At 70.7% G+C, this 56367-nt stretch carries 49 protein-coding genes and 2 tRNA genes (2 of these 51 cut by a window edge); 25 read left to right on the forward strand and 26 right to left on the reverse strand.

The window, feature by feature from the left end:
* Window positions 1-17: the 5' end (the start) of a YifB family Mg chelatase-like AAA ATPase gene (locus tag WFI16_RS06410; protein ID WP_419896953.1), read on the reverse strand. Its footprint begins 1489 nt before the window's first position; only the first 17 of its 1506 coding nucleotides appear in the window; it begins with the start codon at window positions 15-17; its stop codon lies off the left edge, out of view.
* Between the two features lie 95 nt (window positions 18-112).
* Window positions 113-1108, reverse strand: coding sequence for a histone deacetylase family protein (locus WFI16_RS06415; protein ID WP_419896954.1), 996 nt, complete (start codon window positions 1106-1108; stop codon window positions 113-115).
* A 126-nt stretch (window positions 1109-1234) separates the two neighbouring features.
* Between WFI16_RS06415 and WFI16_RS06420 the strand changes: the two genes are divergently transcribed.
* Genes WFI16_RS06420 through WFI16_RS06450 form a run of 7 tightly spaced genes read left to right on the forward strand, consistent with a single transcriptional unit; the run spans window position 1235 to window position 10358 of the window.
* Entirely contained in the window at window positions 1235-2821 is a 1587-nt protein-coding gene (locus WFI16_RS06420; RefSeq protein WP_419896955.1) for an ABC transporter substrate-binding protein, read from the forward strand.
* Window positions 2821-3807, forward strand: coding sequence for an ABC transporter permease (locus WFI16_RS06425; protein ID WP_419896956.1), 987 nt, complete (start codon window positions 2821-2823; stop codon window positions 3805-3807). The genes WFI16_RS06420 and WFI16_RS06425 overlap by 1 nt, the downstream gene beginning before the upstream one ends.
* Window positions 3804-4649, forward strand: coding sequence for an ABC transporter permease (locus WFI16_RS06430; RefSeq protein ID WP_419896957.1), 846 nt, complete (start codon window positions 3804-3806; stop codon window positions 4647-4649). The genes WFI16_RS06425 and WFI16_RS06430 overlap by 4 nt, the downstream gene beginning before the upstream one ends.
* Window positions 4646-6259 carry an ABC transporter ATP-binding protein gene (locus WFI16_RS06435; RefSeq protein WP_419896958.1) on the forward strand — a complete coding sequence of 538 codons (1614 nt, stop codon included), beginning with the start codon at window positions 4646-4648 and terminating at the stop codon, window positions 6257-6259. Before WFI16_RS06430 ends, WFI16_RS06435 begins: the two co-directional genes overlap by 4 nt.
* A gap of 51 nt (window positions 6260-6310) precedes the next feature.
* The gene (locus WFI16_RS06440) at window positions 6311-7603 is read left to right on the forward strand and encodes an ArgE/DapE family deacylase (protein ID WP_419896959.1); all 1293 of its coding nucleotides are present in this window, start codon (window positions 6311-6313) and stop codon (window positions 7601-7603) included.
* A complete protein-coding gene (locus tag WFI16_RS06445) occupies window positions 7600-8847 on the forward strand; it encodes a Zn-dependent hydrolase (protein WP_419896960.1) in 1248 nt (415 codons plus the stop codon). Before WFI16_RS06440 ends, WFI16_RS06445 begins: the two co-directional genes overlap by 4 nt.
* A gap of 5 nt (window positions 8848-8852) precedes the next feature.
* A complete protein-coding gene (locus WFI16_RS06450; RefSeq protein ID WP_419896961.1) occupies window positions 8853-10358 on the forward strand; it encodes a M81 family metallopeptidase in 1506 nt (501 codons plus the stop codon).
* A 265-nt stretch (window positions 10359-10623) separates the two neighbouring features.
* On the opposite strand, the gene WFI16_RS06455 is transcribed toward WFI16_RS06450, so the two are convergent.
* The 3 genes from WFI16_RS06455 to WFI16_RS06465 form a co-directional block, all read right to left on the reverse strand.
* Entirely contained in the window at window positions 10624-11550 is a 927-nt protein-coding gene (locus WFI16_RS06455) for a sugar kinase (protein ID WP_419896962.1), read from the reverse strand.
* A complete protein-coding gene (locus WFI16_RS06460; protein ID WP_419896963.1) occupies window positions 11547-12179 on the reverse strand; it encodes a bifunctional 4-hydroxy-2-oxoglutarate aldolase/2-dehydro-3-deoxy-phosphogluconate aldolase in 633 nt (210 codons plus the stop codon). The genes WFI16_RS06455 and WFI16_RS06460 overlap by 4 nt, the downstream gene beginning before the upstream one ends.
* 157 nt (window positions 12180-12336) lie before the next feature.
* Window positions 12337-12615 carry a hypothetical protein gene (locus tag WFI16_RS06465; RefSeq protein ID WP_419896964.1) on the reverse strand — a complete coding sequence of 93 codons (279 nt, stop codon included), beginning with the start codon at window positions 12613-12615 and terminating at the stop codon, window positions 12337-12339.
* 256 nt (window positions 12616-12871) lie between these two features.
* On the opposite strand from WFI16_RS06465, the gene WFI16_RS06470 reads away from it, so the two are divergent.
* Window positions 12872-14155 (forward strand): Hsp70 family protein, encoded by a 1284-nt coding sequence (locus tag WFI16_RS06470; RefSeq protein ID WP_419896965.1) that lies wholly within the window; start codon window positions 12872-12874, stop codon window positions 14153-14155.
* On the opposite strand, the gene WFI16_RS06475 is transcribed toward WFI16_RS06470, so the two are convergent.
* Window positions 14152-15834, reverse strand: coding sequence for a glycosyltransferase (locus WFI16_RS06475; protein ID WP_419896966.1), 1683 nt, complete (start codon window positions 15832-15834; stop codon window positions 14152-14154). The genes WFI16_RS06470 and WFI16_RS06475 overlap by 4 nt on opposite strands.
* Before the next feature lie 174 nt (window positions 15835-16008).
* Here WFI16_RS06475 and WFI16_RS06480 point away from each other — a divergent pair, with 174 nt between their 5' ends.
* Complete coding sequence (locus tag WFI16_RS06480) at window positions 16009-17322, forward strand: hemolysin family protein (RefSeq protein WP_419897156.1); 1314 nt, start codon at window positions 16009-16011, stop codon at window positions 17320-17322.
* Between the two features lie 85 nt (window positions 17323-17407).
* On the opposite strand, the gene WFI16_RS06485 is transcribed toward WFI16_RS06480, so the two are convergent.
* From WFI16_RS06485 to tkt, 4 genes are all read right to left on the reverse strand, one after another.
* Complete coding sequence (locus WFI16_RS06485; protein WP_419896967.1) at window positions 17408-18841, reverse strand: NAD-dependent succinate-semialdehyde dehydrogenase; 1434 nt, start codon at window positions 18839-18841, stop codon at window positions 17408-17410.
* 144 nt (window positions 18842-18985) lie between these two features.
* A complete protein-coding gene (locus tag WFI16_RS06490) occupies window positions 18986-20179 on the reverse strand; it encodes a phosphoglycerate kinase (protein ID WP_419896968.1) in 1194 nt (397 codons plus the stop codon).
* Window positions 20180-20197: 18 nt separating this feature from the next.
* Window positions 20198-21214 carry a type I glyceraldehyde-3-phosphate dehydrogenase gene (gene gap / locus WFI16_RS06495; protein ID WP_419896969.1) on the reverse strand — a complete coding sequence of 339 codons (1017 nt, stop codon included), beginning with the start codon at window positions 21212-21214 and terminating at the stop codon, window positions 20198-20200.
* 104 nt (window positions 21215-21318) lie between these two features.
* A complete protein-coding gene (gene tkt, locus WFI16_RS06500; protein WP_419897157.1) occupies window positions 21319-23361 on the reverse strand; it encodes a transketolase in 2043 nt (680 codons plus the stop codon).
* A gap of 313 nt (window positions 23362-23674) precedes the next feature.
* Here tkt and WFI16_RS06505 point away from each other — a divergent pair, with 313 nt between their 5' ends.
* A complete protein-coding gene (locus tag WFI16_RS06505) occupies window positions 23675-26362 on the forward strand; it encodes a bifunctional acetate--CoA ligase family protein/GNAT family N-acetyltransferase (protein WP_419896970.1) in 2688 nt (895 codons plus the stop codon).
* A 99-nt stretch (window positions 26363-26461) separates the two neighbouring features.
* Here WFI16_RS06505 and WFI16_RS06510 read toward each other — a convergent pair whose 3' ends face one another.
* From WFI16_RS06510 to otnI, 3 genes are all read right to left on the reverse strand, one after another.
* Window positions 26462-27337, reverse strand: coding sequence for a helix-turn-helix domain-containing protein (locus tag WFI16_RS06510; RefSeq protein ID WP_419896971.1), 876 nt, complete (start codon window positions 27335-27337; stop codon window positions 26462-26464).
* A 225-nt stretch (window positions 27338-27562) separates the two neighbouring features.
* Window positions 27563-28447, reverse strand: coding sequence for a 2-hydroxy-3-oxopropionate reductase (locus WFI16_RS06515; protein ID WP_419896972.1), 885 nt, complete (start codon window positions 28445-28447; stop codon window positions 27563-27565).
* A gap of 32 nt (window positions 28448-28479) precedes the next feature.
* Window positions 28480-29262: a 2-oxo-tetronate isomerase gene (gene otnI / locus WFI16_RS06520; RefSeq protein WP_419896973.1), complete on the reverse strand. Its 783-nt coding sequence runs from the start codon at window positions 29260-29262 to the stop codon at window positions 28480-28482.
* A gap of 164 nt (window positions 29263-29426) precedes the next feature.
* Here otnI and WFI16_RS06525 point away from each other — a divergent pair, with 164 nt between their 5' ends.
* Window positions 29427-30497, forward strand: coding sequence for an AI-2E family transporter (locus tag WFI16_RS06525; RefSeq protein WP_419896974.1), 1071 nt, complete (start codon window positions 29427-29429; stop codon window positions 30495-30497).
* Window positions 30498-30756: 259 nt separating this feature from the next.
* Here WFI16_RS06525 and WFI16_RS06530 read toward each other — a convergent pair whose 3' ends face one another.
* Window positions 30757-32541 (reverse strand): gamma-glutamyltransferase family protein, encoded by a 1785-nt coding sequence (locus tag WFI16_RS06530; RefSeq protein WP_419896975.1) that lies wholly within the window; start codon window positions 32539-32541, stop codon window positions 30757-30759.
* Between the two features lie 82 nt (window positions 32542-32623).
* On the opposite strand from WFI16_RS06530, the gene phnN reads away from it, so the two are divergent.
* Entirely contained in the window at window positions 32624-33181 is a 558-nt protein-coding gene (gene phnN, locus WFI16_RS06535; protein ID WP_419896976.1) for a phosphonate metabolism protein/1,5-bisphosphokinase (PRPP-forming) PhnN, read from the forward strand.
* Between the two features lie 52 nt (window positions 33182-33233).
* On the opposite strand, the gene WFI16_RS06540 is transcribed toward phnN, so the two are convergent.
* The 8 genes from WFI16_RS06540 to phnG are packed head-to-tail and all read right to left on the reverse strand — an operon-like array spanning window position 33234 to window position 39509.
* Window positions 33234-33908 carry a DUF1045 domain-containing protein gene (locus WFI16_RS06540; protein ID WP_419896977.1) on the reverse strand — a complete coding sequence of 225 codons (675 nt, stop codon included), beginning with the start codon at window positions 33906-33908 and terminating at the stop codon, window positions 33234-33236.
* Window positions 33905-35044, reverse strand: coding sequence for an alpha-D-ribose 1-methylphosphonate 5-triphosphate diphosphatase (locus WFI16_RS06545; protein WP_419896978.1), 1140 nt, complete (start codon window positions 35042-35044; stop codon window positions 33905-33907). Before WFI16_RS06545 ends, WFI16_RS06540 begins: the two co-directional genes overlap by 4 nt.
* Window positions 35041-35751 carry a phosphonate C-P lyase system protein PhnL gene (gene phnL / locus WFI16_RS06550; protein WP_419896979.1) on the reverse strand — a complete coding sequence of 237 codons (711 nt, stop codon included), beginning with the start codon at window positions 35749-35751 and terminating at the stop codon, window positions 35041-35043. The genes WFI16_RS06545 and phnL overlap by 4 nt, the downstream gene beginning before the upstream one ends.
* Window positions 35748-36521, reverse strand: coding sequence for a phosphonate C-P lyase system protein PhnK (phnK, locus tag WFI16_RS06555; protein WP_419896980.1), 774 nt, complete (start codon window positions 36519-36521; stop codon window positions 35748-35750). The genes phnL and phnK overlap by 4 nt, the downstream gene beginning before the upstream one ends.
* Window positions 36518-37381 carry an alpha-D-ribose 1-methylphosphonate 5-phosphate C-P-lyase PhnJ gene (locus tag WFI16_RS06560; protein WP_419896981.1) on the reverse strand — a complete coding sequence of 288 codons (864 nt, stop codon included), beginning with the start codon at window positions 37379-37381 and terminating at the stop codon, window positions 36518-36520. Before WFI16_RS06560 ends, phnK begins: the two co-directional genes overlap by 4 nt.
* On the reverse strand, window positions 37378-38481 hold the full coding sequence (locus WFI16_RS06565; RefSeq protein ID WP_419896982.1) for a carbon-phosphorus lyase complex subunit PhnI: 1104 nt from the start codon (window positions 38479-38481) through the stop codon (window positions 37378-37380). The genes WFI16_RS06560 and WFI16_RS06565 overlap by 4 nt, the downstream gene beginning before the upstream one ends.
* Before the next feature lie 3 nt (window positions 38482-38484).
* The gene (gene phnH / locus WFI16_RS06570; protein WP_419896983.1) at window positions 38485-39051 is read right to left on the reverse strand and encodes a phosphonate C-P lyase system protein PhnH; all 567 of its coding nucleotides are present in this window, start codon (window positions 39049-39051) and stop codon (window positions 38485-38487) included.
* Window positions 39048-39509, reverse strand: coding sequence for a phosphonate C-P lyase system protein PhnG (phnG, locus tag WFI16_RS06575; protein ID WP_419896984.1), 462 nt, complete (start codon window positions 39507-39509; stop codon window positions 39048-39050). The genes phnH and phnG overlap by 4 nt, the downstream gene beginning before the upstream one ends.
* Window positions 39510-39613: 104 nt before the next feature.
* Between phnG and phnF the strand changes: the two genes are divergently transcribed.
* A complete protein-coding gene (gene phnF, locus WFI16_RS06580) occupies window positions 39614-40390 on the forward strand; it encodes a phosphonate metabolism transcriptional regulator PhnF (RefSeq protein ID WP_419896985.1) in 777 nt (258 codons plus the stop codon).
* Window positions 40387-41526 carry an alpha-D-ribose 1-methylphosphonate 5-triphosphate diphosphatase gene (locus tag WFI16_RS06585; protein ID WP_419896986.1) on the forward strand — a complete coding sequence of 380 codons (1140 nt, stop codon included), beginning with the start codon at window positions 40387-40389 and terminating at the stop codon, window positions 41524-41526. The genes phnF and WFI16_RS06585 overlap by 4 nt, the downstream gene beginning before the upstream one ends.
* Before the next feature lie 106 nt (window positions 41527-41632).
* Here WFI16_RS06585 and WFI16_RS06590 read toward each other — a convergent pair.
* A tRNA-Asn gene (locus WFI16_RS06590) sits at window positions 41633-41708 on the reverse strand.
* A gap of 170 nt (window positions 41709-41878) precedes the next feature.
* Window positions 41879-41952, reverse strand: a tRNA-Cys gene (locus WFI16_RS06595).
* Window positions 41953-42115: 163 nt separating this feature from the next.
* On the opposite strand from WFI16_RS06595, the gene WFI16_RS06600 reads away from it, so the two are divergent.
* The 8 genes from WFI16_RS06600 (at window position 42116) to WFI16_RS06635 (ending at window position 52081) form a co-directional block, all read left to right on the forward strand.
* A complete protein-coding gene (locus WFI16_RS06600; protein ID WP_419896987.1) occupies window positions 42116-42787 on the forward strand; it encodes a protein-L-isoaspartate O-methyltransferase family protein in 672 nt (223 codons plus the stop codon).
* A gap of 207 nt (window positions 42788-42994) precedes the next feature.
* On the forward strand, window positions 42995-44434 hold the full coding sequence (locus WFI16_RS06605) for a TolC family outer membrane protein (RefSeq protein ID WP_419896988.1): 1440 nt from the start codon (window positions 42995-42997) through the stop codon (window positions 44432-44434).
* 47 nt (window positions 44435-44481) lie between these two features.
* Window positions 44482-44991, forward strand: a complete 510-nt coding sequence (locus WFI16_RS06610) for a DUF2497 domain-containing protein (protein ID WP_419896989.1) — start codon at window positions 44482-44484, stop codon at window positions 44989-44991.
* Between the two features lie 134 nt (window positions 44992-45125).
* The gene (locus tag WFI16_RS06615; RefSeq protein WP_419896990.1) at window positions 45126-47822 is read left to right on the forward strand and encodes a valine--tRNA ligase; all 2697 of its coding nucleotides are present in this window, start codon (window positions 45126-45128) and stop codon (window positions 47820-47822) included.
* 227 nt (window positions 47823-48049) lie between these two features.
* Window positions 48050-49366 (forward strand): MFS family transporter, encoded by a 1317-nt coding sequence (locus WFI16_RS06620; protein ID WP_419896991.1) that lies wholly within the window; start codon window positions 48050-48052, stop codon window positions 49364-49366.
* Between the two features lie 149 nt (window positions 49367-49515).
* Window positions 49516-51240 carry a dihydroxy-acid dehydratase gene (ilvD, locus tag WFI16_RS06625; RefSeq protein ID WP_419896992.1) on the forward strand — a complete coding sequence of 575 codons (1725 nt, stop codon included), beginning with the start codon at window positions 49516-49518 and terminating at the stop codon, window positions 51238-51240.
* Window positions 51241-51498: 258 nt separating this feature from the next.
* Window positions 51499-51909, forward strand: a complete 411-nt coding sequence (locus WFI16_RS06630) for a hypothetical protein (RefSeq protein WP_419896993.1) — start codon at window positions 51499-51501, stop codon at window positions 51907-51909.
* Window positions 51910-51913: 4 nt separating this feature from the next.
* Window positions 51914-52081, forward strand: coding sequence for a hypothetical protein (locus WFI16_RS06635; protein ID WP_165694199.1), 168 nt, complete (start codon window positions 51914-51916; stop codon window positions 52079-52081).
* A 43-nt stretch (window positions 52082-52124) separates the two neighbouring features.
* Here the strand turns inward: WFI16_RS06635 and xth are convergent, their stop codons facing one another.
* Together xth and WFI16_RS06645 are read right to left on the reverse strand one after the other, a co-directional pair.
* Window positions 52125-52892: an exodeoxyribonuclease III gene (gene xth, locus WFI16_RS06640; RefSeq protein WP_419896994.1), complete on the reverse strand. Its 768-nt coding sequence runs from the start codon at window positions 52890-52892 to the stop codon at window positions 52125-52127.
* Window positions 52893-52901: 9 nt separating this feature from the next.
* A complete protein-coding gene (locus WFI16_RS06645) occupies window positions 52902-53255 on the reverse strand; it encodes a HesB/IscA family protein (protein ID WP_419896995.1) in 354 nt (117 codons plus the stop codon).
* Window positions 53256-53397: 142 nt separating this feature from the next.
* On the opposite strand from WFI16_RS06645, the gene WFI16_RS06650 reads away from it, so the two are divergent.
* The 3 genes in view from WFI16_RS06650 to WFI16_RS06660 are tightly spaced (at most 9 nt apart) and all read left to right on the forward strand, a layout consistent with a single transcriptional unit that may run on beyond the window.
* Window positions 53398-54549, forward strand: coding sequence for a deoxyguanosinetriphosphate triphosphohydrolase (locus WFI16_RS06650; RefSeq protein ID WP_419896996.1), 1152 nt, complete (start codon window positions 53398-53400; stop codon window positions 54547-54549).
* Between the two features lie 9 nt (window positions 54550-54558).
* Complete coding sequence (argS, locus tag WFI16_RS06655; RefSeq protein WP_419896997.1) at window positions 54559-56349, forward strand: arginine--tRNA ligase; 1791 nt, start codon at window positions 54559-54561, stop codon at window positions 56347-56349.
* A protein-coding gene (locus WFI16_RS06660; protein ID WP_419896998.1) for an SPOR domain-containing protein crosses the window boundary here: on the forward strand, window positions 56346-56367 show its beginning. It continues 794 nt past the right edge of the window; only the first 22 of its 816 coding nucleotides appear in the window; the start codon lies at window positions 56346-56348; its stop codon lies off the right edge, out of view. Before argS ends, WFI16_RS06660 begins: the two co-directional genes overlap by 4 nt.

The following is a 56367-nucleotide window of genomic DNA, read 5'->3' on the forward strand; positions in this document are numbered from 1 at the left end:
AGTCGGATGACGGCCATGGATCGATGTCGTATCGATCATGGCCGTCCTGTTCAACCGGGAAGAGAAGGGCGGACCGGGCTTTTCACCCGAGGACGCCCCCTCCGGGTCGGGCTCAGCGGCCGAACGCGGTCAGGAAGCGCTCCAGCAGGCCGCCGATCACGCCGACATTGTAGCCGCCCTCCTGCACGATCACCGTCGGCAGGTTCAGGCCGGACAGGATCTCCGCCGACCGGGCAAAGCCGGCCTCCGTCACCTTCAGGAAGCTCAGCGGCTCGTGCTCGGAGGCATCGAAGCCGAGCGGGATCACCAGCGCCTCGGCGCCGAAGTCGCGGGCGCGCTGCGCCGCCAGGGAGACAGCGTCCAGCCAGGACGCATCCGCGGTATCGCGCGGCAGTGGCAGGTTGAGGTTGCAGCCCTCGCCCGCGCCGGCACCGCGCTCGCCGGCATGGCCGACATACCAGGGGTAATAGCCGGCCGGGTCGCCATGCACCGAGGCGGTCAGCACGTCGCCGCGGCGCCAGAAGATGCCCTGCGTGCCATTGCCATGATGCGCGTCGATGTCGATCACCGCGACCCGGGCGGCACCGGCGTCGCGCAGCGCCTGCGCGGCCAGCGCGCTGTTGTTGATGTAGCAATGCCCGCCGGCCCGCGCCGCATAGGCATGGTGCCCCGGCGGCCGCGCCAGCGCGTAGGCCGTGCCGCCGCCGGCGGCGACCTTGGCCGCCGCCAGCGCGCAGGAGGCGGCGCCGAGGATCGATTCCCAGCTGCCGGGCCCGATCGGGCAGGCGGTATCGGCGGTGTACCAGCCGGCGCGGCCGATGATGGAATCGGGCATCACCGCGCCCTGCTCCAGCATCTCGGGCGAGGGGTGCATGTTCGCCACCACCTCGGGGCCTTTCTCGGGCAGCGCCGCCCAGGCTTCGGCCGCCTCGGCGAGGAAGCCGACATAGCCGGCATCGTGCACGGCGAGCAGCGCGGCGCGGTCGACGGTGCCGGGATTCTCCACCGTGACCTGCAGCCGGTGCAGCGCGGCGAGCAGGGCCTCGGCCCGCTCCGGCACCTCGAAGTTGCGGCGGACCTGGCCGCGCTGGAGGAAGAATTGCGGCATGTGCCGCGACTGATCGGGATGGGCAAAGACGCGCATGCGCTGACGCTATGCCTGATACGCGCTCTTGTCGATCCGGCCATGGCAGGGCTAGCGTCGCGCCAGGGAAGTTTCTCGTTGGAGAATAAAATGGCGTTTTCTCGTCGCGGCCTGCTGGCCGCAGCGGCGGCTGCCCCCTTGCTCATGCGCGTGGAAGACGCGATCGCCCAGGGCATCCAGCCCAAGCGGGGCGGCACGCTGAACAGCATCGTCAATCCCGAGCCGCCGGTGCTGCATGTCGGCGTGAACAACCAGGCGCCGACGCTGATCGTCGGTGGCAAGATCTTCCAGGGCCTGCTGCGCTACGACGCCAAGCTCAATCCGATGCCGGAGCTGGCGAAAAGCTGGGAGGTCTCGGCCGACGGGCTGGAATACACCTTCCACCTGCAGGAGAACGTCAAGTTCCACGACGGCCAGCCGATGACGGCGGACGACGTGGTCTTCTCCATCATGAAGTTCCACATGGAGGTCTCGCCCCGCGCCCGCGGCGTCTTCGCCCGCATCAAGGAGGGTGTCGCGGTCAACCCGACCACCGCGAAGTTCACCCTCTCGGCGCCCTTCGAGCCCTTCCTGCTGATGTTCGACGTGACCGTTTCGGCGATCGTGCCGAAGCACCTGTTCGACGGGCAGGACTACCGCCAGGCGCCGGCGGTCTCGAAGCCGGTCGGCACCGGGCCGTTCAAATTCGTCGAGTGGCAGCGCGGCAATTTCATCCGCCTGGAGCGCTTCGCCGACTACTGGAAGCCGGGCCAGCCCTATCTGGACGCCATCATCTACCGCGTCGTGCCCGACAGCCAGAGCCGCCGCCTGGCGCTCGAATCCGGCCAGGTGCAGCTGACCCAGTCGAACGACATCGAGCCTTTCGACGTGCCGCAGATGCGCGCCCGCCCCAATCTCGAGGTGCGCACCGAGGGCTGGGAATATTTCGGCCCGCTGATGTGGGTGGAGTTCAACCATCGCGTGAAGCCGCTGGATGATGTCCGCGTCCGCCGCGCCCTGACCATGGCGGTGAACCGCGACTTCATCGCGCAGCGCCTGTGGTTCGGCATCGGCAAGCCGGCGACCGGCCCGTTCCACAGCGCGACCCGCTTCTATGACGGCAGCGCCAAGTCGGCCGCCTTTAATGTCGAGGAGGCGAAGAAGCTGCTCGACGCCGCCGGGCTGAAGCCGAACGGGCAGGGGGTGCGCTTCACCATCAAGCATATGAGCCTGCCCTACGGCGAGGTCTTCACCCGCCTCGGCGAGTTCCTGCGCCAGTCCTTCCGCCAGGTCGGCGTCGAGCTGCAGCTCGAATCCGTCGATGTCGGCACCTGGGCGCAGCGCACCGCGGCCTGGGAGTTCGACACCACCATCAACTATCTCTACCAGTACGGCGACCCAACGCTGGGCGTGGAGCGCTCCTACGTCTCCACCAACATCAAGAAGATTCTGTTCTCCAACGTCTCGGGATACAGCAATCCCAAGGTGGATGAGCTGTTCACCCAGGGGCGTGACTCGGCCGATCCCAAGGTGCGCCAGACCGCCTTCAGCGAGGTGCAGAAGGTGCTCGTCGAGGACGCGCCGCTGCTCTGGCTGCTGGAGATGTCCTTCCCCAGCATCTACGACAAGAAGCTGCAGAACGTCATCACTTCGGGCTCGGGCGTGCACGCCTGCTTCGACGACGTCTTCCTGGCCTGATGGAGCTGTCCAAGCTGCCCAGCTACCTGCTGGGCCGACTGGTGAAGGCGGCGATCGTCATCCTGGCGATCGTCGTCTGCAATTTCTTCCTGATCCATGCGGCGCCCGGTGACCCGGCCAGCATCATCGCCGGCCAGTCCGGCGCCGCCGATGCGCGCTTCCTGGAGCAGCTGCGGGCGCAGTTCGGCCTCGACCAGCCGCTCTATGTGCAGCTCTGGATCTATCTGAAAGGGGTGCTGACCCTCGATCTCGGCTTCAGCCATCGCCAGCAGGTCTCGGTCGCCTCGCTGCTCTGGGACCGGCTGCCGGCGACCCTGCTGCTGACCGGCGCGGCCTTCGTCTTCGCCGTCGTCGTCGGCGTCGCCATGGGCGCGCTGGCGGCGTTGCGCGTCGGCACCTGGGGCGATTCCATCATCACCGTGCTCGCGCTGACCTTCTATGCCACGCCGCTGTTCTGGGTCGGTCTGATGCTGGTGCTGCTGTTCAGCGTCACGCTGGAATGGCTGCCCTCCTTCGGCATGGCCTCGGTCGGCGTCGAGCTGCACGGCATCGCGGTGGTGCTCGACGTCGCCAAGCACCTGCTGCTGCCGGCACTGACCCTCGGCCTGTTCTATGTCGCGGTCTATGCCCGCCTCTCGCGCGCCACCATGCTGGAGGTGGCCGACCAGGACTTCGTCAAGACTGCCCGCGCCAAGGGCGTCCCCGAGGGCCGCATCCTGCGCCGCCACATCCTGCGCAACGCGCTGCTGCCGATCATCACCTTCGCCGGCATCCAGGCCGGGCAGCTGATCGGCGGCTCGATCCTGGTCGAGACGGTCTTCGCCTGGCCCGGCATCGGGCGGCTGGCCTTCGAGGCACTGCTGGCGCGCGACTACCAGGTGCTGATGGGCGTGTTCTTCTGCACCAGCGTCATGGTGGTGCTGTTCAACCTGATCACCGACCTGCTCTACGCGGTCGTCGATCCGCGCGTGGAGGTCTCCGCATGAAGGACTTCTGGCGCAATTTTTCTCGGAATCGTGGCGCCGTCGTCGGGCTGGTGATCCTGTTCCTGGTGCTGGTCCTCGCGGTCCTGGCGCCGGTGCTCTACCCGGGCAGCCCTTGGGACATGGCGGGGATGCCCTTCGCGCCGCCGGGCGAGGATGGCATGCTGCTCGGCACCGACAGCCTGGGCCGCGACGTCGCCGCCGGCATCGCCCATGGCGCGCGGGTTTCTCTCCTCGTCGGGGCTGTTTCAACGGTGGCTGCGCTCGCCATCGGCGTCAGCCTGGGCGCCATTGCCGGCTATCTGGGCGGCCTCGCCGATGATCTGGTGATGCGCTTCACCGAATTCTTCCAGACCATCCCGAGCTTCGTCCTCGCCATCCTGCTGGTCGCCATCTTCACGCCCAGCATCGCCTCCATCGTCTTCGCCATCGCCGTGGTCTCCTGGCCGCCGGTCGCCCGCGTCGTCCGCGCCGAGTTCCTGTCGCTCAGGTCGCGGGAGTTCGTGCAGGCTTCGGAAGTGCTCGGCAAGTCGCGGCTGTCGATCGTCATCGGCGATATCCTGCCCAATGCGCTGTCGCCGATCGTCGTGCTCTCCTCGCTCATGGTGGCCTCGGCCATCCTGCTGGAAAGCGCGCTCTCCTTCCTCGGCCTCGGCGACCCCAACATGATGTCCTGGGGTTTTCTCATTGGCTCCGGCCGCAGCGTCATCCGCATGGCCTGGTGGATGAGCGTCTTCCCCGGCATCGCCATCTTCCTCACGGTTCTCTCGCTGAACCTCGTCGGCGAAGGGCTGTCCGACGCGCTCAACCCGCGCCTGGCGCGCAACCGCGGGGGCAAGCCATGACCCGTCTGCTGACCGTCGATTCCCTGACCGTTGCCCTGCCGCAAGGCGCCGACCGGCCGCATGCGGTGGAAGATCTTTCTCTCCACCTCGATGCCGGCGAGATCCTCTGCGTCGTTGGCGAAAGCGGCTCCGGCAAGTCGATCACCGCCAACACCGTCATGGGCCTGCTGCCGAAGACGCTGAAGGTGAAGTCCGGCAGCGTCACCTTCGAGGGCGAGGCCATCCTGGGCCTTTCGGCCGAGGCGCTGCGCTCCCGCCGCGGCCGCCGCATGGCCATGGTCTTCCAGGAGCCGATGACGGCGCTGAACCCGCTGATGCGGGTCGGCGACCAGATCGCCGAGGCGCTGCAGGTGCATGGCAAGGGCGCTGACGCCAGGGCCCGCGTCCCGGAGCTGCTGGCCGCCGTCAACCTGCCCGACCCGGCGGCGCTGGCGAAGATGCATCCCTTCCGCCTCTCCGGCGGGCAGCGGCAGCGCGTGATGATCGCCATGGCGCTGGCGCTGGAGCCGGCGCTGCTGATCGCCGACGAGCCGACCACCGCGCTCGACGTGACGACGCAGATGCAGATCCTGCGGCTGATCCGCGAGATCCAGGCGCGCAAGGGCATGGGGGTGATGTTCATCACCCATGATTTCGGCGTGGTGGCCGAGATCGCCGACCGCGTTGCGGTGATGCAGCATGGCCGCATCGTCGAGCAGGGGCCGGCCGCCGAGATCCTGAACGCGCCGCAGCACCCCTATACCCGCAAGCTGATCGCCGCCGTGCCGCATGGCGACGCCGCGGCGAGGCCGGCGATACGTCCGGCCCCGGTGCTGGTGATGAAGGGGGTGGAGAAGACCTATCAGCGCGGCGGCTGGTTCGGTGTCCGCGCGGTGGTGCGCGCCGTGCACGATGCCGACTTCACCCTGAACAAGGGCGAGACGCTGGGGCTGGTCGGCGAAAGCGGCTCCGGCAAGTCGACGCTGGCCCGCTGCGTCGTCCGCCTGGTCGAGCCGGAAAAAGGCGAAATCCTGTTCCACGGCAAGGATCTGCGGCCGTTGTCGCGGCAGGGCTGGCTGCCGTTCCGCCAGCGGATCCAGATGGTGTTCCAGGACCCCTATGCCTCGCTGAACCCGCGGCGCAAGGTCGGCGACGCCATCACCGAGGGGCCGATCACCCATGGCGTCCCTCCGGCCGAGGCGCGGGAGAGGGCGCTCGACCTGCTGCGGCTGGTCAAGCTCGACCCTTCGGCGATGGAGCGCTACCCACACGAGTTCAGCGGCGGGCAGCGGCAGCGCATCGGCCTGGCCCGGGCGCTGGCGATGCAGCCCGAGCTGCTGATCGCCGACGAGCCGGTCTCGGCGCTGGACGTCTCGGTGCAGGCCCAGGTGCTGGATCTTCTCGCGGAGATCCGCCAGCGGCTGGGGCTGACCATGCTGTTCATCACCCATGACCTGCGCGTCGCGGCGCAGATCTGCGACCGCATCGCGGTGATGCAGCGGGGCGCCATCGTCGAGCTCGGTCCGACCGCGCAGGTCTTTGGCGCGCCGCAGCATGCCTATACCCGCGCGCTGCTCGACAGCATCCCCGGCCGCGACTGGACGCCGCCGGTGCTTGCCGAAACCGCCTGACGGGGCTGAACTGCGCGCCCCGTCTGTTGTTGCCCGCCTGAAGGACTGATCATGTCGACACTCGATCCCGGCGCCCGCCGCGCCATCCTCGACGCCGTGCAGGCGCTCGAGGGCGAGGCCGTGGCGGCGCTGGAGCGCCTAGTCCGCTGCCCCTCCACCCTCGGCAACGAGGCTTCGGCGCTGGAGGAGATGGCGCAGAACTATGCGGCTCTTGGCCTGGCGCCGCAGCGCGTGGCGACGCGGCCCGAGGCGCTGCAGGATCACCCCGGCTTCTCGCCGCCGCTGGTTTCCTACGAGGGTCGCGACAACGTGGTCGCCACCCACCAGCCGCGCGAGAGGAAGGGCCGCAGCCTGGTGCTGCAGGGCCATGTCGACGTGGTGCCGGTCGGCGCCGAGGACCTCTGGACCAGCCCGCCCTTCGAGCCGGTGGTGACGGGCGGCCGGATGTATGGCCGCGGTGCCGCCGACATGAAGGCGGGCTGCATCTCCAACGTGCTGGCCTTCAAGGCGCTTTCCATGGCCGGGCTGCAGCCGGCGGCCGAGGTGCAGTTCCATTCGGTGATCGAGGAGGAATGCACCGGCAATGGCGCGCTGGCCTGCATGATGGCCATGCCGAAATGCGACGCGGTGATCATTCCCGAGACCGGCGTCAGTTTTGACACCGTCTATGCCGCCGAGGTCGGCGCCATCTGGGCCTGGGTCACGGTGACCGGCCGGCCGACCCATGTCCGCGACATGCATGCCGGGGTCAATGCGATCGAGGCCGCCTATCTCATCTCCCAGCGCTTCAAGGAGTATGAGATGGCGATGAACCGGGCGGAGAACATCCACGCCGCCTTCCATGGCGTGAACCACCCGGTGAACATCAATTTCGGCACGGTGCAGGGCGGCGAGTGGAATAGTTCTGTCCCCACCCGCGCCAAGATCGGCCTGCGCGTCGGCGTCATGCTCGGCCGCAGCGCCGCCCAGGTGAAAGCCGAGATCGAAGCCCTGGTCGCCGAGATCGCGACGAACGAAAAACTGCGCGGCAGCCAGGTGAAGCTGGAATTCCAGGGCTTCATGGCCGAGGCCTGCCAGTTCGACCAGAAGGAGCCCATCGTCCAGCTGGTCCGCAACACGTTTGCGGATGTCGCCGGCCATGAGCTGCGCGAGGTCGCCATCCCGGCGCTGACCGATGGCCGCTTCTTCACCCTCTACCAGGGCACGCCGGTCGCCTGCTTCGGGCCGGAATCCGATTCCGTCCATGGCATCGACGAAAGCGTCAACCTGGCCAGCTTCCATGCCACCACGCGCACCATCGCGCTGAGCATGGCCGAATGGTGCGGCGTGGAGAGCAAGGCATGAGCACGACCAATCTTCCCGTCTCCGGCGCCCGTCTCTGGGACAGCCTGATGCGCATGGCCGAGATCGGCGGCACGGCGAAAGGCGGCTGCAACCGCCAGACCCTGACCGCGCTGGACGGCGAGGGCCGCGCCCTGCTGCAGTCCTGGGCCGAGGAACTGGGCTGCAGCGTGACCACCGACCGCGTCGGCAACATGGTGATCCGCCGGGAGGGCCGCGACCCGTCGCGCCCCGCCATCGCCATGGGCAGCCATCTCGACACCCAGCCGACGGGCGGAAAGTTCGACGGCGTGCTCGGCGTGCTGGCTGGCCTCGAGGTGCTGCGCGCCCTGCATGAATCCGGCACCGAGACCGAGGCGCCGGTGGTGCTGATCAACTGGACCAACGAGGAAGGCGCCCGCTTCGCGCCGCCGATGATGGGTAGCGGCGTCGCCATGGGCCTGTTCACCGAGGCAGAGGTGCTGGCCAAGACCGACCCTGCCGGCGCCGTCTTCGGCGAAGAGCTTCGCGCCATCGGCTGGCAGGGCCAGGCCGACCCGGCGGATCTGCAGAAGCTCCGCGCCTATTTCGAGCTGCATATCGAGCAGGGCCCGCTGCTGGAGCGCGACGGCATCCCGGTCGGCGTCGTCGATCGCGCGCTGGGCCAGCTCTGGTTCGACGTCACCGTTTCCGGCGAGGATTTCCATGCCGGCGGCGCCATGGGCCCACGCCGCGACGCCATGGTCGCCGCCGCGATCCTGGTGCAGGCGGTGGAGGAGATCGCGCTGGGCGCCGGCGGCGACGGCCGCGGCACGGTGGGCCGGCTGCTGGTGACGCCGGACAGCCGCAATGTCGTCCCCAGCCAGGTCTGGTTCAGCGTCGACTTCCGCCATGGCGACCCCGAGGCGCTTGCCTCGATGGGTCGCGCCCTGCGGGCCCGCGCCGCCGAGATCGCCCAAAAACGCGGCGTGGACATCAAGGTCACGCCCTTCTGGGAATTCCCGCTGACGCCCTTCGACGCGACGCTGGTCGAGGCGCTGCGCAGCGCCGCCCGCGGCCGCGGCCTGGCCTATCGCGACATGCCGACCGGCATCGGCCATGACGCCGTCTATGTCGCGCGCCGCCTGCCCACCGCGATGATCTTCGTGCCCTGCGAAGGCGGCATCAGCCACAACGAGGCCGAGGCCATCACCCCCGCATGGGCCGAGGCCGGGCTGGTGGTGCTCGCCGATGCCGTGCTGGCCACCGCCGGCCGCGCGAAAGGTTGACCCCGATGACCCAACCGCTCCGCCTCGCCATCGGTGGCTTCCTGCATGAAAGCCATTCCTTCGCGCCCCGCCCGGCCACCTGGGAGGATTTCCGCCAGCCCGGCGGCCTGCCCGGCTTCTGCCGCGGCGCCGGCCTGTTCGAAAGGCTGGCGCCGACCTCAATGCCGGCCGCCGGCGCCATCGCCCGCGGCCGCGAACTCGGCCACGATCTCGTCCCGCTCTCCTGGTGCTTCGCCGAGCCCGCCGGCCCGGTCACCGAGGAAGCCTTCGAGCGGATCAGCGCCTGCCTGGTCGCCGAGCTGGTGACCGCGCTGGAGGCCGGCCCGTTGGATGGCGTCTATCTCGACCTGCACGGCGCCATGGTGGCGGAAGGCTTCCCCGACGCCGAGGGCGAGCTGCTGCGCCGCGTCCGCGCCGTGGTCGGCCCGGACATGCCGCTGACCATCAGCCTGGACCCGCATGGCAACCTGACGGCGCAGATGGTGCGGCTGGTCGATGCGGCGGTGCCCTTCCGCACCTATCCGCATATCGACATGAAGGCCGCCGGCGCCCAGGCGCTGCAGCTGCTGGTCGAGCGCATCGCCCACGGAAAGCCCTTTGCCCGCGCCTTCCGCCAGGCCGACTACTGGATGCCGCTGACCATGCAATGCACCATGGTCGATCCCATGGCAGGCGTCATGGCCGAGCGCGCCAGGCTGGCCGAGCGCCCTGGCATGGTCGAGCTCGGCTTCTGCTTCGGCTTCCCCTATGCCGACTTTGCCGATTGCGGCGTGGCGCATGCTGCCTTCGCCCTCGACCAGAACACCGCCGATGCGGCGGCCGACGCCTTCCTCAAGCTGCTGCACGACCGCGAGCCCGACTTCGCCGGCGGCGCCCAGCCCGTCGCCGAGGCGGTCGCCGACGCCATCCGCCTCTCCGCCACGGCGACAAGGCCGGTCGTCCTGGCCGACACCCAGGACAATCCGGGCGGCGGCGGCCATGGCGACACCACCGGCCTGCTGGCCGAGCTGGTGGCGCAGAAGGCCGACGCCACGCTCGGCCTGATCAACGACGCCGACAGCGCGGCCGCCTGCCACGAAGCCGGCATCGGCGCGACGATCGCGCTGAAGCTGGGCGGCAAGTCGGACGGCGTGCCGCTGGCGGTCGAGGCCGAGATCCTCCGCCTCTCCGAGGGCCGCTTCACCCTGACCGGGCCGATGGGCGCCGGCAACCCGGCCGATCTCGGTCCCAGCGCGCTGATCCGTGTCGGCACCGTGAAGGTGATCGTGGTGACGCGGAAGATGCAGGCCTATGACCAGGCGCTGTTCCGCCACCTCGGCATTGAGCCGGCGCAGGAAAACATCCTCGGCCTGAAGAGCAGCGTCCACTTCCGCGCCGACTTCCAGCCGATCGCCGAGCAGGTCCTGGTCGTCGCCGCGCCCGGCCCGGTGGTGGCGGACCCGTCCTCGCTGCCGTTCCAGCACGTCCGCGAAGGCATCCGCATGCGGCCGCGCGGACGGAACGAAGGGTAAGAGAAGACAGGGATAGAGAAGGCAGGGGAGAAGGTCGGGGGAATGAATTCCCCCGAGCCCCCATCTTTTTTCTGATGACTGGCCGTTCAGGGAACTGTGCATCACCGGGATCCTCGCCAGGGCATGAGGGCGGGACGCTGAATACAAAAACAGCGCGACCTTGAAGGTCGCGCTGATGCCGGGCCGGGCCACGTTCTGTCGTCACGTGGCCATGGCAATCAGACAGAAAAATCCAGGGGAATTCATGCCCCTGGCCTACCCGAATCTAGCTTTCCAAGAACTGCCGCACCGCTTCTTCGCGCGGCATGGGCGCCACCGCGCCGTATCCCGTCGTGGCCAGCGCCGCCGCGGCGTTGGCGTAGCGCGCCGCCTCGATCGGCGTGTCACCGGCGATGGTGCGAGCCAGGAAGTTGCCGGCAAACGTGTCGCCGGCGCCGGTCGCGTCGATCGCCTTCACGATGCGGCCGGGCAGGGTGGTGCGGCTGTTGCGGTCGGCGACCATGACGCCGTCCTTGCCGAGCTTCAGGATCACCTGCGGCGCCATCTCGAGGTAGAAGTCGGCGATGGCGTCGGGGTCGTCGAGGCCGGTCAGCGCGGTCGCGTCGTCGTAGCTGGGCAGCGCGATGTCGGCCATGCGCAGCGCGGCGTGGATCGTGGCCCGCGCCCGTGGCAGCGGCCAGAGCGAGCGGCGCAGATTGGTGTCATAGGAGACGGTGACGCCGGCCTCGCGGGCGATCTCGATGGCGCGGAAGCAGGCATCCGACGCGCTGGTGGAGATCGCCTGGCTGATGCCGGAGACGTGCAGGATGCGGGCCTGGCGGATGGCCTCGGCCGGCATGTCGTCGGGCGTCATGCGCGAGGCGGCGCTGCCGACGCGGTAGAAGGTGAAGGCGTGGCCGTCGGGACCATGCGTGACGAAGTAGATGCCGGTGGGCGCGTCGGCGCGGCGCCGCACCGTGCTGGCATCGACGCCTTCATCCGCCCAGAGCTTCATGAAGCTGTCGCCGGGGGCATCCTGACCGAGCGCGGTGATGTAGCCGGCCTTCGCTCCGGCGCGCGCGGCGGCGATGGCGGCATTCGACGTGTCGCCGCCATGGCCTTCGAGATAGAGCCTGCGGCCCTGCGGGTCGGCCGGCTGCTGGTTGAATTCCAGCATCGGCTCGCCGAGGCAGAGGATATCCACCTGGCTCATGCCTGCATGATCCCGAGCGCCTCGCGCGCCGCCGCCTGTACCGCCTCGCGGTCGCCGGCGGCGATCGCCTTCTCGTCGACCAGCTTGCCGCCGATGCCGACGAAGGCGGCGCCGGCCGCGATGTATTCGCCGGCGTTGCGCGCATCGACGCCGCCGGTCGGGCAGAAGGCGATCTCGGGGAAGACGGCGCGCAGCGACTTGATATGGCCGGGGCCGCCGGCCGAGCTGGCCGGGAAGATCTTCACAACGTCGGCGCCGGCGGCGCGCGCGGCGCGCACCTCGGTCGGCGTGAAGGCGCCCATCATCAGGCAGGCGCCCGAGGCCTGGCAGGCGGCGGCCAGCGTCGGATCGACCCAGGGCGAGACGATGAAGCGCGAGCCGGCGGAGATGCATTCCTCGGCGGCGGCGGCGTTCGGCACGGTGCCGGCGCCGACCAGCAGCTTCGGGTCGGAGGCCACGTCGCGGATCACCGACAGCGCGTCGGGGATGGTCAGGGTGATCTCGAAGATGGTGATGCCGGCGTCGCGCAGCCATTCGACGGCGGTCACCGCGCGGGCGGCGGTGCTGGTGCGCACCACCGGCACGATGCGGGCGGCGCGGAAGGTCTCGATCAACGGATGCGGGGCCACGGCATTTCCATCCTGAAGGACGGGCGCCCGCGGCCATCGCCATGATGCCCGCCGCCGCCCGGAAGAGGGCGGCAGGCTAGCGGCGGGGCGGCGTCAGGGAAAGGGCAGGGCCTTGCGGCCCCCTAGCTTGCCGCCGCCGGCCTTGTACCCCCGGGCCTCAGCCCATCGCCACCATGCGGTCGGCGGTGCGCTCCAGCCGGCGGGCGGCCTGATGCGCGTACTGCACCTGGCTGGCGGTGCGGTCGAGCGTGTCGTTGTAGCGGTGCACCTGGGTGGCGAGGTCGTTGGTCGCCTCCTTCAGCGCGCCCAGGTTGCTGCGGAACTCGGCGACGGCTTCGGCCTGCTCGGCCAACGCGGCCTCGAGGCGGCGCAGCGCGAGGCGCAGGCGGTCCTCCGGGGCCTGGGGAAAGGCAAGGAGGGTCGAGGACTGGTCCATGGATGCGGGGCCCCGTTCGGTGTGTTGATGAATTGTTAACGCATCTGCGCGGCCGAAGCCATCTCACAATTTGGACAGGGATGAAAATTTCGAGATCTCAGGGCGTCCTTCTCGCGCCACAGGCGAACCTCGCTTTCACGCTAGGTCATTAATCGCCGGCGGGGGCGCATGGCTTCCCATGCTCACGGCAATCTGCTCTAACGCGCGCCCCCCAAAGGCGGCCCCGCCGTCACCCCTTGCGAGCAGGCAGGCCCCCATGGCGGATGTCATCGGCATTGATTTCGGCACCACCAACAGCGTCATCGCGCTGCGCCAGGCGGATGGGCAGGTCGCCAGCATCCGCTACGAGGCCGGGGCCGGGGTGGTGGACACCTTCCGCTCGCTGCTGTGCTTCTGGGCCGACGAGACCGGGCCGTCGCGCGGCCGGCTGCAGCATGCCGCCGGGCCGCAGGCGATCGAGGCCTATCTGGACGATCCGCTGGGCTGCCGGCTGATCATGTCGATGAAGAGCTACCTGGCCAGCCGCAGTTTTTCCGAGACCCGCATCTTCGGCCGCGCCTTCGGGCTGGAGGAAATGATCTCGCTGTTCCTGCGCTCGCTCCTGGCGAGCTCCAGCGGCGGGGCGGGCAGGCTGGGGGGGGCGCATGTCATCGCAGGTCGCCCCGTCCGCTTCGTCGGCGACAATGCCGATGACGAACTGGCCGAGGCGCGGCTGCGCAAGGCCTTCGCCGGCGCCGGCTGGAGCGGGCTCGATTTTGCGCTGGAGCCGGAGGCGGCGGGCCATCGCTTCGCCGCCACCCTCGACGCGCCGGCCAATGTGCTGGTCGGCGATTTCGGCGGCGGCACCTCGGACTTCTCGCTGATCCGCTTCGAGCCGGGCCATGCCAGGGCGGTGCGGGCGCTGGGCCATGCGGGCCTCGGCATCGCCGGCGATGCCTTCGACTACCGCATCATCGACAACGTGGTCTCGCCGCGGCTGGGCAAGGGCGACAGCTACCGCGTCATGGGCACGGCGCTGCCGGTGCCGCCCAGCTTCTACACCAGCTTCGCCCGCTGGCACCGGCTGTCGCTGATGCGGGCGCCGCGCACCATGCGCGAGATCGCCGAGGTGGCGCGCGCCGCCGACCATCCGGAGAAGCTGCAGCACCTGATGCAGCTGGTCGAGGACGAGACCGGCTATGCCCTCTACCAGGCGGTGTCCGGCGTGAAGGCGGCGCTGTCCAAGGCCGACAGGGCGGTGCTGAACTTCCGCCACGGCGGCTTCGTGCTGGAGGAGGAGGTGCAGCGCGCCGATTTCGAACGCTGGATCACCCCGGAACTGACCCGCATCACCGGCGCGGTCGACCAGGCCCTGGCGGATGCCGGCGTTGGGCCGGAGGCGGTGGACCGGGTCTTCCTGACCGGCGGCACCTCGCTGGTGCCCGCCGTCCGCCATCTCTTCGAGAACCGCTTCGGCGCCGAGCGCGTCGCCCATGGCGGCGAATTCGTCTCGGTCGCCGAGGGCCTGGCCCTGATCGGCGCCGAGCGCGTCGCGGCTTAGCGCCAGTCGGCGGGCGCCTCGGGCCGGAGCCGGCGCGCCAGCAGCCAACCGGCGGCATCCGGCAGGGCGAAGCCCAGCAGCACGGCGCTCCACAGCGGCGCCGTCGGCAGGCTGACCAGGGCGAGCGCCGCCAGCATCAGCGCCAGGCTGCCGGCCGGCAGCGGCGGATGCCGGGTCTGCCAGGCGGTGGCCACCCGCCAGGCCTCGGCGCCGCGCGCCGGCATCAGCGCCACGGCGGCGAGCAGCGCCAGGGCGCGGTGGCCCTTCGGCGCCAGCAGCAGCGCCGGCAGCATCGCCGCCAGCGGCAGCAGCAGCACCACGACCGCGAAGGGCAGCACCGGCGCCTGGCCGAGCTGGCGGCCGGCCAGCATCCCCAGGCTGGCGCCGATGCCGAGCAATGCCATGCCCAACCACAGCGCCTCGGTCAGCGCCGCATTGGCCGGCGCCAGCAGATGGCGGCGCTGGCCCGGAGTCAGACCGCGATGCCGCGGGGAGAAGAGAACGTCGGCATGGCGGCGCAGCCGCTGCAGCAGCCCCGGTGCCGCCTCGGCCTGCGGCGCGGCGTGGCCCATGGCCTCCGGCAGGTCCAGCGCCTCCCAGCCCTGGCGCAGCAGCCGCAGCCCGAGCTCGGCCGGCTGGTCAGGAGCGGCGAGGTCCCAGCCGCCGGCCAGGCGCAGCGCCTCGGCCCGCAGCAGCGACAGCGAACCCTGCAGCGTCACCGCCATCTGCTCGTTGGCCGCCTGGCGCGGCAGCGGCCAGGCGGCCGGCGCGGCGGCATAGGCCAGGCGCCCGGCCAGCGTCTCCGGCCCGGCGGGCGCGGCGCTGCCGGCCTGCACGAAGCCCAGACCCGCATGGTTCAGGAACAGCGGCAGGCAGCGGCGCAGCCAGTCGCTGTCCACCACCGCCCCGGGCTCGACCAGCCCGATCAGCAGCGCGTCCGGCGCGGTCTCCCGCAGGGCGAAGGCGCGCGCCGCCGCCGGGACCGGACCGATATGGAAGAAGCGGAAGCGCGGGCCGAGCCGCGCCACATGCTCGGCCACCGGCTCCCACTGCGCCGGGCTGCTGCTGGCATCGACCACCAGCACTTCCAGGGCGGGATGGTCGAGCTCGGCCAGCGAGTCCAGCGTCGCGCGCAGCAGGGGCAGCGGCGCATCCGCCACCGGCAGGTGCAGCGAGACCCGCGGCAGCGGCTGCAGCAGCGCGCCGGCCACGGCCGGCACGCGGCGGGCGAAGCTGCGCGAGGCGATGGCATCGGCGACGAGCCGGGCGCGGTGCAGCAGCAGCAGGCTGGCAGCGGCCTGGGCCAGCAGCCAGGGCAGGGCGGGCAGCGCCGCCGGGCGGTGCGCCGCCGCCACCAGCAGGGCGGCCAGCAGCTGGGCCAGCAGGAACAGGGCGGCAATCGCCCCGGGGCGCAGGCCGCCGGGGACCCGCAGCACGGCGAAGCCGGCCAGCGCGCCCAGCAGGGCGGCGGCAAGCGGGAAGCCCGGCGCCTCGACGCCGCAGGCCCGCCAGACGCCGAACTGGGCCAGGGCCAGCAGCACCAGCACGGCCAGCAGGGCAGGCCGCCCGCCCGGCCAGCCGGCCGGCCGCCGACGCGCCGCACCCCCGAGCGGCCGCGGCGGGGCGGCCGCCGACAGGCGGGCTTCGGTGACGATCGGGGGTCGAGCCTGTGCATTCATCGGAATCGGTCCGGGCATCGGTCGCGGCCCTGCGCCGCCCGATCCTTCTGGGCGTGCGATGCGGCAGGGGATCGGCCGCTTGATGGCAGGAATGGGGCCATTGGGCGTGACCCCGGCGAAGCGACGCCCTAGAACCGCGCTGCCGCATCACCGCAGAGGAGCTTGGCCGCCACCATGGACGTCGCGCTGGAACTCGCCGTGATCCTGCTGCTGGTGCTGCTGAACGGCATCTTCGCCATGAGCGAGCTCGCCATCGTCTCCGCCCGCAAGGTCCGCCTGCTGGGCATGCAGCGCCAGGGCCGCGCCGGCGCCTCGGCGGCGCTGGCGCTGATGGAGGACCCTCAGCGCTTCCTGCCCACCGTGCAGGTCGGCATCACCCTGGTCGGCGTGCTCGCCGGCGCCTTTGCCGGGCAGGGACTGGCGCAGCGCTTCGCCGGCGTCCTCGCGCTGATCCCGGGCCTGGCGCTCTATGCCAACGAGCTGGCGCTGACCGCCGTGGTGCTGGCCATCACCTATGCCTCGCTGATCCTGGGCGAGCTGGTGCCGAAGCAGCTGGCGCTGCGCAACCCGGAGGCGGTCGCGGTGCTGGTGGCGCCGCCCATGCTGCTGCTCTCCCGCATCGCGGCCCCGATGGTCTGGCTGCTGTCGCGCTCCTCCGCCGTCGTGCTCGGCCTGCTCGGCGCCTCCCGCTCGGTCGCCGCCTCGATCACCGAGGAGGAGGTCAAGGCGGCGGTCGCCGAAGGCGTCGAGGCGGGCGCGCTCGACACCGAGGAACGGCACATGATCGAGCGCGTGCTGCGCCTGGCGGACAAGCCGGTGCGCGCCCTGATGACGCCGCGCACCGAGGTCGAATGGCTGGAGCGCGCCGCGCCCGAGGCCGAGATCGCCAGCCGGCTGCGCGCCTCGCCGGTGACCCGCTTCGTCGTCGCCGACCGGCGCATCGACAATGTGGTCGGCGTGGTGGTGGTGAAGGACCTGCTCGACCAGCTGCTGGCCGGCGGCCAGCTCGACATCGCCCCCGCCCTGCGCCAGCCGATGGTGCTGCCCGACAACCTCTCGGCGATGGACGCGCTGGAGCGGCTGCGCGCCGATCCGCTCGGCATCGCCCTGGTCATGGACGAATACGGCAGCTTCGAGGGCGTCGTCACCGCCTCCGACCTGCTGGAGGCCATCGTCGGCGAGCTCGGCCCGGCGCCCGTGCCGGCCACCACCGGGTCGGTGGTCGAGCGGCATGACGGCACCCTGCTGCTCGACGGCATGATGCCGAGCGACGAGCTCAAGGCCCGCCTCGACCTGCCGGAACTGCCCGCCGAAGGCTCCTACCACACCGTCGCCGGGCTGATGCTGGCCCTGCTGCAACGCGTGCCGCGCGAAGGCGACCGCATCGTCTGGGCCGGCTGGCGCTTCGAGATCCTCGACATGGACGGGCGGCGGATCGACAAGGTGCTGGTCAGCCAGGAGCAGGCGACGGAAGCGACGGCGCCATAAAAAAGAGGGCCGGGGGAAGGAATTCCCCCAGACCCCCATCTTTTTTCTGCCAGTGCCGGGCGACGATGTCGCCCGGCGCCGTACCTCAGAGGCCGGCCTGGGTCACGAACTTGGTGATCAGATAGGCCTCGATGGCCTCGCTGCCGCCCTCGGAGCCGTAGCCGCTGTCCTTGGTGCCGCCGAAGGGCACTTCCGGCAGGGCCAGGCCGAGATGGTTGATGGTCATCATGCCGGTCTCGACCTGGCTGGCGATGGCATTCGCCGTCTTGGCCGAGCGGGTGAAGGCATAGGCCGCCAGGCCGAAGGGCAGGCGGTTGCTCTCCTCGACGACCTCGTCGAACTCCTTGAACGGCACCATCAGCGCCAGCGGGCCGAACGGCTCCTCGTTCATGGCGCGCATCTCGCGCGTCAGGCCGGTGATCACCGTCGGCTCGAAGAAATAGCCCTTGTTGCCGATGCGGCTGCCGCCGGTGCGGATCTCGGCGCCCTTCTGGCTGGCATCGCCGATCAGCGCTTCCATCGCCGGAATGCGCCGGTCATTGGCCAGCGGACCCATCTGGGTGCCGTCCTCGAGGCCGTTGCCGACCTTCAGCGACTTGGCATAGCTGGTGAAGGTGTCGACGAACTGGTCGAAGGCCTTCTCATGCACCAGGAAGCGCGTCGGCGAGACGCAGACCTGGCCGGCATTGCGGAACTTGCTGGTGGCCAGCGTCTTCGCCGCATGCTCGATATCGGCATCCTCGAAGACGATCGCCGGGGCATGGCCGCCCAGCTCCATCGTCGCCCGCTTCATGTACTTGCCCGACAGCTCGGCCAGGTGCTTGCCCACCGGGGTCGAGCCGGTGAAGGTCACCTTCTTGATGGTCGGATGCGGGATCAGATAGGAGGAGATCTCCGCCGGCACGCCATAGAGCAGGCCGACCACGCCCTTCGGCAGGCCGACATCCAGGAAGCAGCGGATCAGCTCGGCCGGCGAGGCGGGGGTCTCTTCCGGCGCCTTGACGATGATCGAGCAGCCGGTGGCCAGCGCCGCCGAGAGCTTGCGCACCACCTGGTTGATCGGGAAGTTCCAGGGCGTGAAGGCGGCGACCGGGCCGACCGGCTCCTTCACCACCAGCTGGTACACGCCCTCGGCGCGGGCCGGAATGACGCGGCCATAGGCGCGGCGGGCTTCCTCGGCGAACCAGTCGATGACGTCGGCGCCGGCGAGCACCTCCATCTTGGCTTCCGGCAGCGGCTTACCCTGCTCCAGCGTCATCAGCCGGGCGATCTTGTCGGCGCGCTCGCGCAGCAGCTCGGCCGCCTTGCGCATCAGCTTCGAGCGCTCGAAGGCCGAGACCTTCTTCCACACCGCGAAGCCGCGCTCGGCCGCGGCCAGGGCCTCGTCCATATCCGCCTTGGTGGCGTGCGGGACGGTGCCGATCTGCTCTTCGGTGGCCGGGTTGAGGACGGGAATGGTGCCGCCGCCGGTGGCCGCGCGCCACTGGCCGTCGATATGCAGAAGGACGTCTTGGTACATCACAGCGTCTCCTCGTTCACGAGAGTCCGCCGGAATGTGGACCCGGGAGGCAGCCTGCGCCACCCCCCGGGACCGGGTAAAATCAGCCTGTCCGATCAGCTTTCGCGTGACGTATCGCAGATCGATCGCTGGCCGGCGCCCTGACTACGGTGCGAGCACCGCGACGCCCGGCAGGGTCTTGCCCTCGAGCCATTCCAGGAAGGCGCCGCCGGCCGAGGAGACATAGGTCATGCGGTCGGCAACGCCGGCATGGCGCAGCGCCGAGACGGTGTCGCCGCCGCCGCCGATGCTCTTCAGCCCGGCCGAGGTGGTGAGCCCCGCCGCGGTCTGCGCCACCTGCACGGTCGCGGTGTCGAAGGGCGGGATCTCGAAGGCGCCGAAGGGGCCGTTCCACACCAGGGTGGACGCACGCTTCAGTTCCGACTCGACGGCGGCCACGGTCGCCGGCCCGACATCAAGCGCCATCATGCCCGCGGGCACGTTGTCGACCGAGACGGTCTGGCTCGGCGCATTGGCGGCGAAGGCCTCGGCCACCACCAGGTCGGTCGGCAGAACGATGGTGCAGCCGGCGGCCTTGGCCTCGTCGAGGATGCGCAGCACGGTGTCGTGCATCTCCGCTTCCTGCAGCGACTTGCCCATCGCCTTGCCCTGGGCCGCCAGGAAGGTATTGGCCATGGCGCCGCCGATCACCAGGACATCGACCTTCTTCGACAGGTTGCCGAGCAGGTCGAGCTTGGTGGAGACCTTGGCGCCGCCGACGATGGCGACGACCGGGCGGGACGGGCTGCCCAGCGCCGCGTCCAGCGCCTCCAGCTCCGCCTGCATCAGCCGCCCGGCATAGGCCGGCAGCTTATGGGCGACGCCTTCGGTCGAGGCATGTGCGCGGTGCGCGGCGGAGAAGGCGTCGTTGACGAAGACATCGGCGAGCTTCGCCAGGCCCTCGACCAGCGCCGGGTCGTTCTTCTCTTCCCCGGCATGGAAGCGGGTGTTCTCGAGGACGAGCACATCGCCATTGGCCATCGCGGCGACGGCGGCCTCGGCCACCGGCCCGACGCAGTCCTCGGCGAATCCGACCGGACGGCCAAGCGCCTTGCCCAGCGCCGCCGCCATCGGCTGCAGCGACATCTCGGGCACGCGCTTGCCCTTGGGCCGGTCGAAATGGCTGCAGACGATGACGCGGCCGCCCTTGTCGGCGAGCTCGCGGATCGTCGGCACCAGCCGGTCGATGCGGGTGGTATCGGAAATCTTGCCGTCGCGCACCGGCAGGTTGAGGTCGGCGCGCAGCAGAACCCGCTTTCCGGCGGGTTCGAGTTGATCCAGCGTCCGGAAAGCGGGCATCCGTTTAATCCCTAGCGATCAGAGGCTGCCGAGCAGGGCAGCGGTGTCCGACATGCGGTTGGAGAAGCCCCACTCGTTGTCGTACCAGCTCATCACGCGGACCAGGGCGCCGTCGACCACCTGGGTCTGGGTGGCGTCGAAGGTCGAGGAATGCGGGTTGTGGTTGAAGTCGATCGAGACCAGCGGGGCGGTGTTGTAGCCGAGGATGCCCTTCAGCTCGCCTTCCGACGCGGCCTTCATCACCGCGTTGATCTCTTCCTTGGTGATGCCCGTCTTCTTCGGCACGAAGTCGAGGGAGACCAGCGAGACGTTCGGCGTCGGGATGCGGATGGCGGTGCCGTCCAGCTTGCCCTTCAGCTCGGGCAGCACCAGGCCCACGGCCTTGGCCGCGCCGGTCGAGGTCGGGATCGCCGAGACGGCGGCCGCGCGCGCGCGGTGCAGGTCCTTGTGCAGCGTGTCGACCGTGCGCTGGTCGCCGGTATAGGCATGGATGGTGACCATGTAGCCACGCTCGATGCCGTAGTTCTCGTGCAGCACCTTGGCGATCGGCGCCAGGCAGTTGGTGGTGCAGGAGGCGTTGGAGACCACGGTCATGTCCTTGGTCAGGACCTTGTGGTTCACGCCATAGACGATGGTGGCATCGGCGCCGTCGCCGGGGGCCGAGATCAGCACCTTGCGGGCGCCGGCCTTCAGCAGCTGGCTGGCCGATTCCTTGGTGGTGAAGAGGCCGGTGCACTCCATGGCGACGTCGATGCCCTGGTAGGGCGCCTTGGTCGGGTCGCGCTCGGCGCTGACCTTGATCGGGCCATAGGTGCGGCCGTTATGGACGATGGTGATGCTGTCACCCTCGACCTTCACCTCGCCGGGGAAGACGCCATGGACGCTGTCGTAGCGGAACATGTGGGCATTGGCTTCGACGCTGCCCAGGTCGTTGATCGCGGCGACCTCGACATCGGTACGCCCGCTCTCGACGATGGCGCGCAGCACCAGGCGACCGATGCGCCCGAACCCGTTGATCGCGACCTTAACAGCCATGGTGTCTTTCCTCGTCTTTCCCGTTGCGGCCCGGGCACTCCCGGGTCCGCCTAGCTCCGCCGCCGACCTTTGCCGGCGGCGGTCGTCCACCCTCCCGGGGTGGCTCAGCCCAGCTTGCGCTTGACCGCGGCCACCGCCGCCTCGGCCGTGATGCCGAAATGGCGGTAGAGATCCTCGGCCGGCGCCGAAGCGCCAAAGCCCGTCATGCCGATGAAAGTTGCATCACTGCCGAGCCAGCGCTCCCAGCCGAAGCCGAGCGCCGCCTCGATGCCGACGCGCGGCGCCTGGCCGAGCACGGCGGCACGGTAGCTCTCGTCCTGCAGCGCGAACAGCTCCCAGCAGGGCAGGGAGACCACGGCGGTCGGGATGCCCTCGGCCTCCAGCGTCTCGCGCGCGGCCATCGCCAGATGCACCTCGGAGCCGGTCGCGATCAGCGTGGCGCGGCGCGGGCCCGAGGCCTCCGCCAGCACGTAGCCGCCGCGGGCCGACTTGTTCTCGCCGGCCTCGAAGCGCAGCGCCGGCAGGTTCTGCCGCGACAGCGCCAGCACGGCGGGGCCATCGGCCCGCTGCACTGCGAGCTCCCAGCACTCGGCCGTCTCCATGGCATCCGCCGGGCGGAAGACATGCAGGTTGGGGATGACGCGCAGGCTGGCCAGCGTCTCGACCGGCTGGTGGGTCGGGCCGTCCTCGCCCAGGCCGATGCTGTCATGCGTCAGCACATGGATCGCCCGCTGCCGCATCAGCGCCGCCAGGCGGATGGAAGGCCGCATGTAGTCGGCGAAGACCAGGAAGGTGCCGGAATAGGGGATGGTGCCGCCATGCAGCGCCATGCCGTTCATCGCGGCGGCCATGCCGTGCTCGCGGATGCCCCAATGCACATAGCGCCCGCCCATGCTGGACGGCGTCATGGCGGGGACGCCCTTGACGTTGGTGTTGTTCGACCCGGTCAGGTCGGCCGAGCCGCCGATCATCTCCGGGATCGCCGGCACCAGCACCTCGAGGGCGCGCTGGCTGGCGACGCGGGTGGCCAGCTTCGGCTTGTCCTCGGCCAGCTTGGCGCGATGGGCGCTGGCCGCCTCGTGCCAACCTTCCGGCAGCTTGCCGGCCATGGCGCGCTCGAAATCACCCTTCTGCGGGTGGTTGGCCAGGCGCTTCAGCCAGGAGCGGCGGGCGCCGGCGGCGCGGCGGCCGGCGGCTTCCCAGGCGGCCTTGATGTCTTCCGGCACCTCGAAGGGGCCGCTGGTCCAGCCCAGCGCCTCCTTGGCGGCGGCGGCCTCGGGCCCGCCCAGCGGGCTGCCATGGCTGCCCGCAGTGCCGGCCTTGGTCGGCGCCGAGAAGCCGATGATGGTCTTGCAGGCGATGATGGTCGGCTTCTTCGAGCGCGTCGCCGCGTCCAGCGCCTTCTCCACCGCGACGGGATCATGCCCGTCGACCCGCTTCACCGCCCAGCCATACGACAGGAAACGCTTCAGCACGTCGTCCGAGGAGGACAGCGCGACGTCGCCGTCGATCGAGATGTTGTTGTCGTCCCAGAGGACGGTCAGCTTGCCCAGCTTGAAATGCCCGGCGATGGAGGCCGCCTCGTGGCTGATGCCCTCCATCAGGCAGCCATCGCCGGCGATCACCCAGGTGCGGTGGTCGACCAGCGACTTGCCGAAGCGGGCGGCCAGGTGCCGCTCCGCCATGGCCATGCCGACGGCATTGGCCAGCCCCTGGCCAAGCGGCCCGGTGGTGGTCTCGATCGCCGGGTGCTCGCCATATTCGGGATGGCCGGCGGCCACCGAATGCAGCTGGCGGAAGTTCTTCAGGTCCTCGATGCCCATGCCGGCATGGCCGGACAGGTGCAGCCAGGCATAGAGCAGCATCGAGCCATGGCCGGCCGACAGCACGAAGCGGTCGCGGTCGGCCCAGCGCGGATCGGCCGCGTCATGCCGCAGGAACTTGGTGAAGAGCACGGTCGCGGCGTCGGCGATGCCCATCGGCATGCCGGGATGGCCGGACTTGGCCTTCTCGACAGCGTCGATCGCCAGCGCCCGGATGGCATCGGCCATCCGCCGCGTCTCGGTCACCGGCCGGGCCAGGATCGCGGCCTGGGCGGCAATGGCGGGGTTGGCGGAAGCGTCGGGGAGGGGGGCGATACTGGCCAAGTTCAAGCACCTCTCTGGCGTCGGGATGGCTATAAAGGCGCGGTCATGGCGCGGCAACCCGGGGACGCGCGGCACCCGCGACCGCCTGTCCCGGCGTCTTCGCGCGAGCCCTTACCCCGCTTGCGACGCGCTGGCGAGTCCTTGCCCCGCATGCCAGGAAAGATGCGCTGCGGGGAAGATTTCTGCGCCCGGCGCAGGGGGAAGGAGTTTGCGCTTTTTTTGATGGCCCGCGAAGCGGCCATCATCGCGGGCCGGTTGCGGGGGGACGGGGCTTGCGCCAAAGCTGGCGGGCATCGAGATCCGGGGAGCGCCCATGAAGCTGCCGCTTGCCCTGCCGCGCCGCCAGCCCGGCTTCCGCGAGGCGTCGCTGTTCCGCCCGCGCTCGGTGCTGCTGCTGGCCGACCCGGCGCTCGCCGAGTCCGGCGTCATCGCCCGCAACCTGGCCGCCGGCGGCTTCCAGGGGCGGCTGCAGGTCATCGGCATGGCGGCCGAGGGGCTGGAGCCGGTGGCCGGGCTGGAGGCCCTGGCGGAGCCGCCCGACCTGGCCGTCATCTGCCTGGCCCCGGCCGAGCAGCCCGCCGCCATGGCGGGGCTGGCCGCGCGCGGCTGCTTCGCGGCAATCTTCCCGGTCGCCGCGCCGGAGCTCGCGGTGCTCTCCGCCCGCACCGGCGTGCAGGCGATCGGCGCGCACAGCTTCGGCCTCTGCCTGCCGGCGATCGGCCTGAATGCCAGCCTGTCGCACCTGCCGCCGCGGCCGGGGCGGCTGGCGCTGCTCTGCCAGTCCGCCGCCATGGCGCGCGCCATCATCGACTGGGCCGAGGGCGAGGAGCTGGGCTTCAGCCATATCCTGGGGATCGGCACCAATCACGGTCTGGGCTTCGCGCTCGCCCTGGACTGGCTGGCGCGGGATGCCGCCGCCGGCGCCGTGCTGCTGGACCTGCGGCGCATCAAGAACCGCCGCATGTTCATCTCCGCCGCCAGGGCCACGGCGCGGACCCGGCCGGTGGTGGCGATCCGTCCGGGCGGGCGGCAGGCGGATGCCAGCGGCATCGGCGACGCGGTGATGGAGGCGGCGCTGCGCCGCGCCGGCGTGCTGCGGGTCAACGGGCTGGAGGACCTGCTCGCCGCCGCCGAGACGCTCGCCCGGCTGCGCCCGGCGCAGCGGCGCGGCCATGATTCGCTGGCCGGCGACCGCATCGCCATCCTGGCCGATGGCCAGGGCCCGGCGCAGCTGGCGGTGGACGCCGTGCTGCAGGGCGGCGCCCGGCTGGCCACCTGGGACGCGGCGACCGAGGCCACGCTCGGCCTGGCGCTGCCGCCGGCCAAGGACGGCCAGCCCTGGGGCAACCCGCTGGTGCTGCCGCCCGGCCACAACCACCGGCTGGGCGAGGCCGCTGCCCTGCTCGCGGCGCTGCCGGGGGTGGATGCGGTGGTGGCGCTGCACGCGCCCGGCATGCAGGGGCCGGACGACCGGCTGGCCGCGGCAGGGCTGGCCGCCGCCGCCCAGGCCAGCCGCGGCGCGCCGGTGCTGGTCGGCTGGCTGGGCCAGGCCACCGCCGGGGCCGGCCGCCGCCGGCTGGCCGAGGCGGGGCTCGCCGTCTTCGCCACGCCCGAGGCGGCGGTGCGCGGCGCGCTGCACCTGGCGGTCGACCATCGCAACCGCGCCGCGGCCGCCGAGCTGCCGCCGCGCGACCTGGTCGAGGTGGTGCCCGACCGGGCCCGGGCGCGCGCGCTGATCGAGGCGCTGCGGGCCGAGGGGCGGCGGCATTTCACCGAGGCCGAGGCGCTCGAGCTGGTCGCCGCCTATGGCCTGCCGGTGGTGCCCGGCGTGGTGGCGCCGGGGGTGGATGCGGCGGTGACCGCGGCCATGCGGCTGGGCTTCCCGGTGGTGCTGAAGATCCTCAGCCCCGACCTGCCGCGCAAGACCGAGGTCGGCGGCGTGGCGCTCGGGCTGAACAATGTCGCCAGCCTGCGGGCCGCCGCCGGCGCCATGCTGGCGCGCATCCGGCAGGACCGGCCGGCGGCGCGGATCGACGGCTTCCTGGTGCAGCGCCAGGCCGGCACCCAGGGGCCGCGCGGCCATGAGCTGCGCCTGCGGCTGGGCGACGACCCGATGTTCGGACCCTGGATCGGCTATGGCCGCGGCGGCACCGCCTCGGATTTCGAGCCCGACGTCGCCTTCGACCTGCCGCCGCTGAACCGCACCCTGGCGCTGGCCATGATCCGCCGCACCCGCGGCGCCCGGCTGCTGGAAGGGTTCCGCGACCATGCCGCGGTCGATGTCACCCAGGTGGCCGATGCCGCGGTGCGGCTGTCGCAGCTGGCCATCGACTTCCCCGAGGTGGAAGGGCTGATCCTCAATCCGCTGCTGGCCGATGCCGGCGGGGTGCTGGTGCTCGATGCCTCCGGCACGCTGCGCCCGCCCGGAATCGTCTCCCAGCTGGCCGTGCCGCCCTATCCGGGGGAGCTTGCGGAGCTGTGGACCAGCCGCAAGGGACGCCGGCTGCTGGTCCGCCCGATCCGCCCCGAGGACGCCGCCGCCCATGCCGAGGCGTTCCGGCACCTCTCCCCGGAAGATATCCGCTGGCGCTTCTTCAGCCAGCTGCGCGAGCTGCCGGCGGCGCAGATCGCCCGCATGACGCAGATCGACTACGACCGCGAGATGGCCTTCGTCGCGGTGGAGGAGGGCGCGGACGGCACGCCGCGCACCGTGGGCGTGGCGCGCCTGATCTGCGAGCCCGGCAGCGGGCCGCGCGGCGCGCAGGGGGAGTTTGCCGTGGTCACCCTGCCGGACTGGAAGGGCGAGGGGCTGGGCCGCCACCTGATGGAGCGGCTGATCGACTGGGGCCGCGCCCAGGGGCTGGAACGCGTGGTCGGCCAGGTGCTGGCCGACAACCGGCCGATGCTGGGCTTCGTCCGCGCCCTGGGCTTCTCGCTGCGGCGCTCGCCGGAGGATGACGAGGTGATGGAGGCGCAGCTGGAGCTGGCGCCGCCGGCCTGAAGCCTGCTGGCTTGAAGCGCAATGACCGGAAAGGCTGGATCACGCGCTCAAACCAGGTGCTGGAGCAGAGGGCCCGCGTCCTGCCGCGGGCGCGCTGGTCTAGCGCGGGCCCACTTCGCGGATCAGGTCGCGCACCCGGCTGGCGGCGGCGGGGCCCTTCAGCGCGTTGCGCCAGGCCGCCTCGGCCACCCGCTGATGCGCGGCGATCGCCTCGTCGGCGGCGGTGATGGTGCCGACGCCGACGGTCGCGCCCGCCGTCATGTCAGGCGGGAAGGGCGCGGTGCAGACATGCGCCCGCTCGCGGCCGCGCAGCACCAGGAAATTGCCGGCGGGCTCGGCGGACAGCAGGCCGAGCTGCAGGCCGATCGGCACGCTTTCCATCAGGTTGGCGATGCTCTCCGCCTCGGCGCGGGCGGCCAGCCGGCAGCGGGTGCGGGTGCGCTCCGACAGCGCCAGGCCGCCGGCGACGCCCTCGGTCAGGAAACGACGCAGCGCCGCTTCCGACAGCATGGCGATGATGGTGGCGCGGCGCGCCTGGTGCAGCTTCTTGCGCGCCGTCAACAGGCCCATCGCCTGGTCGGCGGCGGCGCGGGCGGCGATGCGCTCGGGGGCGGAATCAGCGGCCTCGGCCCAGGCCTCGGCCAGGGCGCCGTCGAAGCCCTCGGTGGTGGTCTGGTAGCAGACCGCGCCGCCGACCTGCAGGATCTGGTCGGACTGCTCCTCGACCTGGCGCAGCCGCTCCTGGAAGGCGATGGGGCGGGAGAAATATTCGACGCCAATGCCGAGCAGCGACAGCGGCGAGATCTTCAGCAGCTCAGCGAGGCGGCGGATGGTGTCGAGCTTGATCACCTCCCCCTTCTCGTAGCGATAGAGCGCCGCGCGCGACACGCCGAGGCGCGCTGCGATTTCCTCGGCACGCAGCCCGGATTCGAGACGGTAGGCCCGCAGCTGCTGACCGATATCGGCGAAACGCATGACACCTCTAATCGATACCCGGCGCCCCAATGGCAGCACGGTCGCTCTGAGAATCTCGCGGCCCGGAGTTCGTGCAGGAAAATGCGGTCAGTTGCGACTGTTGGCAATCTCTGAATTGCGGTAGCCGGATGCATTTGGCGGCAGCAAGCAATGGTGATGCAGAAGAGTGACGCTGCCGGGAAGCGCCGTGGAGGCGGCGCTTCCCGTCATCCCGCTGCTGCTGCCTCAGCCTTCGGCCACCTTGTGCGCGGCCAGCAGCTCGAGCGCCTGCACCAGCCCGGAATGATCGAGCTGGCCGCCGCCATTCGCCACCACCGCCGAGAACAGCGCCTGGGTCGAGGCGGTGTTGGGCAGCGCGACGCCGAGCTCCTTCGCCGATTGCAGCGCCAGGTTCAGATCCTTCTGGTGCAGCGCGATGCGGAAGCCGGGCGCGAAGGTCCGCTTGATCATCCGCTCGCCATGCAGTTCGAGGATGCGCGAGGTGGCGAGGCCGCCCATCAGCGCCTGCCGCACCTTGGCCGGATCGGCGCCCGCCTTCGAGGCGAAGACCAGCGCCTCGCCCACCGCCTCGATGGTCAGCGCGACGACGATCTGGTTCGCCACCTTGCAGGTCTGGCCGGCGCCATTGGCCTCGCCCACCAGCGTGATGTTCTTGCCCATCGCCTGGAACAGCGGCATGGCGCGATCGAAGGCCGCCTGCGGGCCGCCGACCATGATGGTCAGCGACGCGCCCTTGGCGCCGACCTCGCCGCCGGAGACCGGCGCGTCGAGATAGTCGCAGTCGAGCTTGTTGACGCGGGCCGCGAAATCCTTGGTCGCGGTCGGGCTGATCGAGCTCATGTCGATCACCAGCTTGCCGGGCGCGAGCCCTTCGGCGACGCCCTTCGGGCCGAACAGCACCGCCTCGACATCGGGGGTGTCGGGCACCATCAGGATGATCACCTCGGCCGCGGCGGCGACGGCGGCGGCATCCGGCAGCACCTGCGCCGCCTCGCGGATCTCGGGCGCGAGGCTGGCGCGCTCCGGCACCAGCAGCTCGTGTCCCGCGTTCTTCAGGTGCAGCGCCATCGGGCGCCCCATGATGCCGAGGCCGATGAATCCGATCTGCATGGCGTTGTTCCTCGTCCGTGTCGAAGGTTTCTTCAAGCCGCCTTGTAGGGCGCGAACCAGCCGAGGCCGGCGGTGGTCTCGCCCTGCGGCCGGTATTCGCAGCCGATCCAGCCGCGGAAGCCGAGCGCGTCGATGCGCTGGAAGACATAGGGCCAGTTCACCTCGCCGGTGCCGGGCTCGTGACGGCCGGGCACGTCGGCGACCTGCATATGCGCGATGATCGGCAGGTGCTTCTCGACGCGCTTGACGATGTCGCCCTCGCTGACCTGGCAATGGTAGAGGTCGAATTGCAGCCCGAGCCGCTCCGGCCCGATCGCCGCGATGATCGCCGCCCCCTGGTCCATGCTGCGCAGGAAGAGGCCGGGGATGTCGCGCTGGTTGATCGGCTCGATCACCGGCTTCACCGCGGCCTTGGCGCATTCGGTCGCCGCCCAGTCGAGGTTGACGGCATAGGTCGCGGTCAGCGTGTCATGCGCGACGCCGGCCGGCGCCAGACCGGCCATCACATGCAGCCGCGGGCAGTCCAGCGCCGTGGCGTATTCCAGCGCGCGCAGGATGCCGTCGCGGAATTCCTGGCCACGGCCGGGGATGCAGGCGGTGCCGCGCTCGCCAGTCGCCCAGTCGCCCGGGGGCGCGTTGAACAGCACCTGCTTCAGCCCGTTGTCGCGCAGCCGCTGCGCCACCTCGGCCGGCTGGAAGTCGTAGGGGAAGAGGAACTCCACCGCCTCGAAGCCGGCGGCGCGGGCGGCGGCGAAACGCTCCAGGAAGGGCAGCTCCTGGAACATCATAGACAGGTTCGCGGCGAAGCGCGGCATGGCGGGATTCCTCTCCGGCGGGCGCCCCGCCTTCCGGCGGCGAGGCCTTGGCCGGGCAGGCTAAGGCCCCCGAACCAAAGCGCAAGACCTTGTCAGACAAGCTGACCACAACAGGCCACGGGCCCTGCTGGCGGAAGCGCCGCGCCTCAGGCATGGTCCGGCGCATGAACGCCTCCTCCTCCGACGATCGCGGCCTGCGGCCGGCGCGGCTGCTCGGGCTGGTGGCGCTGGGGGCGCTGCTGGTCGGCTGCCTGCTGGTGCTGCGGCCCTTCCTCTCGGCGCTGCTCTGGGCCGCCATCCTGGCCTTCTGCACCTGGCCGGCCTACCGCACGCTGCGCGACCGGCTGCGGCTGTCACCGACGCTGGCCGCCCTGGTCATGGTCACCGCCGAGATGCTGCTGGTCGGCCTGCCGCTGCTCTTCGCCGCGCCGCTCCGCGCCGAGGATGTCGAGGGGCTGCGCAGCGGGGTGGAGAACCTGATCTCCTCGGGCCTGCCCGGCCTCGGCGACCGGCTGGTGCACGTGCCGATGATCGGCGAATGGCTGAAGGAACGCTGGGACGCCCTGCAGCTCGACTTCTCGCCGCTGACCAACCTGCTGCAGCCCTATGCCGGCATGATCGCCCAGCAGCTGCTGGGCATCCTGCTGACCGTGCTCTCCGGCCTGGCCGAGCTGGTGCTGGCCATCCTGCTGTCCTTCTTCTTCTACCGCGACGGCCCGCGCATGGCCGCCGGGCTGGAGGCGCTGGTCGGCCGCATCGCCGGCAGCCAAGCCCGCCGCCTGGTGCAGCTGACCGCCAACGTCACCATCGGCGTGGTCTATGGCCTGCTCGGCACCGCGGTGGCCCAGGGGCTGATGACCGGGCTCGGCCTCTGGATCGCCGGCGTGCCGCAGCCCGTCCTGCTGGCGGTGATCGCCGGCATCATCTCGGTGCTGCCGGTGGGCGCGCCCCTGGTCTGGCTACCGGCCTCGCTCTGGCTGTTCAGCCAGGGCAGCACCGGCTGGGGCATCTTCCTGCTGATCTACGGCGCCGGCGGCATCAGCAGCGTCGACAACGTCATCCGCCCCTGGCTGATCAGCCGCGGCGCGGATCTCCCTCTGTTGCTGACCATCCTGGGGGCGCTGGGCGGCGTCTTCGCCTTCGGCTTCCTGGGGCTGTTCCTGGGGCCGGTCCTGCTGGCGGTCGGATTTACCCTGCTGCGGGACTGGGCCGAAGAAGAGCCACAAGTCAGGTAGAAAGATAAGGCCATGGGAATGAATTCCCCTGGACCCCTTCTTTTTTCTGTCTGATTGCCATGTCCACGTGGACACAGTACGCGCCACGGCCCCCTGTTAGCGCGACCTTGGATCGAGCGCTGATGTATTGAAACGGCGTCCGCCGTGATGCCCGGGTGCCGCTGGCGAAGAGGCGCAGGTTCCCCAAACGGCCGATCATCAGAAAAAAGATGGGGGTCTGGGGGAATTCATTCCCCCAGCCTGTCCAGATGCTGAAGGCTTACCGCCCCACCGCATATCCCTGCATCCCCCGCGGATTGGCGCCCGCGAAGATCTGCCCGTCCGCTTCCTGGCGCACGGCGGAGAGGCGGCCTTCCGACCACTCGCCGCCCATCTCGGCCTTGTGGCCGCGGGCCTTCAGCTCTTCCAGCACCTTCGGGTCGAAGCGGCCCTCGATGACGGTCTTGCCCGGCCGGGCCACGCGCGGCCAGAAGCTGGACGGCCAATGTTCCGAGTGGAAGGAGGGCGCGTCGATCGCCTGCTGGATGTTCAGCTTATGGTCCAGCATGCGTGACAGCATGATCGGCTGCCACTGGTCCTGCTGCTCGCCGCCCGGGGTGCCGAAGGCCATCCAGGGCTTGCCGTCGCGCAGCGCCATGCCGGGCGACAGCGTGGTGCGCGGGCGCTTGCCCGGCTTCAGCCCGTTGGGGAGGCTCTCGTCCAGCCAGAACATCTGGCCGCGGGTGCCCAGGCAGAAGCCCAGCTCCGGGATCGCCGGCGAGCTCTGCAGCCAGCCGCCCGACGGCGTCGCCGAGACCATGTTGCCCCATTTGTCGATCACGTCGACATGGCAGGTATCGGCCCCCGAGACGCCCAGGCGCGACACCGTGGGCTCGCCGGTGCCGGCGGCACCGGTCAGCATCGGCACGCGATCCTCGGCCTTGTGGTCGACCCAGCCGGCATGGCCGGGGATGGTGCCGGGCCGCAGCTCGAGCGAGGCCTCGCGGCTGATCAGCTTGCGCCGCTCGGCATTGTAGGCGGCCGAGAGCAGGGTCTCCATCGGCACCTGGGTGAAGTTCGGGTCGCCGTAGAAGGCCTCGCGGTCGGCAAAGGACAGCTTCATCGCCTCGACCACGGTATGGACAAACTCGGCGCCCAGCGTGTCCATCGCGCCGATGTCGAAGCCCTGCAGCAGCGCCATCGTCTGCAGCATCGCCGGCCCCTGGCTCCAGGGGCCGCATTTCAGGAGGGTGGTGCCGCGGTAGTCGAAGGACAGCGGCGCCTCCACCGGCGCCTGCCAGCCGGCCATGTCCTGACCGGTCAGCACACCGCGATGCGCGCGCCCCGAGGCGTCCAGCACCTCCGTCTCGCGGCAGAAGCGGTCGATCGCCTCGGCGACGAAGCCCTGGTACCAGGCGCGCCGCGCCGCATCGATCTGCGCCACGCGGCCGAAGCCGGCCGCCTGCGCCTCGCGCAGCACGCGGGAATAGGTCGCGCCCAGCGTCGGGTTGCGCCACAGCTTGCCGGCCTTCGGCCCGCCATCGCGCAGCCACAGCGCCGCCGAGGTCGGCCAGGCCTGCTCGAACAGCGGGCGCACGCTTTCCACCGCCGCCGGAATACGCGGGACGTAGTGGATGCCCCGCTCGGCATAGTGGATGGCAAATTCCAGCACCTCGCCCAGCGTCCAGGTGCCCCAGTCGCGCAGCATGGTGGCCCAGGCATCGAAGGCGCCCGGCACGGTCGCCGGCAGCAGCCCGGTGCCGGGGATCAGGTCGAGGCCGAGCTCGCCCTTCACCTTGGCGACGCTCAGCCCGGCCGGGGCGGGGCCCTGGCCGCAGATCACATGCTGCCGGCCTTCGCGCGCGTCATGGATGATGATCGGGCAGTCGCCCAGCGGCCCGTTCAGATGCGGCTCGGCCACCTGCAGCACGAAGCCGGCGGCGGCGGCGGCGTCGAAGGCATTGCCGCCGCGCTCCAGCACCGCCATGCCCACCTGGCTGGCGATCCAATGCGTGCTGCCGACGGCCCCGAAGGTCGCGGCAATCTCAGGGCGTGTCGTGAACATTGCGTGGCTCCGGCGCTGGCTGCTTGCGCCCCTGTCTCTGCGCGCCGAAAACGCAGCGGTCAACCGGGAGCGGTGCAAGGTGATGTCGGGTCGGCTGGTGACGGTGGTGGGCGCCTCTGGCGCGGGCAAGGACACGTTGCTGGGCGCCGCCCGCGCCAGCTTGGCAGGTGATCCACGCTTCCTCTTCGCCCAGCGCGTCATCACCCGCCCCGCTGAGACCAACCCACATCCGGGGATCGAGCAGCACATCCCGATGAGCGAGGCGGAGTTCGAGGCCGCCGCGGCGGATGGTGCTTTCGCGCTGTCCTGGGCCGCCCATGGCCTGCACTACGGCATCCCCCGCAGCATCGAGGACGAACTGGCGGCCGGGCGAATCGTCGTGGCGAACCTGTCGCGCAGCGTGCTGGCCGAAGCCGACCGCCGCTACCGCCTGCGCGTGCTGCTGGTGACCGCGCCGCCCGAGGTGCTCGCCGCCCGCCTGGCCGGCCGCGGGCGTGAGACCATGGCGGAGATCGCGCTGCGCCTGTCGCGCGCGGCGCCGCTGGTCGAGGGGCTGGACCTGATCGAGGTGGCCAACGACACCACGCCGGACATCGGCGCGGAACGGCTGCTGAGCGCGCTGAAGGACGCCGCAGAATAGAAAAAGGCCGGGGAAAGGAATTCCCCCGGACCCCCATCTTTTTTCTGTCTTTTCAGCCTAAAGGCAGACGCTCGGCGATCAAGAAGGGCGCGCCGGGGCCGGCCTGGGTGAACAGGCACAACTCCCGCACCACCCGCGGCACCGCGGCCACGGCGCCGACCGCGGCCTCGGCGGCCGGGCGAACCACTGCCATCTCCTCCGGACTCAGCCGGCGCGACAGCGTCATGTGGAACCGCCAGTCCTCGAAGACATGCGGGTAGCCCCAGGTCATCAGCGCCGCCCGCTGCCGCTCCGACAAGCGATCGGGACGGCGCCGCGCGATCTCCGCCTCGGTCGAAGGCGCCCGATGCGCATCGAGTTCTCGCACGCAGCGGTCGCAGAAATCCTGCAGGGCCGGGCAGTCCTCCGCCTCGCGCAGCGCCAGGAACCCGTCAAGGTTGGCCACCCGCAACGGCGGCAGCGCAAAGGGCCGGGTCGAAGCCGCCAGCGCCGCCGCCGCCTCCCGCGCCGCCGGGAAGGAGCCGGCCAGCCGGAAGGGCGGCTTCAGCGTCGCGTGGAAGCCATAGCCGCGCGCATCCGCGGTGATCTCGGCGATGTCGAGGCCGGGCAGGGGAGGCTGGGGCAGCGAGGCCCCGGTCTCCGCATCCCGCCCCAGCCAGGCCGAGGCCGCCGCGTGCAGCGGATCGCCGACCTCCGGCGCCCAGTAGAGGCCGAGCCGGGCGCTCACGCGATGCGCTCGCCGGCGCGCCACACCGAGCGGACCACCGGGATGCCCTCCAGCGGCCGGATGCGCACCAGATCGGCGCGCAGCCCGGCTTCCAACCGGCCGCGATCGGCCATGCGCAGCATCCGCGCCGGCGCGTCGGTGATGGTGGCCACCGCCTGGTGCAGCGGGATGCCGGTCTCCTCGGTCGCCCGCCACACCGCCTCGATCATGGCGGGGGGGACGTAGTCGGAGGCGAAGACATCGACCAGCCCCGCGCGCACCAGGTCGGCCGCCGCGACATTGCCCGAATGGCTGCCGCCGCGGACGATATTGGGTGCGCCGGCGATGATCTTCATACCGTGCCGGTGCGCGGCCTCGGCCGCCATCATCGAGACCGGGAATTCCGAGATCAGCACGCCATCGGCGGCATTCTCGGCGATTTCCTCCTCGCGCCAGTCGTCATGGCTGGCCAGCGGCAGGTTGCGATGCGCGATGCGCTGCATCAGGGTGCGGCGCTGGTCGGCGCGCAGCCGCTCGCGCTGCGCGATCAGCTCCTGCATGCGGCGGTCAACCTCGGAGACCGACTTGCCGCCGCGCATCCGCATCTGCCGGTAGCGCTCGATATCGACATACTGGCCGACGCCCGGCGTGTGGTCCATCAGGCTGACCATGCGCACCGCGGGGTGGTCGGCGACGACCTCGACCAGCTCCAGCATGTCCAGCGCCGGCAGCTCGCAGCGCAGATGCAGGAAATGCTCGCTCTTCAGCAGGCCGGTGGGGGCGAGGGCGTCCAGATCGCGCACGCCGTTGAGAAACGTCTCGGTGCGCTCGGCGTCGAAGCCGAGGTCGCCGAGGCAGAGCGCATCCAGCACCGTGGTGACGCCGGCGGCCGCCGTCTGTGCGTCATGCGACAGGAAGGCCGAGCGCGACGGCCAGCGCGCCTGGGCGCGCGGCTGCACCTGGCGCTCCAGGTTGTCGGTATGGACGTCGATCACGCCCGGGATCAGGTGGTCGCCATCGAGGTCGATGGCGCCCGGTGCCTGGCTGCGGCCGGGCTGCAGCTCGGCGATCAGCCCGTCACGCAGCACCAGCGTGCCCGGCTCGATCCGGTCGGGCAGCACCAGCAGGGCATTGGTCAGGATGGTCTCGGCGGTCATGCGGCGTCCTGGATGGGCAAGACTTCGAAAAGACGGTCGGCGATGCGGTCGCGCACCTCGACATCGTGGAAGATGCCGATGATGGCGGCGCCAGCCTGCTTGGCTTCGGCGATCAGCTGCACCACCACGTCCCGGTTGGCGGCGTCAAGGCTGGCCGTGGGCTCGTCGAGCAGCAGCACGGGATAGAAGGGCGCGAAGCCGCGCGCCAGGTTGACCCGCTGCTGCTCGCCGCCGGAGAAGGTGGCGGGCGGCAGGCCGTGCAGCCGCTCCGGCAGGTTCAGCCGCAGCAGCAGGTCGCGGGCGCGGGCGCGCGCCTCGTCCAGCGGCACGCCGCGGGCGACCAGCGGCTCGGCCACGATGTCCAGTGCCGGCACGCGCGGGATGACGCGCAGGAACTGCGAGACATAGCCCAGGCTGTCGCGCCGGATCTTTCTGACCGTTCGCGGGTCGGCGGCGGTCAGCTCGATCTCGGCGCCGTCGTGATGCAGGAAAATCTGGCCCTGGCCGGCGCCGTAATTGCCGTAGAGGCAGCGCATCAGCGTGGACTTGCCGGCGCCGGACGGCCCGGCCAGCGCCACGGCCTCGCCACGCCGCACTTCCAGTTCGACGTCCCGCAGCACAGGGATGCGAAGCCCGCCCTGCAGATGGAGAAGAAAATCCTTGCCCAGGCCGACCGTGCGCAGCGCGGTCTCGCGATTGTCGTTCATGCGGCCAGCACCGAGGCGGTCAGGAGTTGCGTATAGGGATGCTGCGGATCGTCCAGCACCCGGTCGGTCAGGCCCTGCTCGACGACACGGCCGTGCCGCATGACGACGATGCGATGCGCCAGCAGCCGGGCGGCGGCGATGTCGTGCGTCACCAGCAGCACGGCGATGCCCAGATCGGCGACCAGCGCGCGGATCAGGTCCAGCAGCCGCGCCTGCACCGAAACGTCGAGGCCGCCGGTCGGCTCGTCCATGAAGACCAGCCGCGGGCGGGTGACCAGGGTGCGGGCGATCTGCAGCCGCTGCTGCATGCCGCCCGAGAAGGTGCGCGGCAGGTGGTCGATGCGGCTGGCGTCGATCTCGACCCGCTGCAGCCATTCGGTCGCCTCGCTGCGAATGTTACCGTAGTGGCGCGATCCGATGGCCATCAGCCGCTCGCCGACATTGCCGCCGGCCGAGACGCCCATGCGCAGCCCGTCGCGGGCATGCTGATGCACGAAGCCCCAATCGGTGCGCATCAGCCGGCGCAGCGGCGCCTCGCCCATGTCGTGAACCGAATGCGCCTCGCCCGAGGGGTCGCGATAGGTGACCGTGCCGCTATCGGGCCGCATCTGCCCGGCCAGCACGCGCAGCAGGCTCGACTTGCCGGAGCCGGATTCGCCGACGATGGCGACCACCTCGCCGGGGTGGATGTCGATGGCGACGTCGTCCAGCGCGCGGACGGCGCCGAAACGGAGGTGGAGGCCCGAGGCCTCGAGCAGGGGGAGGCTCATGCCGCCTGCTCCCCGCGTTCCGCCTGGGTGGCCTGGCGGTCCTCGCAGTAATCGGTGTCGGAGCAGACGAACATCCGCCCGCCGCGGTCGTCGGTCACCACCTCGTCCAGATACGACGTCCGCGAGCCGCAGAGGGCGCAGGGCGCGTCCGCCCGGTGCGGCCGGAAGGGATGGTCCTCGAAATCCAGGCTGCGCACCGCGGTATAGGGCGGCACGGCATAGATCTTCTTCTCGCGCCCCGCGCCGAAGAGCTGCAGCGCCGGCATGCGGTGCATCTTCGGATTGTCGAAGGCGGGGATCGGCGAGGGCGACATCAGGTAGCGCTCCTGCACCATCACCGGATAGTTGTAGGCGCTGGCGACATGGCCGTGGCGGGCGATGTCCTCGTAGAGCTTCACATGCATCAGCCCGTAATCGGCCAGGGCATGCATCCGCCGCGTCTCGGTCAGGCGCGGCTCCAGGCGGAACAGCGGCTCCGGCATCGGCACCTGATAGACCAGGATCTGCTGCTCGGTCAGCACCGCCTCGGGGATGCGGTGACGGGTCTGGATCACCGTCGCCTCCGGCGTGCGGGTGGTGGTGGCGACGCCGGCGACGCGGTTGAAGAAGCGGCGGATCGAGACGGCGTTGGTGGTGTCGTCGGCGCCCTGGTCGATCACCTTCAGCACGTCGCGCGGGCCCAGGATCGCCGCCGTCACCTGGATGCCGCCGGTACCCCAGCCATAGGGCAGCGGCATCTCGCGCGCGCCGAAGGGCACCTGGTGGCCGGGAATGGCCACCGCCTTCAGCAGCGTGCGGCGGATCATCCGCTTGGTGTTCTCGTCCAGATAGGCAAAATTGTAGCCGGGATCGTGGCTCATTCGGCCAGCTCCTTCTCGGCGGGGGCGGCGGCCTCGGCGATGGCGCTGGCGCGCATGCGACGGACCACTTCCAGCTCGCTCTGGAAATCGACGTAATGCGGCAGCTTCAGATGCTCGACGAAGCCGGTCGCCTCGACATTGTCGGAATGCAGCAGGACAAACTCCTCGTCCTGGGCGGGGGCGACGCGGTCCTCGCCCAGCTCGCCGGCCATCAGCGCGCGGTCGACCAGCGACATAGCCATGGCCTTGCGCTCGCCGGCGCCCAGCACCAGCCCGTAGCCGCGGGTGAATTGCGGCGGCTCGGCCTTCGAGCCGTGGAACTGGTTCACCATCTGGCACTCGGTGACCAGGATGTCTCCCAGCTCGATCTCGAAGCCGAGCTCGGGGGGCGTGAAGGCCACCGTCACATGCCCCTGGCGGATCTCGCCGACGAAGGGATGGTTGCCGCCATAGCCGCGCTGGGTGGAGTAGCCGAGGCCCAGAAGAAAGCCCTCGTCGCCGCGGGCCAGGTTCTGCAGCCGCGCGGCGCGGGAGGCCGGGAAATCCAGCGGCTGGCGGGTCAGGTCGGACGGCTCGGCCTCGCTCTCGCTGTCGCGGGCCATCAGGCCTTCGCGGGCCAGCAGCTCGGTCACCCGCGGCGCCTCGGGCTGGGCGACGGCGGCCTGCGGGGCGGGCGGCGGCGTCTGGCCGGCGGCGGCCAGCGAGAAGTCGAGCAGCCGGTGGGTATAGTCATAGGTCGGGCCGAGCACCTGGCCGCCCGGCAGATCCTTGTAGGTGGCCGAGACACGCCGGCGGATGCGCATCGCCGCGGTGTCCAGCGGCGTGGCATGGCCGAAGCGGGGCAGGGTGGTGCGATAGGCGCGCAACAGGAAAGCGGCCTCGATCAGGTCGCCCTGGGCCTGCTTGATGGCGAGCGCTGCGAGGCCGCGATCGTGGCAGGCGCCTTCCGCCATGACGCGGTCGACGGCCAAGCCCAGCTGCTGCTCGATCTGGTCGACCTCCAGCTCCGGCAGGGCCGGGTTGCCGCGCCGGGTCTCAGCCAGCCAGTCATGGGCGTGGCTGATCGCCTTCTCACCCCCTTTGACGGCGACATAGGCCATGGCTCAGCCCTCCTCGATGCGGGTGGTGCGCGGCAGGGCCGCCAGGCGGTCGCCGGCACAGAGGATGACATCCACCCCGCGCGGGTAATTCCGGGCCAGTTTCGCGCGTTCGGCGACGAAGCCGGCGGGCAGCCCGGTCACCCCCAGCCGGTGCTCCTTCTCGATGCCGGGGCCTGTCAGCTGCCAGCCGGCGCCTTCCTCCAGGCTTTCGACCTGGACGATCAGCGTGGCGCCATCCTGCGGCGATTCGTCCGAGCCCTGGCGCAGCGACGACAGCGGCGGCGGCGTGCCGGTGGCCAACAGAAAGAAAGCCTCGCCGGCCGGGACCAGGGCGCAGCCGGCATGGAAGCGGATCCAGCCCTCGGCCTCCACCCCGGCATCGAGCCAGAGCGGCGCCTCGGAATCGACCAGCGTCAGCAGCACCGCGGCACTGGCCGGGGCCAGCGGCGCCGGCGCGTCGAGCGGCATGGTCAGGCGCTGCACCCGGCCCGGGCGGCTCATCGCCTCCAGCACGGCGCGGAAGCAGCTTTGGGAATCGAGCACGGGCTCGGCGAAAGCGGGGCGGATCATCGCATGGTCGCCATGGTGAAGAATTGCACGCGCGTCGCCGCCGCCTTGCGCGACTGCGCCGCCGCCGCCTCGGCCTGGGCGGCCGCCAGCGGTTCGATCACCACGTCCAGGATGGCCTGGCGCCGGGCCGGGTCCTGCAGCGCGGCATCGACCAGCGCGGCGAGTTCCGCCTGGGCCAGGTCGCGGCCGGTGACATAGGCATGGCCCACCTGGCCATCCGGCAGGGAAACGGCGCAGCGGGTGACGGTGATCTCGGAGAGGTTGAAGGGCGCGCCGTCGCCGCCGGCACGGCCGCGCAGCATCATCAGCCCGGTCTCGGGGCCGCGCAGGCGGGCATGCGGGGGCAGGGCGGGAAGATCGGCGATCCGGGCCTGAAGGTCGGTCCGGCTGGCCCGGGCCAGCACCGCCATCCAGCGGCGTCGGTCCTCTTGCGGGGCAGCTTGCAGGGCTTGGGACACGGGAGGCTTTCAGTCTTGTGGAGACGTCTAGACAACTAGATATCCGCCCGGCTAACGTCAACGCGAAATTGCCACGACCCATGGGCGCCGAGCTTGAACTTTCCATGACGCAGTCTTTTCCGAACGATCCCGGCCGCGATGCCGCCCTGGCGCGCGGCGAGGGTGTCTCGCTGTGGCGGCAGATCGCCCAGTCGCTGGAGCGCGCCATCGCCGAGGGCAGCAGCCCGCCCGGCAGCCGCCTGCCGACCGAGGCGGCGCTGGCCGCCCAGCACGGCGTCAACCGCCACACCGTGCGCCGCGCGCTCGACTCGCTGGCGCTGCGCGGGCTGATCCGCATCGAGCAGGGGCGCGGCTCCTTCGTGGCGGAGGATGTGGTGGATTACCGCCTCGGGCCGCGCACCCGCTTCTCCGAGGTGATCCGGGCGCAGAACCGTGAGCCGGAAGGGCGCATCCTCTGGGTGCGCGAGATCCCGGCCGAGCCGGCCATTGCCGAGGCGCTGCGCCTGCGCCCTGGCCGGCCGGTGCTGGCGGTCGAGCGGCTGGGCCTGGCCGATGGCCGCCCGGTCGTGGTTGGCCGCCACCATTTCGTGCTGCCGCGGCTGGCGGGGATGGAAGCGCCCCTGCAGCAGACCGGCAGCATCACCGCGGCGCTGAAGGCCTGCGGCATTCCGGATTACCGCCGGGTCTGGACCCGGCTGACCGCCGCCCTGCCGACGCCGGAAGAGGCCGAGGCGCTGCAGCAGGCGCGCACCCGCCCCGTCATGGTGGCCGAGGCGCTGAACGCCGATTCCGAGGGGCGGCCCATCGACTACACCCTGTCGCGCTACGCCGCCGGGCGCGTGCAGATCGTCATCGAGGACGGCGCGGGACACGAGACATGACAGGCTGGACCATCACGGGCGGACAGGTGCTGCGCGACGCGGCGCTCGCCGCCGGCACCCTGGCGCTGCGCAACGGCGTCGTCGCCGAGGCCGCGGCGCCGGACGCCCGGCGCTTCGACGCCAGCGGGCTGCTGGTCCTGCCCGGCATCGTCGACATCCATGGCGACGCGCATGAGCGGCAGTTCCAGCCGCGCCCGGGCGTGGCGATCCCGGCGCCGCAGGCGCTGCGGGATTCGGCGGCGCAGATCCTGGCCGCCGGCATCACCACTGCCTTCCTCGGCGTGACCCTGTCCTGGGAGCCGGGGCTGCGCTCGCTGGACGCCTGGAAGACGCTGCTGGCCGAGCTGGAGAAAGCGCGGCCGACGCTTGCCGCCGATCTGCGGGTGCATCTGCGCTTCGAGGTCGACAACCTGGCGGCCCTCGAGACGGCGCTGGCCGATATCGAGGCCGGCCGCGTCGACCTGCTGGCCTTCAACGACCACACGCCGAGCATCGCGCGGAAGCTGGTGAAGGAGGCGGCGGCCTCGAAATATGCCGAGCGTGCCGGGGTCGGCGTGGCGGAAATCCGCGCCATGGCCGAGAGCGTGCTGGCCGGGCGCCATGCCATGCCCGCCGCGCGCGAACGCCTGGCCGCCGCCGCCCGGGCGCGCGGGATCTCGATGCTCAGCCATGACGATGCGACGCTGGAGGATCGGGCGCTGCACCGCGCCCTGGGTGCGGCGATCTGCGAATTCCCGATGGCCGAGGCGGTCGGCCGCGACGCCCGTGCCGCGGGCGAGGATGTGGTGATGGGCGCCCCCAACGTGGTGCGCGGCGGCAGCCACCTGGGCTGGGCCAGCGCCGCACCGTTGGCCGAGCAGGGCATCGTGACGATCCTGGCCTCCGACTACGTCTGGCCCTGCCTGATGCAGGCGGCCTTCATCCTGGAGGGGCGGGGAGTGCTGGACCTGGCCCAGGCCTGGGCGCTGATCAGCGCCAATCCGGCGCGCGCCGCCGGGCTCACGGATCGCGGCCGGCTGGAGACGGGTCTGCGCGGCGACGTGGTGGTGGTGGATGCGGCCAGCCGCTCGACGGTGGCCGTCTTCTGTGCCGGCGCATTGGCGTGGGTGGCCCCGACGGCAGCCGGGCGCTTCTGAAACAGCGGCTTTCCGGGGGAGCGTCGCGCTTCCCCGGGATGCCGGCCCACGCCGTTCCCGATGCCGGAATCAGAAAGGGGGCGCCGTTTCCGGCGCCCCCTCACATTGGCTCCCCGAGTTGGACTCGAACCAACGACCTAGCGATTAACAGTCGCGTGCTCTACCAGCTGAGCTATCAGGGATCAGCGTGTGGCCGGGATATAGTCGGCGCCGATGGGCAGCGCAAGAGGACTTTGCAATCGTTCCGCCATGATAATGCAGAACACGTTCGCGGCATGACAGGCGGCATGGCGAAAGGCGCCCGGACCTGTGCCAGGGCGCTGAAACCGATGCGATTTTCGACGAGGAGAGATGGAGGTCGGTGCCGGAATCGAACCGGCGTGGCGGGATTTGCAGTCCCGAGCCTAACCACTCGGCCAACCGACCATGGGGGCGGCTTTAGCGGGTGGAGTTGGGGCTGTCCAGAGGGCAGGGGCGGGGTGGACGGCAGGAAAGGTGCCGCCTGCTTGGCCGGCCCGGATGCAGCGCCTATAAACCCGGCCAAGGCATGGGAAATGGGTCCGTGCCCGGCAGTCGAGGACGGCAGGCGATGAGTTTCGCTGGAGATTTCGCGGGCGCCCGCAAATGGATGGTGGACGGGCAGCTCCGTCCCAACAAGGTCACCGATCCGCGCATCATCTCGGCCATGCTGGACCTGCCCCGGCACCGTTTCGTGGCCCCCGCGCTGGAAGCCCGCGCCCATGCCGACGAGGATGTGCCGCTGGGCCAGGGCCGCGTGCTGCTGCAGCCGATGATGCTGGCGCGCCTGCTGCAGCTGGCGCAGATCCGCGCCGGCGAGTCCGTGCTGCTGCTGGCGGCCGGCGCCGGCTATGGCGCCGCCGTCGCCGCCCGCATGGGCGGGCGCGTCACCGCGGTCGAGAGCGATGCCGGCCTGATCGCCCAGGGCCGCGCCGCGCTGGCCGAGCTCACCCTGGCGCCGGGCAGCCTGCAGCTGGTGGAAGGGCCGGCGAGCGCCGGCCATCCTGGCGGCGCGCCCTATGACGTCATCATCATCGAGGGCGCCGTGCCGGAGATCCCGCCAGCCCTGGTCGAGCAGCTGCCCGAGGGCGGCCGCCTGGTCGCCCTGCGCCGCCGCCCGGGCCAGGCCGGGGCCGCGGTGCTGGGCCGCCGCATGGGCGGCGCCTTCAGCGTCACCGAGGCCTTCGACTGCAACACCGCCCTGCTGCCCGAATTCCAGCCGCAGCCCGGTTTCTCCTTCTGAGATCCTGCGGGCGGTCCTCCTGCGGGGACCGCCGGGCTGCGACATACATGTCGCACCTGGCGCGCAACCCGCAGGCGGACCCCGCATGGTGGCTGGCCGCCCGGCGTCAGCTTCGCTAGCCTGCCTGCGGCAGGGCCGGATGACATCATCATCTGCCGGCGCCTGCCGCGACCGATTCCAGCTTACGGCCTTCCCAGGAGCCCGCCGGTGTCCCAGCCTCGCTCGCCCCAGCGCCTCGTCCCCGGGACCCGCGCCGCCTTCCGCCTGCTGCTGCTCGGCGCCGCCTTCGCGCTGCCCGCTGGCCATGCCGGGGCCCAGTCCCTGCAGGAGGCGCTGAGCCAGGCCTATGCGAACAACCCGACGCTGCAGACGGCGCGCGCGCAGCTGCGCGTGGTGGACGAGAATGTGCCGCAGGCGCTGGCCGGCTGGCGGCCGAGCGTCACCATCGCCGGCAACGCCGGCTATGTGAACGGCACCACCCGCTCGCGCGGCATCTATGCCGATGCCGACCGGCAGACCGCCGGCGTCAATGCGACGGTGACGCAGCAGCTCTACAATGGCGGCCGCACCGTGGCCTCGACCCAGCGGGCCGAGAACCAGGTGCTGGCGCAGCGCGCCCGCCTGCTCTCGGCCGAGCAGCAGGTGCTGTCCGACACCGTCGCCGCCTATGTCGCGGTGATCCGCGACCAGGAGACGCTGCGGCTCAACGTCAACAACGTCCAGGTGCTGCAGCGCCAGCTCGACGCCACCAATGAGCGCTTCCGGGTCGGCGAGATCACCCGCACCGACGTCGCCCAGGCGGAGAGCCGGCTGGCCGGGGCGAAGGCCTCGCGCGCCAGCTCGGAAGGCAATCTGCAGACCAGCCGCGCCACCTTCCGCCGCACCACCGGCCTGTCGCCGGAGCGGCTGACCGCGCCGCAGCCGCTGGGCATGCCGGTGAAGGACGGGCGCGAGGCGGCCGAGCTCGCCATGCGCAACAACCCGGCGGTGGTCGCCGCGCTGTTCGACGAGGCCGCGGCGCGCGACGCCATCGATGTGCAGATGTCCGCCCTGCTGCCCTCGGTCAACGTGCAGGCCCAGGCCTTCCGCAGCGACAACCCGCAGGCGCCGCATACCCGCGGCACCGGGCAGCAGATCACCGCCAATCTCTCTGTGCCGCTCTACCAGGGCGGCGCCGAGCATTCGGCGGTGCGCCAGGCGCGGCAGGATGCGCAGCGCTACCGCCAGGTGGTGGACGACAACCGCCGCCAGGTGATGCAGCAGGCGACCCAGGCCTGGGAGACGCTGCAATCGGCCCGCGCCCAGGTCGACAGCGTGCGCGCGCAGATCCGCGCCGCCGAGATCGCGCTGGACGGCGTGCAGCGCGAGGCGGTGGTCGGCAGCCGCACCACGCTCGACGTGCTGAATGCCGAGCAGGAGCTGCTGAACGCCCGTGTCAGCCTGGTGCAGGCGCTCGCCAATGTGGTGACTGCCAGCTACAACCTGGCCGGCTCGGTCGGGCGGCTGACCGCGCGGGACCTGGCGCTGCCGGTCGCGCAGTATGATATGGAAGCCTATTACCGGACGGTGCGCACGCGCTGGTTCGGCACCGGCGACCTGAATACCCAGCAGCCGGCCGGCGATCCCTCCAGCAGCGCAGTACCCTGAGCATGGCCCAGCCCCCCGCACGACCCGCCGCTCCGCAGGAGCAATCGATGGACGATATCCTGTCGTCCATCCGCAGCATCCTGAACGAGGATGAGCAGCTCGACGCCGCTCATGTGCCGCTGGAGTTGACCGAAGCCATGCTGGTTCCGACGCCGAAGACCCCTGCGAACATGCCCGACAGCCAGGCCCCCGTGGCCGCGCCGCGGCCGCAGCCGCAGCCCGAGCCGGCCTATGTTCCGCCGCCGGCGCCGGTCGCCCTGCCGGTCGCGCCGCCCCCGGTCGCGCCGCCGCTGGCGGCGGCGGAGACCGAGCAGGGCGGCCTGCTGGGCCCGATCGCTGCCGCCGCCGCGGCGGCCGCTTTGGGCCAGCTGGCCCGTGCCGTGGCCGATGACCGCAAGGCGCCGGTGATGCGCGCGGGCGGCGCCAGCATCGAGGATGTGGTCCGCGAGGAACTGCGCCCGCTGCTGAAGTCCTGGCTGGACCAGCATCTGCCCGGCATGGTGGAGCGCCTGGTCAAGGCCGAGATCGAACGCGTCCTGGCCCGCCCCCCGCAGTGATGCCGCCGTCCCCCAGCGGGGGACGGCCCTGACAGAAAGAGAAGGGGGCCTGGGGGAATTCCTTCCCCCAGCCCTTTCTTGCTTTTTGACCTTTCTCTTGACGACCGGCGCTGATGGCGCCCAAGGCAGCGCCCATGCTCGAAAAGAACCTTCTCCCCGCCAGCTTCGAACAGCGCCTCTACGAGGGCTGGGAGGCCGCAGGCCGCTTCGGCGCGCATCCCGAGAGCGCGGCCGATCCCTTCACCATCATGATCCCGCCGCCGAACGTCACCGGCAGCCTGCATATCGGCCATGCGCTGACCTTCACCATCCAGGACACGCTGATCCGCTGGCGCCGGATGCAGGGGCGCGACGCGCTGTGGCAGCCGGGCACGGACCATGCCGGCATCGCGACGCAGATGGTGGTGGAGCGGCTGCTGGCCGGGCAGGGCGTGCAGCGCCGCGAGATCGGCCGCGAGAAGTTCCTGGAGCATGTCTGGGAGTGGAAGGCGCAGTCGGGCGGCAACATCACCCGGCAGCTGCGCCGCCTCGGCGCCAGCCTGGACTGGCCGCGCGAGCGCTTCACCATGGATGCCGGCCTGTCGGAGGCGGTGCGCGAGGTCTTCGTCACCCTGCACGAGCAGGGGCTGATCTATCGCGACCGGCGGCTGGTGAACTGGGACCCGAAGTTCCAGACCGCGATCTCCGACCTCGAGGTCGAGAACCGCGAGATGAAGGGCAGCCTCTGGCACCTGCGCTATCCGGTGGAGGGCGAGGCCGGCCGCTTCATCGTGGTCGCGACGACGCGGCCCGAGACCCTGCTGGGCGACACCGCCATCGCGGTGCATCCCGAGGATGAACGCTTCCGCGACCTCGTCGGCAAGTTCGCCATCCTGCCGCTGGTGGGGCGCCGCATCCCGATCGTCGCCGACGAGTATTCCGACCCGGAGAAGGGCTCGGGCGCGGTGAAGATCACGCCGGCGCATGACTTCAACGACTTCGCCGTCGGCAAGCGGCATGGCCTGGCGATGCCCTCGGTGCTGGACGCCTATGGCGCGGTGATGCTGGACGAGATTGAGGGCGACCTGGCGGCGCTGGAGGGTGTCGCCGATCCGGCCTTCGTCCGCTCCCTGGCCGGCCAGGACCGCTTCGAGGCGCGCAAGGCCATCGTCGCCGAGCTGGAGCGGCTGGAGCTGGTCGAGACCATCGAGCCGCACAGCAATGTCGTGCCGCATGGCGACCGCTCGGGCGTGCCGATCGAGCCGCGGCTGACGCTGCAGTGGTATTGCGACGCCGCGACGCTGGCCAAGCCGGCCATCGAGGCGGTGGAGACCGGCAAGACCGAGTTCGTCCCCAAGCACTTCGAGAACATTTTTTTCAGTTGGATGCGTGACATCCAGCCGTGGTGCATCAGCCGCCAGCTGTGGTGGGGGCATCAGATCCCGGCCTGGTATGCGCCGGATGGCAGCTGCTTCGTCGCCCGCACGGAAGAGGAAGCCCTGGCCCAGGCGCGCCAGAAGCTCGGCGCTGAGGTGACACTGACCCGCGACGAGGACGTGCTGGACACCTGGTTCAGCTCCGCCCTCTGGCCGTTCAGCACCCTCGGGTGGCCGAACAAGACGCCGGAATTGGACAAGTACTACCCGGGCGACGTGCTGGTCACCGGCTGGGACATCATCTTCTTCTGGGTCGCCCGGATGATGATGATGGGCCACCACTTCATGGGCGCCGCCCCGTTCAAGACCGTCTACATCCATGGCCTGGTCCGCGACGAGAAGGGCCAGAAGATGTCGAAGTCGAAGGGCAACGTCATCGACCCGCTGGAGCTCGTCGAGAGCTTCGGCGCCGATGCGCTGCGCTTCGCCATCGCCTCGCTGGCGACGCCGGGCCGCGACGTGAAGCTCGGCCGCAAGCGGGTCGAGGACTTCCGCTCCTTCGGCACCAAGATCTGGAACGCGGCGCGCTTCTGCGAGATGAACGGCATCGCGCCGGATGCCTCCTTCGACCCCTCCAGGGTCGAGACGCCGCTGGCGCGCTGGATCCTCGACGCCGCCAACGCCGCCATCGGCGAGGCGACCGCGGCGCTCGAAGCCTATCGCATGGATGACTATGCCGGCGCCTGCTACCGCTTCGTCTGGAACAGCTTCTGCGACTGGTTCCTGGAATTCGCCAAGCCGGCGCTGAACGGCCCCGACACCGCCGAGAAGGCCGAGGTGAAGGGCGCCGCCCAGCATGTGCTGGGCACCATCCTGAAGCTGCTGCACCCGGTCATGCCCTATCTGACCGAGGAGCTCTGGGACCATTTCGGCTATGGCCCGGCATGCAGCCTGATCGGCGAGAGCTGGCCGCAGCCGGTCGCCGTCCCCGGCGCCGAGGCGGCGCGCGCCGAGCTCGACTGGCTGGTCTCGCTGATCTCGGCGGTGCGCGGCGTGCGCTCCGAGATGAATGTTTCTCCTTCTGTCACCGTGCCCTTGCTGGCGCAGGGCGCAACGCCGGAAACCCTGGCGCGCGGTGCCCGCTGGATCGACGCCATCCGTCGTCTTGGCCGCGCCACCGAGTTCCGGGCGCCGGAAGCCGGCGAGGCGGTCAAGGGCGCCCAGGTGACGGTGGGCGAGGCCACCATCCTGCTGCCGCTGGCCGGCGTCATTGACCTGGCCGCCGAGCGCGCCCGCCTGATGAAGGAGCGCGACAAGGCCCAGGCCGAAGGCGCCAAGGTGGCGCAGAAGCTGGGCAATGCCGACTTCGTCGCCCGCGCCAAGCCCGAGGTGGTCGAGGAGAACCGCGAACGCCTCGCCGCCGCCGAGGCCGAGGTGGCGCGCCTCGAGGCCGCCATGGCGCGCATCGCCGAGTGATCCCGGCGCGGCGCGGGGGAGGGTTCCTTCCCCGCGCCGCGGCCGCATCCTGTCCCGGAGCGAGACTATTCCGTCCTGACCCATCAGGAAATCCGATGGCAGCCGTGCTGAACCACCGCGGCTTCCATCAGGTGGCACGAATACCGCGGTGCCTTTGGCTGCGGTAATCTCTCTTATACCAGACCCGGCGCTGCCCCCCGCGCCGCGGCACGGGGACAGGAGAGAGCATGACCACCGACCCGGTCGCCGAGGCGAAAGACCCTCACGATACCCGCAAGCGCGTTTTCGCCATCATCGGCGGCTCCTCCGGCAATCTGGTCGAGTGGTACGATTTCTACGTCTATGCCGCGACGGCGCTGTATTTCGCGCCGACCTTCTTCCCCGGCGGCAATCCGACGGTGCAGCTGCTGAACACGGCGGCCATCTTCGCGGTCGGCTTCCTGATGCGGCCGATCGGTGGCTGGCTGTTCGGCCGCATCGCCGACACGCATGGCCGCCGCGCCTCGATGCTGATCTCGGTGCTGCTGATGTGCTTCGGCTCGCTGATGATCGCGGTGCTGCCGGGCTATGAGAGCATCGGCATCGCCGCACCCGCGCTGCTGCTGCTGGCGCGGCTGCTGCAGGGTCTGTCGGTCGGCGGCGAATATGGCACCTCGGCGACCTACATGTCAGAGGTCGCGGTCGCCGGGCACCGGGGCTTCTTCGCCTCCTTCCAGTATGTGACGCTGATCGGTGGCCAGCTGCTGGCGCTGCTGGTGGTGGTGATCCTGCAGTCGCTCTACAGCGGCGACGAGATCCGTGCCTGGGCCTGGCGCATTCCCTTCTTCATCGGCGCCGCCACCGCGGTGATCGCGCTGTTCCTGCGCCGCGCGCTGCACGAGACGACGACCGAGGAGGACCGCAAGCGCCAGGGCGCCGGCACGATCTCGCTGCTGCTGAAGCACCCGAAGCCGCTGCTGCAGGTGATCGGCCTGACCGCCGGCGGCAGCCTGGCCTTCTATGCCTTCACCACCTACATGCAGAAATTCCTGGTCAACAGCGCCGGCTTCTCGGCCGCCAAGTCCAGCGAGACCATGGCGGCGGTGCTGTTCTGCTACATGCTGCTGCAGCCGCCGCTGGGCGCGCTGTCCGACCGCATCGGCCGCCGCAACTGCCTGCTGGTCTTCGGCGCGGGCATGGCGATCGCCACCGTGCCGATCCTGACCTATCTGTCCGGCGTCACCTCGCCGATGGGTGCCTTCATCGGCATCCTCGGCGCGCTGTTCATCATCAGTTTCTATACGTCGATCAGCGGCGTGGTGAAGGCCGAGATGTTCCCCTCGGAGATCCGGGCGCTGGGCGTCGGCCTCGGCTATGCCATCGCCAATTCGCTGTTCGGCGGCACCGCGGAGTATGTCGCGCTCTACCTGAAGAGCATCGGCCTGGAGAGCGCCTTCTTCTGGTATGTCGCCGCCTTCGCCGTCATCTCGCTGATCGCGGCCCTGTCGATGAAGGACCCGCGCAGCCACGGCTACATGCCGGTGCCGGGCCGCGAGAAGAACTAGCCTTCCCGACACGTCGGACAGGGCAGGGGCCGGGGGCGCAAGCTTCCCGGCCCTTTCTCATGGCGGCGGTGCCCGCCTCTCCAGGGTTGCGGCCCTAGCTTTGTTGCGCGATACCAGGGTGGGGACGCAATGAAGAAAGGTTCGCCCGCATGGCTGAGCACAAATGGGACAAGTCGCGCATGCCCAGCCGGCATGTCAGTGTCGGCCCGGAGCGCGCCCCGCACCGCTCCTACTACTACGCCATGGGCATGACCGAGGAGGAGATCGCCCAGCCCCTGGTCGGCGTCGCCACCTGCTGGAACGAGGCCGCGCCCTGCAACATCGCGCTGAACCGCCAGGCGCAGAGCGTCAAGGAAGGCGTCAAGGCTGCCTTCGGCACGCCGCGCGAGTTCACCACCATCACGGTGACCGACGGCATCGCCATGGGCCACCAGGGGATGAAGTCCTCGCTGGCCTCGCGCGACGCCATCGCCGACACGGTCGAGCTGACCATGCGCGGCCATTCCTATGATGCCATGGTCACGCTGGCGGGTTGCGACAAGTCGCTGCCGGGCATGATGATGGCCATGCTGCGGCTGAACGTTCCCAGCGTCTTCATGTATGGCGGCTCGATCCTGCCCGGGAAGTTCAAGGGGAAGGATGTCACCGTCGTCGACGTCTTCGAGGCGGTCGGCCAGCACGCCGCCGGCAACATGTCCGACGAGGACCTGCACGCCCTGGAATGCGTCGCCTGCCCTAGCGCCGGCGCCTGCGGCGGCCAGTTCACCGCCAACACCATGGCCACCGTCTCCGAGGCGATCGGCCTGGCGCTGCCCGGCTCGGCCGGCGCCCCGGCGCCCTACGAGGACCGCGACCGCTGGGCCGTGGAATCCGGCAAGGCCGTGATGAACCTGTTGAGAAAAAACATCCGGCCGCGCGATATCGTCACGCTGAAGTCGCTGGAGAATGCGGCCATCGTGGTCGGCGCCACCGGCGGCTCGACCAATGCCGGGCTGCATCTGCCGGCCATGGCGCATGAGGCGGGGATCCGCTTCACCCTCGACGACGTCGCCGCCATCATGCGCCGCACCCCCTACATCGCCGACCTGAAGCCGGGCGGAAAGTATGTGGCGCTGGATGTGCACAAGGTCGGCGGCATCCCGGTCATCATCAAGGCGCTGCTCGATGCCGGGCTGCTGCACGGCGACTGCCTGACGGTCACCGGCAAGACCCTGGCCGAGAACCACAAGGACATCGTCTTCCCGACCGACCAGGACGTCATTTACCCGGTGTCGAAGGCCATCACGCCGACCGGCGGCGTCGTCGGCCTGAAGGGCAACCTGGCCCCGGACGGCGCCATCGTGAAGGTGGCCGGCATGAAGACGCTGCGCTTCGAGGGCACGGCGCTGTGCTTCGACTGCGAGGAGGATGCCTTCAAGGCGGTCGACCAGCGCGCCTACAAGAAGGGCGACATCCTGGTGATCCGCTATGAGGGGCCGAAGGGTGGCCCCGGCATGCGCGAGATGCTCTCCACCACCGCCGCCATCTATGGCCAGGGCATGGGCGAGGATGTGGCGCTGATCACCGATGGCCGCTTCTCCGGCGCCACGCGCGGCTTCTGCGTCGGCCATGTCGGGCCGGAGGCGGCGGTCGGCGGCCCGATCGGCCTGCTGCAGAATGGCGACCGCATCGTCATCGACGCCGAGAAGGGCAGCATCGACGTGATCCTGCCGGAGGGCGAGCTGGAGAAGCGCCGCGCCGCCTGGAAGCCGCGCGGCACCGATTACAATGCCGGGGCGCTGTGGAAATACGCGCAGCTGGTCGGCCCGGCGCATCTGGGCGCCGTCACCCATCCGGGCGGCGAGGCCGAGACGCATTGCTACGCCGATATCTGACCGGCGACTGACATCACGGGCAGGCGAGGGGCGGGGCACTTGAAGGGCCCCGCCTTTTTCGTGGCGGCGATTTGATCCGCGAAGTCACGCGCCGTCACAACTTGCCCTGCTTTGCCCTTTTTCTGTCCTGGTACCGCCATGCTTGGGGGGCAGTCTCCCACCATTGCGGTTGCCGTCGGCGCCGGCCGCCGGGTGCGGGTCCCCCCAGACCTCTTGTCCCGGATGGCCGGCACCGGCGGTGAACAGAAGGAGAGTGCGATGGTCGAGCGCCGTAAGCTGCTCCGTCAGATCTTTGCGGGCGCCGCCCTGGCCGCCCTGCCGCTGGGAACCGGCGTCGCCCTGGCCCAGCCCTATGGCCCGCCGCCCGGCGCCCCGGGGGGGCCGGGTGGTCCGCCTGGCGGCCCGCCGCCCGGCTATGGCGGTCCGGGCCGCGGTCCCGATCGTGGTCCTCCGGGCCGCCCGCCCGGTCCGCCGCCGCTGCGCAGCGAGCGCGGCCCCGGCCGCCCGCCGCGCCCCGGCCTGGTCTGGGAGCCGGGGCATTGGAGCCGGCGCCGTGGTGACTATGTCTGGGTGGGCGGCCGCTGGGTCAGCCGGCGGGGCCGCTGGTATCCCGGCGAATGGGTCGAGCGGCGCGGCCGCTGGGTCTGGATCGAGCCGGGCTGGAGGTGAGGCCATGCGCCGTTTCCCGATCCTGCTGATCCTGGCGGGCGCCGCCATCTCGCTGGGCGGCTGCGTCGTCGCCCCGGCGCCCGGCTATTACGGGCCGCCCCCCGGCTATGGCCCGCCCGGCGGGTATTACCGGCCGCCGCCGCCACCGCCGCCCTACTGGCACCGCTGGTAGGCAGGACCGCCGCCGCCCCCTTAGGGACGGCGGCTTTTTCCGGTCAGGAAAGCTCGAACAGGACCGGCGTGTGGTCGGAGGGGCTCTCTTCGCTACGCGGCCTAGCATCGACCCAGCCACGCGACAGCCGCTCCGCCAGTTCCGGCGACAGCAGCGCATGGTCGATGCGCAGGCCGCGGTTGGCCTCGAAGGCCGCGCCATAGTCCCAATAGGTATAGTGACGCTCGCCCGGATGCAGCGCGCGCAGCGCGTCGATCAGCCCGAGATGCTCCAGCGCGCGGAAGGCCGCCCGGGTCTCCGACCGCACCAGCGCGTCGGTCGGCGGCAGGGCGCGCGGCGCCAGGTCGAGCTCGGTCGGGCAGACATTGAAGTCGCCGAGGATGGCGAAGGGGCGGAAGCCGTCCAGCTTCTCCGCCGCGCGGACACGCAGCCGCTCCATCCAGCGCAGCTTGTAGGCATAGCCCTCGTCGCCACCGGAATTGCCGTTGGGCAGGTAGATGCCGGCCAGGTCGATGCCCTCCGCCGTCACCTCGACATAGCGGGCATGGCCATCCTCATCCTCGCCGGGCAGGGCTTCCGCCGTCACCTCGAAGGGGATGCGGCCGAGCACGGCCACGCCATTGCGCCCGCCCTGCTGGCCGACGGCATGGATGCGATAGCCGCTGCCCTCGAATTCCGCATGCGGGAATTCCTCGGTCTTGCACTTCAGCTCCTGCAGGAAGACCAGGTCGGGCTGCTGCGCCTCGAGGAAGCGGCGGACACCCGGCGCGCGCTTGCGCACCGAATTGACGTTGAAGGTGGCGAGACGCACGGGATCGGGTCAGCCGATCGAGAAGGACGCGCCGCAGCCGCAGCCGGACGCCGCCTGCGGGTTCTTCACCGTGAAATGCGCGCCGATCAGCTCATCCGCCCAGTCGAGCTCGGAGCCGGCCAGCAGGTCGAGGCTGACCGGATCGATCATCACCCGGGTGGTGCCTTCCTGCAGCACCAGGTCCTCCGCCGTGGCCTGGTCCTCGAGGGCGAAGGAATACTGGAAGCCGGAACAGCCGCCGGCATTGACCGCGACGCGCAGCCCGGCCTGGGGCCGGCCCTCGCGCGCGGCGATCTCCGCCACCTGGGCGAAGGCGCGGGGGGTGACGCGGAAGGCGGGGGACAGGGCGGCGCCGTCGGGCATGGGTCAGGACTCCTTGGGCCCCAACATAGGCGGGGCGTCCGGCTTTTCCAATCGCGCTGCCGGCAGGGCAGGGGCGCCATGGGGCCTCCATGGGCCCCCGGGCGTTGCGACGGCGCCGCCCCGCTGGTAGAGCGCGGCGGTCATGCCCGACCTCGCCCCCTATGCCGCCCGCGCCGAGACCTCGCGCGGCCGTCTCCATCCGGAGCCGGCGAGCGGGGTGCGCTCGCCCTTCCAGCGCGACCGGGACCGCATCATCCACGCCGCCGCCTTCCGCCGGCTGCAATACAAGACGCAGGTCTTCATTTACCATGAGGGCGACGCCTTCCGCACCCGGCTGACCCACAGCATCGAGGTGGCGCAGATCGCCCGCTCGATCGCCCGCCGGCTGCGGCTGGACGAGGACCTGGCCGAGGCGCTGGCGCTGGCACATGACCTGGGCCACCCGCCCTTCGGCCATGCCGGGGAGGAGGCGCTGAACGGCGTCATGCGCCCCTATGGCGGCTTCGACCACAATGCGCAGAGCCTGAAGGCGGTGACGGTGCTGGAGAAGCGCTATGCCGAGTTCGACGGGCTGAACCTGACCTGGGAGACGCTGGAGGGGCTGGCCAAGCACAATGGCCCGATCCGCCGCCCCAGCCATTTCATGGCCGAATACGATTCCCGCCATTCGCTGGCGCTCTCCAGCCACGCCTCGCTGGAGGCCCAGGTCGCGGCGCTGGCCGATGACATCGCCTACAACAACCACGACCTGGATGACGGGCTGCGGGCCGGGCTGTTCTCGCTCGACGAAGCCGCCGCGCTGCCGCTGATCGGCGGCGCGGTGCAGGAAGTGCGCGCCGCCTATCCGCAGGCGCCCGCCACCCGCCTGGCCAGCGAGGCCATCCGCCGCGTCATCAACGCCATGGTGCAGGACGTCGTGGCCGAGGCCGAGCGGCGGCTGGCCGTCCTGGCCCCCGCCGATGCCGATGCGGTGCGCGCCGCCGGCCGGCCGATGATCGGCTTCTCGGCGCCGATGCAGGAGGCCAACCAGCAGGTGCGCGACTTCCTGTTCGGCCGCATGTACCGCCACTGGCGGGTCAACCGCACGACCCAGAAGTCAAAGCGGGTGGTGCAGGTGCTGTTCAGCCTGCTGCATGGCGGGCCCGACATGCTGCCCCCCGAATGGCGCGACCGCGCCGGCGAGGCCGGCAGCGCGCAATGCGCCGCCGTCGTCTGCGACTACATCGCCGGCATGACCGACCGCTTCGCGCTGGACGAGCACCGGCGCCTGACCGACCCTCACATCCCCGGCTGAACGGACACCATGCAACAGACCCACGCCGCCCCGCAGGATATTTTTGCCGCACTGCGCGCCGAGGTCCTGACCTGCCTGCGCCGCCTCCTGCCGGAGCTGCCGGAGGAGGCGCTGGCCCGCGTCACCGTCGAGCCGCCGCGCGACCCGTCGCATGGCGACATGTCGACCAATGCCGCAATGGTGGTGGCCAAGATCGCGAAGGTCGCGCCCCCGAAGCTGGCTGCCGAGCTGTCAGCCGCGCTGCTGGAACTGCCGATGGTGGCCGAGGCCGCGCCCGCCGGCCCCGGCTTCGTCAACCTGCGCCTCGCCGAGTCCTTCCTGCTCGGCCAGCTGCCGGTCGTGCTGCGCGCCGGCGAAGCCTATGGCGACGGCACGTCCGGCGCCGGGGTGAAGGTCAACGTCGAATATGTCTCGGCCAATCCGACCGGCCCGATGCATGTCGGCCATTGCCGTGGCGCCGTGGTCGGCGACGCGCTGGCCAATCTGCTGGGCAAGGCCGGCTATGCCGTCACCAAGGAATACTACATCAACGACGCCGGCGCGCAGGTGCAGGCGCTGGGCTATGCCGCCTATTGGCGCTACCTCGAGGCGCTCGGCACCACGCTGACCGAGGAGGAATACGCCGAGGCGGTTCCCGGCGGGCTGCAGTATCGCGGCGACTACCTGGTCCCGGTCGGCGCGGCGCTGAAGGAGAAGTTCGGCGACAGCCTGGCGCCGGGCGCGAAGCCGGCCGAGGCCTCGCTCTGGCTGACCACGGTGCGCGAATTCACCGTCGCCGCCATGATGGAATCGATCCGCGAGGATCTGGCGGCGCTCGGCGTCGCCCAGGATGTCTTCATCAGCGAGGCGCAGCTGGTGCGCGACGGCGTCGCCGACCGCGCCATCGCCGAGCTCTCGGCCAAGGGCCTGGTCTATGAGGGCGTGCTGGAGCCGCCGAAGGGCAAGCTGCCGGATGACTGGGAGCCGCGGCCGCAGACCCTCTTCGCGTCCACCAAGTTCGGCGACGACGTCGACCGCCCGCTGCGCAAGTCCGATGGCAGCAACACCTATTTCGCCAACGACATCGGCAACCATGCCGACAAGATCGCCCGCGGCATGCAGCAGCTGGTGCAGGTCTGGGGCGCCGACCATGGCGGCTATGTCAAGCGCATGCAGGCGGCGACCAAGGCGCTGTCCGACGGCACCGTGCCGCTCGACGTGCTGCTCTGCCAGATCGTCAAGGTGATGAAGGGCGGCGAGCCGGTGCGCATGTCGAAGCGCGCCGGCACCTATATCACGCTGCGCGACCTGATCGACGAGGTCGGCCGCGACGCCGTCCGCTTCACCATGCTGACGCGCAAGTCCGACGCGCAGATGGATTTCGACCTCGACCGCGTGGTCGAGCAGTCGCGTGAGAACCCGGTCTTCTACGTCCAATACGCCCATGCCCGCTGCCGCTCGGTGCTGCGCCAGGCGGGCGAGCCGGCGCTGGCCGACCTGGCCGGGGCGGAAGCCGCGCTGGCCACCCTGCAGGATGCTGCGGAGCTTGCCCTGCTGCGCCGGCTGATCGCCTGGCCGCGCACGGTCGAGGCCGCTGCTGCGGCGCGGGAGCCACACCGAATTGCCTTTTATCTCGGTGACTTGGCCAGCGACTTTCATATTTTGTGGAACCGCGGCCGGGAAGATGCGACACTGCGCTTCATCCAGGCCGAAGCGCCGGAGGCCACCCAGGCGCGGCTGGCCCTCGTCGCCGCGACGGCCATCGTCATCCGCTCGGGCCTCGCGGTCATGGGCGTCGCACCGGTTGAGGAGATGCGGTGAGGGAAGTTCAGGTCCCGT

Source organism: Roseomonas sp. USHLN139, from assembly GCF_037145735.1.
Lineage (GTDB): Bacteria > Pseudomonadota > Alphaproteobacteria > Acetobacterales > Acetobacteraceae > Pseudoroseomonas.

Excerpts from the sequence above, each read along its gene's own strand:
- WFI16_RS06415 (WP_419896954.1), bottom strand. The coding sequence starts at position 1,108 with ATGCCGCAATTCTTCCTCCAGCGCGGCCAGGTCCGCCGCAACTTCGAG.
- WFI16_RS06420 (WP_419896955.1), top strand. The coding sequence starts at position 1,235 with ATGGCGTTTTCTCGTCGCGGCCTGCTGGCCGCAGCGGCGGCTGCCCCC.
- WFI16_RS06425 (WP_419896956.1), top strand. The coding sequence starts at position 2,821 with ATGGAGCTGTCCAAGCTGCCCAGCTACCTGCTGGGCCGACTGGTGAAG.
- WFI16_RS06430 (WP_419896957.1), top strand. The coding sequence starts at position 3,804 with ATGAAGGACTTCTGGCGCAATTTTTCTCGGAATCGTGGCGCCGTCGTC.
- WFI16_RS06435 (WP_419896958.1), top strand. The coding sequence starts at position 4,646 with ATGACCCGTCTGCTGACCGTCGATTCCCTGACCGTTGCCCTGCCGCAA.
- WFI16_RS06440 (WP_419896959.1), top strand. The coding sequence starts at position 6,311 with ATGTCGACACTCGATCCCGGCGCCCGCCGCGCCATCCTCGACGCCGTG.
- WFI16_RS06445 (WP_419896960.1), top strand. The coding sequence starts at position 7,600 with ATGAGCACGACCAATCTTCCCGTCTCCGGCGCCCGTCTCTGGGACAGC.
- WFI16_RS06450 (WP_419896961.1), top strand. The coding sequence starts at position 8,853 with ATGACCCAACCGCTCCGCCTCGCCATCGGTGGCTTCCTGCATGAAAGC.
- WFI16_RS06455 (WP_419896962.1), bottom strand. The coding sequence starts at position 11,550 with ATGAGCCAGGTGGATATCCTCTGCCTCGGCGAGCCGATGCTGGAATTC.
- WFI16_RS06465 (WP_419896964.1), bottom strand. The coding sequence starts at position 12,615 with ATGGACCAGTCCTCGACCCTCCTTGCCTTTCCCCAGGCCCCGGAGGAC.
- WFI16_RS06470 (WP_419896965.1), top strand. The coding sequence starts at position 12,872 with ATGGCGGATGTCATCGGCATTGATTTCGGCACCACCAACAGCGTCATC.
- WFI16_RS06475 (WP_419896966.1), bottom strand. The coding sequence starts at position 15,834 with ATGAATGCACAGGCTCGACCCCCGATCGTCACCGAAGCCCGCCTGTCG.
- WFI16_RS06480 (WP_419897156.1), top strand. The coding sequence starts at position 16,009 with ATGGACGTCGCGCTGGAACTCGCCGTGATCCTGCTGCTGGTGCTGCTG.
- WFI16_RS06485 (WP_419896967.1), bottom strand. The coding sequence starts at position 18,841 with ATGTACCAAGACGTCCTTCTGCATATCGACGGCCAGTGGCGCGCGGCC.
- WFI16_RS06490 (WP_419896968.1), bottom strand. The coding sequence starts at position 20,179 with ATGCCCGCTTTCCGGACGCTGGATCAACTCGAACCCGCCGGAAAGCGG.
- gap (WP_419896969.1), bottom strand. The coding sequence starts at position 21,214 with ATGGCTGTTAAGGTCGCGATCAACGGGTTCGGGCGCATCGGTCGCCTG.
- WFI16_RS06505 (WP_419896970.1), top strand. The coding sequence starts at position 23,675 with ATGAAGCTGCCGCTTGCCCTGCCGCGCCGCCAGCCCGGCTTCCGCGAG.
- WFI16_RS06510 (WP_419896971.1), bottom strand. The coding sequence starts at position 27,337 with ATGCGTTTCGCCGATATCGGTCAGCAGCTGCGGGCCTACCGTCTCGAA.
- WFI16_RS06515 (WP_419896972.1), bottom strand. The coding sequence starts at position 28,447 with ATGCAGATCGGATTCATCGGCCTCGGCATCATGGGGCGCCCGATGGCG.
- otnI (WP_419896973.1), bottom strand. The coding sequence starts at position 29,262 with ATGCCGCGCTTCGCCGCGAACCTGTCTATGATGTTCCAGGAGCTGCCC.
- WFI16_RS06525 (WP_419896974.1), top strand. The coding sequence starts at position 29,427 with ATGAACGCCTCCTCCTCCGACGATCGCGGCCTGCGGCCGGCGCGGCTG.
- WFI16_RS06530 (WP_419896975.1), bottom strand. The coding sequence starts at position 32,541 with ATGTTCACGACACGCCCTGAGATTGCCGCGACCTTCGGGGCCGTCGGC.
- phnN (WP_419896976.1), top strand. The coding sequence starts at position 32,624 with ATGTCGGGTCGGCTGGTGACGGTGGTGGGCGCCTCTGGCGCGGGCAAG.
- WFI16_RS06545 (WP_419896978.1), bottom strand. The coding sequence starts at position 35,044 with ATGACCGCCGAGACCATCCTGACCAATGCCCTGCTGGTGCTGCCCGAC.
- phnL (WP_419896979.1), bottom strand. The coding sequence starts at position 35,751 with ATGAACGACAATCGCGAGACCGCGCTGCGCACGGTCGGCCTGGGCAAG.
- phnK (WP_419896980.1), bottom strand. The coding sequence starts at position 36,521 with ATGAGCCTCCCCCTGCTCGAGGCCTCGGGCCTCCACCTCCGTTTCGGC.
- WFI16_RS06560 (WP_419896981.1), bottom strand. The coding sequence starts at position 37,381 with ATGAGCCACGATCCCGGCTACAATTTTGCCTATCTGGACGAGAACACC.
- WFI16_RS06565 (WP_419896982.1), bottom strand. The coding sequence starts at position 38,481 with ATGGCCTATGTCGCCGTCAAAGGGGGTGAGAAGGCGATCAGCCACGCC.
- phnH (WP_419896983.1), bottom strand. The coding sequence starts at position 39,051 with ATGATCCGCCCCGCTTTCGCCGAGCCCGTGCTCGATTCCCAAAGCTGC.
- phnF (WP_419896985.1), top strand. The coding sequence starts at position 39,614 with ATGACGCAGTCTTTTCCGAACGATCCCGGCCGCGATGCCGCCCTGGCG.
- WFI16_RS06585 (WP_419896986.1), top strand. The coding sequence starts at position 40,387 with ATGACAGGCTGGACCATCACGGGCGGACAGGTGCTGCGCGACGCGGCG.
- WFI16_RS06600 (WP_419896987.1), top strand. The coding sequence starts at position 42,116 with ATGAGTTTCGCTGGAGATTTCGCGGGCGCCCGCAAATGGATGGTGGAC.
- WFI16_RS06610 (WP_419896989.1), top strand. The coding sequence starts at position 44,482 with ATGGACGATATCCTGTCGTCCATCCGCAGCATCCTGAACGAGGATGAG.
- WFI16_RS06615 (WP_419896990.1), top strand. The coding sequence starts at position 45,126 with ATGCTCGAAAAGAACCTTCTCCCCGCCAGCTTCGAACAGCGCCTCTAC.
- WFI16_RS06620 (WP_419896991.1), top strand. The coding sequence starts at position 48,050 with ATGACCACCGACCCGGTCGCCGAGGCGAAAGACCCTCACGATACCCGC.
- ilvD (WP_419896992.1), top strand. The coding sequence starts at position 49,516 with ATGGCTGAGCACAAATGGGACAAGTCGCGCATGCCCAGCCGGCATGTC.
- WFI16_RS06630 (WP_419896993.1), top strand. The coding sequence starts at position 51,499 with ATGGTCGAGCGCCGTAAGCTGCTCCGTCAGATCTTTGCGGGCGCCGCC.
- WFI16_RS06635 (WP_165694199.1), top strand. The coding sequence starts at position 51,914 with ATGCGCCGTTTCCCGATCCTGCTGATCCTGGCGGGCGCCGCCATCTCG.
- WFI16_RS06645 (WP_419896995.1), bottom strand. The coding sequence starts at position 53,255 with ATGCCCGACGGCGCCGCCCTGTCCCCCGCCTTCCGCGTCACCCCCCGC.
- WFI16_RS06650 (WP_419896996.1), top strand. The coding sequence starts at position 53,398 with ATGCCCGACCTCGCCCCCTATGCCGCCCGCGCCGAGACCTCGCGCGGC.
- argS (WP_419896997.1), top strand. The coding sequence starts at position 54,559 with ATGCAACAGACCCACGCCGCCCCGCAGGATATTTTTGCCGCACTGCGC.